The sequence below is a fragment of the Pseudomonas fulva genome, from assembly GCF_023517795.1.
In the GTDB taxonomy this organism is placed as follows: Bacteria; Pseudomonadota; Gammaproteobacteria; order Pseudomonadales; family Pseudomonadaceae; genus Aquipseudomonas; species Aquipseudomonas fulva_D.
On the sequence record NZ_CP082928.1, the window covers coordinates 4479869 to 4535433 of the forward strand.

Here is a 55565-nt window from a genome sequence, read left to right on the forward strand (position 1 = left end):
TAGACATGCGGCGGGTGCGCTGTCGGGCAATGCCGTCCCTGCGCAGGACGCCTGAGCCATGTGTGCCTGACCGAGCCGATAAACTATGACAACCATCTTGATAGTCGACGACGAATACCTGATTGCGGATATTCTCGGCTATGCCATGGAAGACGAGGGCTACATGGTGGTGAAGGCCAGCAATGGCCGTCGCGGCCTCGAGGTGCTCGACCGTGAGCGCCCCGAGCTGGTGATCACGGATTTCATGATGCCGGTCATGGACGGTCTCGAGTTCGCCCGGGCCATCCGCGCCCGGCCAGGGTCGGCGGATCTGCCGATCATCCTCATGAGTGGCGCCCAGGCTAGCATCGGGCGCGCCAGCCCCGAATTGTTCGCCGCGGTGTTCGACAAACCCTTCGATATCAATCAGGTCATCGCCAAGGTCAAGGAGCTGATCGGCCCGAGCTGATCGCACCCATTGTGTTGGTGACGGCACGGCAACCCTTGCGCTCTCTGTATCACAAGCGGAACGCTTCATGGCCCGATGGTCGAACGCTGCGCAAGCCCGGGCGCATGTCCATGGGCATCCTGATCTGCAGCGACGAATCCCACCAGCTCCTGCCGCTGCTCACCCACCACAAGGCCGCGGCGGCGGATAGCGGTCAGCTGGCCGCGGCGCCTGCGCTGAAAAGCATCGCCAAACCATTCTCCCTGCGCGAGTTGGGCGAGACCCTCGACGAGCTGCTGCCAGGGCCATCCTGACCGCTCGCAACGCCCTGCCACGGCCTTTCGGCAACTTTTTTCACGCAAAGCATGCGGATGCGGAATCAAAGCGTTGCTCCGTAGTCCTAAACCCTGACAACGAATAGCGGCACCCCAGAGCGCCGCCTCCAACACCCTCGAAACACCGGGTTGGATGTCGAACCGTTGCAGCACCAGACGCCGTTTTTCGCGCTGCCCTCTACCCGTGTAGGCAGCTGCAGGACGGGTGGTTGCCAAGGGAAGGGATGCTGCAGCCTGCACTGCCTCGACAAGCATTGGCGGGCGTGCAGATGCCTGTGGTTCGGCTTAGAACTGCCAGCGTCCATCAATCGAGTGTCGCCGTACCGTTACGGCGATTGTGGGGGAGATATTAACCATTGAACGGTAATCACAGCCTATGAAAATGTTGAAGGAATCCCTCAAGAAGGTCTTGCCGCGGGACAGTATCGATAACCTCAAGACCTTGCAGAAGAGACTCGCCATGGGCTGGATCCGGGCGTTGTCGCGCTCGGCCATGTTGCGCCGTTTCCATTATTCGTTCTTCTCCTCGGCCTTCGACCGGGAAGCCTATGCAGTGGTCGTCGGCCACCTGCAGCATGAGCAGAACCTGTCCGGCGCCGAGCCGGTGAACTACTTCCTGCGCCGCGCCGTGCACCGCATCGAGAAAGGCCTGATCATGCAGCCGCGGCGTCAGGTGTTCGCCCTCGACTACATCAACGATACGGTCGACAGCTACATCGCCTCGCTCAATGGCAACGTCGATCGCGACGAGGTCAGCTGGGCCCACGACGTGCTCGCCGAATACTTTGCCGTCACCGGCGACCACCCGGTGCTCAACCGCGCCCGCGAGAAGTTCGCCCGTTTCGAGCGCCCCAGCGGCTCGCCCGCAACCCTGCGCCACCCGGATGCCGAGCGTGTGCCGTTCGCCGCCGACGTGAGCACGCCGAGCGTCGATTTCACCGCCATGCGTCAACTGGCGATGAAGCGTCGCTCAGTGCGCTGGTACCAGCAGGGCCGTCCGGTGCCGCGGGAGGTGATCGACAAGGCCGTGGAAGTCGCCGTGCAGTCGCCGAGCGCCTGTAACCGCCAGCCTTATCGCTTCGTGGTGTTCGATGACCCCGCCTCGGTGGCCCAGGCGTCGCGCCTGCCCATGGGCGTGGCCGGCTTCGATCATAATTTCCCGGCCATCGTCGCCGTGGTCGGTCGCCTGCGCGCCTATCCCCATGTGCGCGACCGCCACGTGATCTACATCGACGGCGCCCTGGCGGCAATGTCCTTCATGTTCGCGCTGGAGACCCAGGGCGTGTCGTCCTGCTCGATCAACTGGCCGGACATTCCCGAGCGTGAAGAGGCCGCGGCCAAGCTGCTCAAGCTCGACCCGGACGAGCGCATCGTGATGTTCATTTCCCTGGGCTACGCCGCCGATACCGGCCTGGTGCCGTACTCGCAGAAGCTCTCGCTGGAGGAAGCCCGCAGCTATATGCGCCTGGAGTCGCCCGCTCGATGAGTGCTTCGCGTGTCCAGGAGGGCATGAAGTACCTCCTCAACTCCGGCTGGATGCTGGCCGAGAAATTCCTCATGCTGGCCATCGGCCTGGCCACCACGGTGGTGCTGGCGCGCTACCTGGGGCCCGAGGATTTCGGTTACCTGAACTACGCGCTGGCGCTGCTGGGTCTGCTCAGCATCGTTGTGCACCTGGGGCTCACCGGCCTGGTGGTCAAGGAGCTGCGCAGCAACCCGGACAACGAGGACCAGATCCTCTCCACGGTATTCGTGATCAAGGTGGGCTGCTCGGTGATCGCCTTCGCGATCATGATGAGCACCTACCTGTTCGGCAACGACCAGAACTTCCTGGTGCTGCTGTTCACCGCCCTGGCGCTGTTCTTCACCCCGTTCGAAATGCTCATCGACTGGTTCCAGGCGCGGGTGCAGGCCAAGTACGCGGCGGTGGCCGGCTTCGTCGGCCAGCTGGGCGGCAACGGCCTGAAGATGATCCTGGCCATCGCCGGCGCGGGCCTGGTGTACATCGCCCTGGCCCACGTGGTGGTGGTGATGGTCACTTCGGCGATCCTGGTCTGCTACGCGGTGATGCTCAAGCGCGATTTCCGCTTCGACTTTTCCTGGCCACTGGGCAAGACGCTGCTCAAGAAGAGCTTCCTCATCTTCCTGGGCTCGCTGTCGGCGGTGATCTACCTCAAGGTCGACCAGATCATGCTGCAGTACATGCTCGGCGAGTACGCCGTGGGGGTGTATTCGGCGGCGTCGCGGCTGTCCGAGGCCTGGTACCTGATCCCGACCATTCTCATGGCGTCGGTCTTCCCGAAGATGATCGATCTGCACAAGACCGACACCGCCGGCTACAACCGCTTCATGCAGGTGGCGCTGGACGTGCTGTTCTTCATGGCCTTCGCCCTGGCCGTGGTGGTGTTCTTCCTTTCCGACTGGATCGTGCACCTGCTCTACGGCGCCCAGTACGTCGACGCCGGGCCGGTGCTGGCGATCCATATCTTCGCCGCGACCTTCGTGTTCATGCGCGCGCTGTTCAGCAAGTGGATCATCATCGAGGAAGCCTTCATCTTTTCCCTGGTCACCCAGGGCCTCGGCGCGCTGAGCAACATCGTGCTCAATTACTACCTCATCCAGAGCCACGGCGTGGTCGGCTCGGCCTGGGCGACGCTGATTTCCTATTCCATCGCCGGTTACGTGAGCTTGCTGCTGTCACGCAAGACACGGCCGCTGTTCATCATGATGACCAAGAGTATTTGCCTGCACGTGTTCATTAGCGTGCCCCAGTTGATTCGTGAATTCAGGAGAAGGTGATATGTACGTCGAGATCCGCAAGGCCGGTTTCGTCAACAAGGGGGCGGCACTGATGCTGCACGCCGCCCTGCAGCAAGTGCGCAAGAACCTGCCAGCTGCCAAGGTAGTGATGGAGCCGGGCCGGGCCAAGAGCCCTTATCCTTATTTCAACCGTGCGTCCCTGGGGCTGTACCAGAAGGCCTGGTTGTGGCGCAAAGGCATCCCGTTCGGTGACCTGGCGGCGGTGGTGCCGGCCGGTATCCGCGAGCAGTACGGCATCGTGCTCGACAAGGAAATCAACGTGGTGCTGGACGCCGCCGGCTTCGCCTACAGCGACCAGTGGGGCCCGGACCTGTCCGAGGAGCTGGCCCGTTCCAGCAAGCGCTGGAAGAAGCAGGGCTCCAAGGTGATTCTGCTGCCCCAGGCGTTCGGGCCGTTCCGCGACCCGCGTAGCCGCGAGGCGGTGAAGGCGTTCGTCGACAACTGCGACCTGATCTTCGCCCGCGAGCAGATCTCCTACGACTACCTGACCGAGATCGTCGGCGAGCGCGACAACATCAAGATCGCCCCGGACTTCACCAACCTGATCACCGGCCCGGTGCCGGACTACTTCGACCCTGAGATCCACCAGATCTGCCTGGTGCCCAACTGCCGTATGCTCGACAAGACCGACGACAGCGTCGCCAAGGGCTATGCGCCGTTCCTCGAGCGCGCAGCCAAGGCACTGGTAGAGCGTGGCGCCAAGCCGTTCCTGCTGATCCATGAAGGCGAGGGCGATGCGCGCCTGGCCGAGCAGGTTTCCAAAGCGGTAGGCGGCCTGCCGATCCTGCGCGAGACCGATCCGCTGGCCATCAAGGGCATCCTCGGCGCCTGCCGCGGCACCCTGGGCAGCCGCTTCCACGGCCTGGTCAGTGCGCTGTCACAGGGCGTGCCGTCGCTGGCCACCGGCTGGAGCCACAAGTACCAGATGCTGTTCGCCGATTACGGGTTCTCCGAGGGCGTGCTGGACATCAACCTGAGCGACGAGGAGCTCAACCGCGCCCTCGACAACCTTACCGATCCGGTGCAGATGCAGGCGCTGTCCGCGCGCCTCAATGCTCACTCGGCTGAGCTGAAGACCCGCACCCAGGCCATGTGGAACGAAGTGTTCGCGCTGATCGAGCAGGGCCGCAACGTACGCAGCGAGAAGCCGGTTGCCGTGGCAACTGGGCGTTAAACGGACGAGGGCGATGCCGCATCGGCGGCATCGCCTTTTCCAGCGTGCCAGACCAAGGTTCTTCGCTCTTTAGGGGAGCGCCTGGTTGATGCCGGACTGGCAAGTTTGTGTGCGTTGCCGATGGCTTGGCACTCTCCATTAGCACGCCGCCTGGCCGGGTGGGTTTCGCCCCTTACGGGCGACTCACTTTCTGTGCTTGTGCAAAGAAAGTAAGCAAAGAAACACACCCCTACATCCGGCCCCGGCTGCGCCGGGGTTCCCTCGCTCCATCACCACTCCAGGGGCACGCTGCGAAGGGCCATCCCTGGCCCATCGCAGCTCTCGCGACATCCATGTCGCTCAACCCCTTACATGGCGATTCCACTCGGCCTCCTGAAGGGGACCATGTCGCGAGCTTGCGACATCTGCGCAAGATCAAAGTCGGTAGCGTTTGGCTTTTGCTCTTGAAGCGCGATCTCACAGACGACGCCCAAGTCCCCTTCAGGAGGCCGAGTGGAGGTGTTGCGTAGGGGAGCGAGCCGCATGGATGCGGCGAGAGGCTTAATGGGCCAGGGATGGCCCATGTAAGCCGGCCCCCGGAGCGGCACCGGAGCGAGGGAAGTTTCGCGCAGCGAAACCCGGATGTCGGGGTGCCCTTCTTTGGCACACCTTTCTTGGGCAAGCAAGAAAGGTGTGGCGCCCGTAAGGGGCGCAACACAATGGTTCAGTAGACGCGGTAATGGATAGTGCCAAGCCAGTAAGTGATACGCACACAGACTTGCCAGCCCGGTACCAAGGCTGATTTTCCTGAGATACCACAAAAAAACGCCCGGACGATCACTCGTCCGGGCGTTCTAGTACCTGCAGTCGACCTCAGGACTTGCGGTCGTAGGCCCCTTGCTCGCTGACCGCGACCTTGCTGTCGCGACCGTTACGCACGATGTAGTAGAAGAACCGCGGAATGCCGATCACGTAGCGGGCGAACAGCCGGCGCGGCTCCATGAGCAGGCGATACGCCCATTCCATGCCGACCTTGCGCACCAGTTCGGGCGCCCGGTTGAAGCGCTGAGCGGCGAAATCCAGGATCGCGCCACCGCAGATCATCAGGGCAGGGCGGCTGAGGTTGCGCTGCAGGGTGACGGCCACCTCTTCCTGGCGTGGCATGCCCATGCCCATCACGATCAGCGGAATCTTGCCCGGCTGCAGGTGCTCAAGAACGAATTCCAGGTAGCGCTCCACGGGCTGGAAGCCGTCGATGGCATGGTAGTCACGACCGCGGAACAGGGCATTGGCGCCTTCGTCGGTCCACGGCTCGCAGGTACCCATGGCGAACAGCTGATACTGGTTGCTGCGCTCGCCCTGCAGGGCGTGCTCGATCAGCGCCGGAATGAAATCGGTACCGTTGAGGTTGGCGCCGGGCGCCAGGCCGTTCAGCTGGCAGGCCAGCTTGATGCCGATGCCATCGCGCAGCAGATGGTTGATCTGCAGGAAGTGGCGGCGTGCGCGCTTGTCCTGCTGGATCAGGTTGTAGCCATGCTGGTTGAGAAAACCAACGATGGTCGGTTTCTTCGGACTGCTCAAGTCTTCGAGCAACGGCGTCACATCATGTTCTTCCAGCAACTTCAGTTTGTGAATAACGGGGTCGTACAGGAGTTTGGAAGTTTTCACGGGCGAGCCTCGTTGTCGGAAAGTAGGAGAATTATCCGGAGTGTGTTCACGTGGGCTTCGCGCTTTGCTTGTTCTTGTAGAAAGTCCGTTTGATAGCGAAATGGGTGGCATTCCTTGCCCCATCGGGTGTGAACTGGCAGAGCCATGGGAGAGGTGGCGAACCACCCGGCGAAGGGGCCCCAGGGGGCCCCGGTGATGGGTGCCGGCGCAGTGAGCGCTGGCCCGGCCTCAGGCCGCGGAAACCTTGAGTTCCTTGACGCGGCCATAGTTGTCGGAGAAGCGGATGATATCGTCTTCGCCCAGGTACGTCCCGGACTGCACTTCGATCAGCTCGAGCGGAATCATGCCCGGGTTTTCCAGGGCATGGATCTGACCGATCGGAATGTAGGTCGACTGGTTTTCGGTGACCATGTAGGTCTCGTCGCCATTGGTCACCTGGGCGGTGCCACTGACCACGATCCAGTGCTCGGCGCGGTGGTGGTGCATCTGCACCGACAGCTTGGCGCCCGGCTTCACGGTGATGCGCTTGACCTGGTAGCGCGCGCCATTGTCGATGGAGTCGTACATGCCCCACGGGCGGTACACTTCGCGGTTGTTGAGGTGCTCGCAACGCTCCTCGCGCTTGAGCTGCTCGACGATGCGCTTGACCTCCTGGGCCTTGTCCTTGTGCGCGACCATGACGGTGTCCTTGGTCTCGACGATGATCAGGTCCTCGACGCCGACTGTGGTCACCAGGCGGTAGTCGGCGTGCACGTAGTTGTTCTGGCTGTCGTGGCTGAGCACGTCGCCCTTGTGCACGTTGCCCTGTTCGTCCTTGTCGCTGACGTCCCACAGCGCGGACCAGGAGCCGATATCGCTCCAGCCGGCATCCAGGGGCACCATCACCGCATCTTCGGTCTTTTCCATCACCGCGTAGTCGATGGAGTCTTCCGGGCAGGCGGCGAAGGCCTCCTTGCCGATGCGCACAAAGTGCATGTCTTCTTCGCTCTGCGCGGTGGCGCGGCGGCAGGCGTCGAGAATCTCCGGCTGCCAGCGCTGCAGCTCTTCGAGGTAGCGGCTGGCGCGGAACATGAACATGCCGCTGTTCCAGAAGTGCTCGCCGGAGGCCAGGTAGCGCTCGGCGGTTTCGCTGTCGGGTTTCTCGACGAACTTGGCGACGGTGAAGCCGCCTTCACCGGCGGCCGCACCTTTCTGCAGGTAGCCGTAGCCGGTTTCGGCATGGGTCGGCACGATGCCGAAGGTCACCAGTTTGCCGGCCTGGGCGAAGGGCAGGGCGGTTTCCACGGCGCGGTGGAAGGCGTCGACGTCCTTGATCAGGTGGTCGGCGGCGAGGATCAGCAGCACCGGGTCGTGTTCCTTTTCCAGCGCCTTGATCGCGGCCAGGGCAACCGCCGGCGCGGTGTTGCGGCCTACCGGCTCGAGCAGGATGCTGGCGTTGTCGATGCCTAGGGTGCGCAGCTGTTCGGCGGCGAGGAAACGGTGCTCCTCGTTGCAGATCAGGCACGGCTGGCTGGCCTTCAGGCCGTCCAGGCGGCGAATGGTCGCCTGCAGCATGGACAGCGAGTCATCGGCGATCGGCAGGAACTGCTTGGGGTTGAGTTGGCGCGAAAGCGGCCACAGGCGCGAGCCATTACCGCCGGAAAGAATGACAGGAATCATCGTGGAGCTCCTCCCATGAAGAGTGATTGCCGAAGTTTGAATTCCCTGAGCAGGATCGGCAGGATCAGGAACGCGTCGCGGACGTAACGGCCGACCAGACGGCGTGGTTCGGTATAAGCGCGGTGCAGCCATTCCAGCGAATAACGCTGCATCCACATCGGGGCGCGGCGCAGCTTGCCGGACAGGAAATTGATCGAGGCGCCCACGCACAGGCCGATGCCGACGGCCTGGTCGGTCTCGAAGATCTTGTGGGCGAGAATTTCCTGGCGCGGGCAGCCCACCGACAGCACCACCAGGTGCGAGGGGTGCTCGACGACGAAGGACAGGCAGGCCTGGATCGCTTCTTCGCTGTCGATGAAACCCATCGGCGGGTTGTGGTGGTGGAAGGTGATATTGGGGAAGCGTTCACGCAGCCGGGCGATGTCATCGTCTTCGCAGCCGATGATGGTCACGTCCCAGGCGCGCTCCTCGGCAATGCCGATCAGCTCGGCGGTCAGGGTGCTGCCGGGGATGGCGTCCTCGACCGGCACCTTGAGCATGCGCAGCAGTGGCAACAGCACGCGGCTGTCGCAGATGCGGTGACGCGCCACGGCGTAGGCGCGCTTGAGGTCGCGGTCGGTTTCCAGCTGCACCACGTGATTCACGTTGGGCGTCACGATGTAGCTGTACTTGTCGGTGCTGTGCTCAACCAGGTCCTCGATCAGGCGATCCTTGGTGCCAGCGTAGAACTCGATGTCAAAGGCCTTCATCAACACCTCTTTGCGCCACTGGCGCGTATCACGGACGGGCAACGGCTGTTGTTGCTCGCGATTCATTTGCCCAAGGCCGCTTTCAGCAGTTTGCTGTGGGTATGCACGTAGTGCAGGACATACAAAGAGATACTGTGCAACGGCGATAGTTTCATGACCTCCCGACGAATGCGCATGTCTTCCTTGAGCGCGTCGAAACGACGGCTGGTGGAAACCCCGGTGGTGTCGAAAATGCACAGCGGCGAATCGATCTTCAGCACGTCGCGCTGGTGATCCTGGCCCTGCAGGAATTCGACGATCATGCAGTAGTCCGCCGAGAGCTTGAAATCGTCGCGAAAGCGCACGTTGCGCAGCCGCTCGTTCTCGAAGTACATGGCCTGGTGGCTGGACGGCATGCCCAGCACCAGGTGCTCGATCTTCTTCGCCTTCTGCGGGGTGAGGCGACCTTCGGCGTTCTGCAGGTAATAATCACCGTAGACGTAACGTGGCTTGCTCTGTGCCTTGTCGATGGCGTCGGCGACCTTCTGCAGCACGTTCTCGTCGTAGAAGAAGTCGCCGCTGTTGAGGAACAGGGTGTAGCCCTCGGTCGCCGAGCCCTTGATCAGGCCCTTGTTCATGGCGTCGTAGAGGCCCTTGTCACGCTCGCAGGTGATCTCGGCATAGGGCTCGTCGATGGTCGCCAGCCACTCGGCGCCGCCGTCCGTGGAGGCGCCGTCGACGACGATCCAGCGGAAGTTGCGGTAGGTCTGGGCAGCCACACTCTGGTAGGTCTGCTTGAGACCCTCCAGGTTATTCCAGTTGATGGTTACGATACTGAATTGGGTCATGGCGTGTGCCTCTGATCTCACGAGTCGGGGATGCTTGCGCGGCGTAGGCGCGGGAGTAGTACAGGAAGCAGGCGGCGCCGATGCCCAGAATATCGCCGCCGTACATCAGGGAGTTGGACAGGAACATGTTGAGCATCTGGAACCAGAAGATCAGCTGGAAGGCGCTGAGCAGCGGGCCCTTGTTGGGGCAGCGCTTCATGATGCGCAGGTAGCCGACGTAGAAGATCAGCGCGATCAGCGGCGTGAGGAACCCGTAGCGGTAGTACACGCCGAAGATGCCCACGTCCGACAGGTAGAAGTGCGGGTTGTAGAGGGCGCTGAAACCGCCTTTCCACTGCAGCGACAGCGAGCCCATGCCGATGTACAGGTTGTCCGCCACCGCGCCGATGATGATGGACGTGGTGTTGTCGCGCACGCCCGGGCCGGTGGTGGCTTCGTCGAGCAACGCCTGGAACTTGTCGAACTGGGCGTAGTAGAACTCCGGGAACATGAAGAACGAGGCCACCAGGATGGTCGCGGCCAGCAGGCCCAGCTTGAGCAGCGAGTCGATGCGGTCGCGGAAGATCCACAGACCGGCCAGGCACCAGATGATCATGGTCTGGCGGGTCTGCAGCACCAGCCACAGGTAGGACGCGAAGAACAGCAGGGTGCAGACCTTGGGCAGCGAGATACGGTCCTTCATGCTGTACATCAGCATGAAGGCGCAGATGGTCACGTAGCTCGAGCCGATGCGGAAGCGATTGGGGCGCAGCAGCACGTCGCCGGCGTCCTTGGCATCCACGGTAAAGGACACGTTGGTGTTTTCCGGGATGATCCCGAAGTAGTAGCAGTAGCCCACGAAGGCGCAGGCCAGGCCCGAGTAGAGAAAGAAGGTCTCCAGGTGCTTCTGGGTGGGCGCGGTCTTGATCATCAGGAACAGCGCCGGGAAGAACACCAGGTAGGCGAAGCTGCGGCGCTCCTCGAGCAGGCCGTAGATGAACGGCTGGTCGAAGTTGAGCTCGGCCATGATCGCCGAGACGACCGGCAGCACCAGGCCCATGAAGATGATCCACAGGCTGGTCTTGGACTGGTAGATACGCTTCCAGACCAGGAACAGTGCCCCGGAGGCGCCCAGCAGCCCGAGCAGCCACAGCTCGCGCAGGTAGGGGATGCCAGCCTTCTTGTCGTCGGTCAGAAAGAAACAGGCCGAGTTCAGGACAAACAAGATCAGCAGCAGATTGCGGTATGCCAGGAGTTGCTTGAACAAGCTCGCCTTCCCATATCGAAATTGTCTTGGCTCGCAGGCGCCGCCGCGTAGGCGTGGCTCGCGAGGTATCTAGTACAGCGCCTGCAAATAGTCGCGGGTATTGCTGTGGATGCGCGGTTCGTCGCGCATCTGCTCGATCGGCCACCAGCGGTAGCGACCATGTTGCACGCTGGGCGGCTGCAGGCTCTGCCGTGCGCCCAGTTCCAGGGCGTAGGCGATGACCACGTAGTGGGCGTCCGGCGACTCGCCGAACACGCTGTCGTCATAGAAGTGCTCGTACACCCCGAGCAGCCTGCCCTGGTCACGGCTGAACGCCTGGCCCAGTTCTTCCCGGGTCAGGCGCGCGAACGCCGCGTCCAGGGTTTCGTTCTTCAGAATCCGCCCGCCCGGGGCGAACCAGCTGCCCTGGGCGGGGCGGTTGAGCCGCTCGCCCAGCAGCAGTTCGCCCTGGGGGTTGCGTACCAGCAGGTCGATGGACACCAGCGGCGTGCTGGCGACCACCGTCCTGAAGGTGTCGGCCGGCAGGAACATGTCAGCCCCGTACGTCGTCGATGTTGTCGACGAACCAGCGGTAGGCATCACGCAGACCGGTTTCCAGATCGATGCTCGCCGTCCAGCCGAGCTTGGCCAGGCGCGACACGTCCATCAGCTTGCGCGGCGTGCCGTCGGGCTTGCTGGCGTCGAAGGTCAGGCGACCCTGGAACTCGGTGACCCGCGCGATGGTTTCGGCCAGCTCGCGAATGGTGCAATCCTGGCCGGTGCCGACGTTGATGTGCGAAAGCATCGGCTGGGTGTGCGCCTGGTACGTGGCTTCATCCAGATTCATCACGTGGACGCTGGCCGCGGCCATGTCGTCGACGTGCAGGAACTCGCGCATCGGCGTGCCGCTGCCCCAGATCACCACTTCATCGTCGCCGCGCAGGGTCGCTTCGTGGAAGCGACGCAGCAGGGCGGGGATGACGTGGCTGTTTTCCGGGTGGTAGTTGTCGTGGGGGCCGTACAGGTTGGTCGGCATCACGCTGCGGTAGTCGCGACCATGCTGGCGGTTGTAGCTCTCGCACAGCTTGATCCCGGCGATCTTGGCGATCGCGTAGGGCTCGTTGGTCGGCTCCAGCACGCCGGTCAGCAGCGCTTCCTCACGCATCGGCTGCTCGGCATGCTTGGGGTAGATGCACGAGCTGCCCAGCGACAGCAGCTTCTGCACGCCGGCCTCGTGGGCGGCGTTGATGACGTTGGCCTCGATCATCAGGTTCTGGTAGATGAAGTCGGCCGGGTACTGGTTGTTGGCGTGAATGCCGCCGACCTTCGCTGCGGCCAGGTAGACCTGGTCGATGCGTTGCTCGGCGAAGAAGCGTTTCACGCTGGCCGCATCGACCAGGTCCACGCTTTCGCGCGGCGCCGTGACGATGCTCTGGTAGCCCAGGCTCTGCAGGTGGCGCACGATCGCCGAACCGACCATCCCGCGATGGCCGGCGACGAAGACGCGCTGGTTGACAAGCGCGCTCATGCTCAGTTCTCCACGGAGACTGGCAGTTCGTGGCCGTGCTCCTTGAGCAGGGCGTGGCGCTGGGCGACCTTGAGGTCTTCGCTGACCATCTCGGCGCACATTTCCTGCACGGTGATCTCCGGGGTCCAGCCCAGTTTGGTCTTGGCCTTGGTGGGGTCGCCCAGCAGGGTTTCCACTTCGGCAGGGCGGAAGTAGCGCGGGTCGACACGCACGATCACGTCACCGACCTTCAGGGCCGGCGCCTTGTCGCCATCGATGCGCTCGACGATGCCTTGCTCGTCCACGCCGCTGCCTTCGAAGCGCAGGTGCACGCCCAGCTCGGCCGCCGACCAGGTGATGAATTCACGTACCGAGTACTGCACGCCGGTGGCGATCACGAAGTCGTCCGGTTGCTCCTGCTGCAGCATCATCCACTGCATGCGCACGTAGTCCTTGGCATGGCCCCAGTCACGCAGCGCGTCCATGTTGCCCATGTACAGGCAAGGCTCCAGACCCTGGGCGATGTTGGCCAGGCCGCGGGTGATCTTGCGGGTCACGAAGGTCTCGCCACGGCGCGGCGACTCGTGGTTGAAGAGGATGCCGTTGCACGCGTACATGCCATAGGCTTCGCGGTAGTTGACGGTGATCCAGTAGGCGTACAGCTTGGCGACCGCATAGGGCGAGCGCGGGTAGAAGGGGGTGGTTTCCTTCTGCGGGATTTCCTGCACCAGGCCGTACAGCTCGGAGGTGGAGGCCTGGTAGAAACGGGTTTTCTTTTCCAGCCCCAGCAGGCGGATGGCCTCGAGGATACGCAGGGTGCCCATGGCATCGACGTCGGCGGTGTATTCCGGGGCTTCGAAGCTCACTGCAACGTGGGATTGCGCGCCGAGGTTGTAGACCTCGTCAGGCTGCACTTCCTGAATGATGCGGGTCAGGTTGGACGAGTCGTTGAGGTCGCCGTAATGCAGGATGAAGTTCTGGTTGTCGACATGCGGATCCTGGTAGATGTGGTCCACACGCTGGGTGTTGAAGGACGACGCGCGGCGTTTGATGCCATGCACCTGGTAACCCTTTTCCAGCAGGAACTCGGCGAGGTAGGAACCGTCCTGACCTGTGATACCGGTGATGAGTGCTTTTTTCTGTGCCATTGCCAATTACCTGCGATGTCCAATTGATTAGAGAGCTGTAGCCAAATCGCTGCGCGCGGTCGGTGGATCAGGCGCGCTTGAGCAGCATTTGCAGACGTTCCATGACGCCGAGAAAAATGATCCGTACCGACGGAAACTTGTAGAAGAAACGGTAGATGTCGTACTCCGCTTTCTGCCGCACTTTGCTGTCGCTGGTGAGGTCGGCGGAGTCGATCAGGGCCAGGCCCTCACCTTCGATGTTGTGCAGGATGCTCAGTTCCATGGGCTTCATGGAAAGGGCGAAATTGTGCAGCCCGCGGGCGTGGGTACGGGTCAATTGCAGGCCTTTGCAGGTCTTGCTGCCGTACAGATTCACCGTGAAGTCGTAGTCGGCGAGCAGCGGGTTGCGGCGCTTGATGCACGACGGCAGCAGTTCGCAGTAGGCGTCGTAGACCGACAGACTGTCCTCGCGGCGAGGGAAGTTGTAGTCCATCGCTTTCTGCTGGATCGGCACCTGGAAGCGCGACGAGGCGATGTTGAAGTGTTGGCCCGGGTCGCCGAAGTTGGTGGTCAGCGAGCGGAACGGGTACACGAAGTACAGGTCCCGGGAAATGATGTAGGCGGTGTACAGCTTGAGCCACGAGGACTCCGGCCAGCCGCGGATGTCCGCCGGGATGCCGTCGATGTGGCTGATGTCGGTGCCGTTGCTTTCCAGCCACTGACGAAAACCCTGCCAGTGCCGACGCGACCAGGCCTGGCCCCAGGAGGCGGCCATCTGGATGAAGTGCACGTGGGCGTCGCCATCGTCGACCGGCATGAAGGGCAGGTCGACGGTCTGGCTGAACTGCACGCTGTACAGGCTGATACCGGCCACGCCGGCGTCATCGGCATAGGCCTGCAGGGCCTTGTGGGTGTAGGCGTAGAAGAATGGTGAAACGAACAGATCGTCCTCGAGGATGATCACGTCGCCGTACTGCTCGGTCAGGTCGCCACAGCTCAGCACGTGCTGGCGCAGGCCGAGGCGCTGCGGGTGGGCGATGATGCGTTTTTCCCCGTGGGGCCAGTCGAACGCTTCGGCGACCTGGCGCGGCTCCGGGTTGCCGGAGTTGTCGAGGCTGATCACCAGGCGCACGTTGCCTTCGGGGTACTGCGCCTGGATCAGGGAGCCCAGCAGACGGCTGAGGCTCTTGGGGCGGTTGTAGCCGATGACGACGATAGTGGGCAATTGTTCGGTCATAGGATCGAAGCCGGTCTCTGTGGAAAAAGGGTTGAGCCGATCACGGCAGGCACCCCACGCCGGGCACCGCTTCGCACGCCTGAGCAGGTGCTAGGCGGGTGGCGGTGGCAGGCGAGGTGTGCAGCGTGCTGGCCCGGCGCAAAAGGTTCTGCGCCGCGCTGCTGCCGGCACGCCTGGTGGGCGTGCAGGGCAGGGTGGGCCGAGAGGGTGAGAGTGATGACGTCCATGTCAGCGGCGGCTCAGCCGTTCACTTGTTTACGGCCAATGCCGTAGTAGTCGAAGCCTTCGCGGTTCACCTGGCCGAGGTCGTACTGGTTGCGGCCGTCGATGATCACCGGCTGCTTGAGCAGCTTCTTCAGCGCCTTGAAGTCAGGACGACGGAACGGCTTCCACTCGGTCACCAGCACCAGGGCGTCGGCATCGATGGCGGCCTCGTACTGGCCGTCGACGATCTGCAGGCGACCTTCGCTGAACCAGTGCTCCGGGAACTCGCGCGCGGCGGTTTCACGGGCGATCGGGTCGAAGGCTTTGACCTTGGCACCGGCGTTGATCAGGCTGTTGATCAGCACCACGCTGGGTGCTTCGCGCATGTCGTCGGTACCGGGCTTGAACGCCAGGCCCCAGACCGCGAAGGTGCGGCCCTTGAGGTCGCCGTCGAAGTGGGCGGCCAGCTTGTTGAACAGCGACTGCTTCTGCTGGTCGTTGCGCGCCTCGACGGCCTGCAGCAGCTTGGGCTCGAAGTCGTTCTGGTGGGCGATGCTGATCAGCGCCTTGACGTCCTTCGGGAAGCACGAGCCGCCATAACCGCAGCCGGCGTAGATGAAGTGGTAGCCGATGCGCTGGTCGGAGCCGATACCCAGGCGCACGTTCTCGATGTCCACGTCGAGGCGGTCGCAGAGGCTGGCGATCTCGTTCATGAAGGAGATCTTGGTGGCCAGCATGGCGTTGGCCGCGTACTTGGTCATTTCCGCATCGCGCACGCCCATGAACTTGATGCGCGGGTTGTTGCGGATGAAGGGGGCGTACAGCTCGCTCATCACCTGGCGGGCGCGCTCGCTGTCGGTGCCGACGATGATGCGGTCCGGGTGCATGAAGTCGTCGACCGCAGCGCCTTCCTTGAGGAATTCCGGGTTGGAGACCACATCGAAACTGATGGTCTTGCCGCGCAGCTCGAGCTGCTCGAGGATCTCGGCGCGTACCAGGTCGGCGGTGCCTACCGGCACGGTGGACTTGTTGATCACGGTGGTGTGGCGGGTCATCAGGCTGCCGATCTGGCGCGCCACTTCCAGCACGTAGCGCAGGTCGGCCGAGCCGTCTTCGCCGGGCGGCGTGCCGACGGCGATGAAGATGATGTCCGATTGCTCCATCGCTTCCGGCAGCGCGGTGGTGAACAGCAGGCGACCGGCCTCGAAGTTCTCTTCCACCACGGTCTCCAGACCCGGCTCGTAAATCGGCAGGATGCCTTTCTTGAGGTTCTCGATCTTTTTCGGATCGACATCCACGCAGACAACCGTGTTGCCCATCTCGGCGATGCAGGCGCCGGTGACGAGGCCGACGTAGCCGGTTCCAACGACAGTGATATTCATGGATAAACTTTCCTTGAGTGAGCGTTAATCGTTACGTGCGCCAAAGGGGCGCGTTCAATAAATGTCGCGCGAGAACAGGGTGAAGGGCGTCTTCACCAGGATCTTGATGTCCAGCCAGAGGGACCAGTTGTTGATGTAGGCCAGGTCCTTCTCCACGCGCTGCTGCATTTTTTCCAGGGTTTCGGTTTCACCACGGTGACCGGTCACCTGGGCCAGGCCGGTGATGCCGGGCTTGAGGCGGTGGCGGGCCATGTAGGCGAGGATCTTGTCGCTGTAGTAGTTGTTGTGGGCCACGGCGTGCGGGCGCGGACCCACCAGGGACATCTCGCCGCGCAGCACATTGATCAGCTGCGGCAGTTCGTCGATCGAGGTGCGGCGCAGGAAGCGGCCGACCGGGGTGATGCGCGGGTCTTCACGGGTCGCCTGCTTGACGACCTTGTCGTCGTGCATGCGCATGGAGCGGAATTTCCACACCAGGATCACCCCGCCGTTCCAGCCATGACGCGGCTGCAGGAAGAACACCGGGCCGGGCGAGGAAAGCTTCACGGCAATGGCCGCGACGAGGAACACCGGGCTCAGGGCCACCAACGCCAGGAAGGCCAGGGTGCGGTCCATCAGCTCCTTGCTGAATACCGCGGCCGGGTGCGAGCTGATCGGGCTTTCGTTGAGGTAGATGGCCGGCAACTGCTCGATCTGCGAGATCGACTGATTGAGCAGCGGCATGCTGCCGAAGTCCGGCACCCAGACCACGTCGACGCTCATGTCCAGCAGGTCGATGTAGAGCTTCTCGATGTGCGAGATCTCGTCCAGGGTCAGGGCGATGTACACGCGGCGCACGCCATGCTGCTCGGTGACGTCACGCAATTCCTGCAGCTTGCCGAGGATCGGGAAACGCCCGTCCTGGGTCTGGGCGTCGTCGCTGGAGGCGATCAGGCCGACCAGGGGTACGCGGTTGTTGGCGGTCAGGCGCTCGGCCAGCTCGTGGGCCTTCTCGCCCGAGCCGATGATCAGCGAGACGCGCTCGTTGCGCAGCTTCTCCGAGTGCAGGCGGGCGAAGTAGCGCAGCGGGATGAAGGCGATGGCCTGGGCCAGGAAGCCCAGCAGCGCCCACTCGCGCATGATCTCGAAGGAGAAGCGATCCAGGCTCTGGCTGAAGTAGGCGATGAACAACAGGCCCGCCAGTAGCGTCAACCAGCCGGCCAGCAGGTGAGCCAGGCCGGTCAGGTAGCCGAAGCGCTTGTGGTAGACGCGCAGCATGCCGTAGGCCGGTACCGAGCCCAGCACCGTGAGGACGATCAGCAGGCGGTACTCGGTGGGCACGTCGCCGTAGCGTTGAACCACCAGGTAGCAGAGCAGCATGCTGACCAGAGTAATGGCGCAGGTCCATTGACCCCAGAACGTGAGTCCCCTGCGGTTCTCGGCAGGATTGATCCGTTTGGAAATCATTTGCGGCGATCCTCGTGCAAATCTTCGATGAAGTAAGTGGCCTCCGGAGAACGCACGAGAGGCGACATGTCCTTGGTTGATGCGGTGGCGGGCGTGCCCAGGGTCGTGCAGCGCATCAGCGCCTGCTGAAAGGGTTGCGCCCTGAAACTGAACTCTCGACGCATGGTTTTCCAACCTCCAACAAATACGAATCCTGCGGCCTGAACCGACAGGCACGCGTTATCAGGCAGTCAACTAAGCGAAATGCTGGTGTGCGATGCGCCAGGGCGTGTCGATGACCAGACGTTCGGCCTCTCTCTCGCCCAGGATCCGGGCGGCTTGCAGGAGACCTTCTTGTAATAGGGGAGGGCGGTGATCCAGGTTGTGGGCATCAGTCGCCATAATGCTGACCACGCGATTGCTCAGCAGTTCGTGAGCCAGGTGCATTGCCCGTTCGCCAAAACGACCAGCGGCAGAGGCGGCCGTTACCTGCAGCAGGCAGCCCTGCTCGATGAACGGCTTGAGCTTGCTCGGGTTGTTCATCAGCGCCTTGTTGCGCTCCGGGTGGGCGATGATCGGCACCACGCCCTTGTCCAGCAGCCATTGGGTCAGGCGCTCGGCACCAAAGGGCATTTCCCCGTGGGGAAACTCCAGCAGCAGCACCTTCTTGCCTTGCCACTGGCCGAGAAACGGAATGCTGCCGTCCAGCACGCGGGTCATCAGCTCGCCGGAGAAGCGCACCTCGGCGGCGGCGCCGACCTTCAGGTCGATGCCGGCCTCCTGCAGCGCGGCATTGAAGCGGCTGCAGGTCTCGGCGATGTTGCGGCTGTCGTTGTCGTAGCGGCCGATATGGATGTGCGGCGTGCAGACCACGTGGCTGATGCCGTTGGCCACCGCCAGGCGGGCCATGTCCAGCGCGGTCGGCAGGTCTGCCGGGCCGTCGTCGATGCCCGGCAGCAGGTGATTATGCAGATCGATCATCGGGCACCTCCTGCTGTCATGCGCTGGTGGGTCATGGCGGTCGTCAGGCCTTGCGGTCGCTGTAGCCGTAGTGGTCGTAGTAGCCGCTGTAGTCGCCGGAGCGCGCAGCCTTTTCCACGTCCACCTGGTTGAGCACCACGCCCATCACCGAAGCACCGCTCTGCAGCAGGTGGCCGACGCCACGCTGGGCCAGCGGGATGGAGGTGCCATCGGCCTTGACCACGTAGATCACCGCGTCGGCGAAGGTGGACAGCAGCACGGCATCGCTCACGGCCTGGCTGGGCGGCGAATCGATGATGATGTGGTCGTAACGCTCCTTGATCATGTCGAGGAACTTGGCGAAGCGCGGCGAGGCCAGCAGCTCCAGCGGGTTCGGCGGTACCGCGCCGGCCGGCAGCATGTCCAGGTTGGTGCCCATGTTGTGGATGCACTCCTCGACCTTGGCGCTGCCGGTGATCAGGTTGGCCAGGCCGGGGGTGCCGACCGGGAAGTCGAAGCTCTTGGCCAGGGTCGGGCGGCGCAGGTCGGCGTCGATCAGCAGCACGCGTTGCAACTGGCTGAGGGCGAACGCCATGTTGGCCACCAGGGTGCTCTTGCCTTCGCCCGGCGACGAGGAGGTGACCACCAGGACCTTCTGCGAGCGGTTGGTATCGGCCAGCATCAGGCTGGTGCGAATGGTGCGGATCGACTCGCAGAAGCGCGGATCCTCGCCATGCTCGAACAGATGCGCGGCGGTGTACTTGGAGTTGTTGGCGATCAGCGGAACGATGCCCAGTACCGGCAGGTTCAGCTTGGTCTCCACGTCGTCGGCGCTCTTGAAGGTGTTGTTGAGGAAGTCGCGAACGATGGCCAGGGCCATGGCGAATACCAGGGCCAGACCGGCGGCCAGGACGATCAGCAGCTTCTGGTTCGGCGCGGCCGGCTGCAGCGGGGCAATGGCCTGGTCGATGATGCGTGCGTTGCTGGAGTTGACGTCCTGGGTCGCTGCGGTTTCGCGCAGGCGGGTCATGAAGGTCTCGTACAGCGAGCGGTTGCTTTCCACGTCGCGGGTCAGCTCACGCACCTTGAATTCCTTGCGCGAGATGTCCTGGATCTGCTCCTTGTTCTTGTCGAACGAGGCGTTCAGCGAGTTCTCGTTGGCCACGGCCAGCTGGTAGTTGCGCTCGATGCTGGCGACCACCTGCTCGACCTGGGCACGCAAGCTTGCCGAGGCGGCACTGAGGTCGGACTTGGCGGCGAGCATGGCCGGGTGACGATCACCGTAGCGACGCGACAGCTCCTCGACCTTGGCGCGGGCACGGGCTTCCTCGGACTTGAACTGCTGGATCAGCGGGTTGCCGAGCACGGCCGGCACGCTGGCCAGGCGGCGCCAGTCGCCACTGCCCATGGACTGCACCTGACGGTACTGGCTCTCGGCCTCGGCGCGCTGGCGACGGGCGTCGATCATGCGGTCGCCGGTCAGCGACAGTTCGTTGTTGCTGATGGTGGCCACGCCGTTGACGTCCACCAGGCCTTCGGCCTCGCGGTAGGCCTGCAGGCGGTTCTCGGCTTCCTGCAGCGAGCTGCGCAGCTCGGTCAGGCGGGTGTTCATCCAGGTGGTGGCCGACAGCGACATTTCCATCTGCGCTTCGAGCTGGCTGTCGATGTAGTTGCTGGCCAGGGAGTTGGCGATGGCCGCGGCGGTCAGGCGGTCCGGCAGGTCGACGGAGATGTTGACCAGCTGGCTCTTGCCTTCGACCCAGATGTTGGTGCGGTCCATGAGGATCTTGGTGACGATGTCGAGCAGCTCGGCTTCGGTCATCGGCTTGGCCGGCTCGGGCTCGTCCACCAGGCCGGTGATCGACAGGGCGCTCTGCAGGCCACGGGCGATGCCGCCGAAATTGATCAGCGCCTGGGGCTGTTGACGGGGGTCGAAGTCCGGGTGCTCGGTAAGGTTGAGCTCGCGCACCACCTTCTCGGCCACCACGCGGCTCTTGATCAGGCCGAGCTGGGTCTGCAGGTATTCGTTGACCGCACCGGTGGTATCGGTGACCTGCTGGAAGGACACCAGCTGGGTGCCCTTGGTCTCGATCATCACCGTGGCGACGGCGCGGTAGATCGGCGTCATGCGGGAGACGGCAACCGCGGTGATCAGGGTGACCACCACGACGAACAGGGCGATGGCCCACTTGCGCATCCATACGGCATTCCAGATGCGCCGCAGGTCGATGTAATCGCTATCTGCTTCCGAGGGCGAAGGCTGCCACTGTCGGATCGTTCGTGCAGGACTGTTCATATTCAGAAGAACCCTTGATCGATGGTGATGGTGTCACCCGGCTTGACGAGGGTGTCGAGCGTGGCTTTTTCCGAGGCGCGGGATTCGCCCGTGCCGCGTGCGATGGTGATGCGTTTGGTCGAGGCGCGCTCGGTCAGGCCGCCAGCCAGCGCGATGGCACGGTCCAGGGTCAGGCCGGGCTGATAGGGGTAGCCACCGGGGGCTTTCACTTCGCCGCTGATGTAGAACTCGCGGTAGGTCGTGACGGCGACCGAGACGCGGGGGTCGACCAGGTAGCCGTCGGCCTTCAGGCGTTCGGTGAGGATGCGTTCGATGTCGGCTGCGGTCTTGTCGCTGGCCTCGATCTGTCCCAGGAACGGATAGGAGAAGGTGCCGGCATCGTTGAGGCGGATTTCCTCGAAGGACAGATCCGGCTCGCCGAAGACACTGATCTTGATCACGTCGCCAGAGCTCAGTCGATACTGCGGGTTGGCCTGTGCGCCGGCTGCAAATGCGAGCATCAGCAGCAGCGAGAAGGCTTTGAACAGATGGTGGACTGACATCCGCATACTCCTTGTAGTTGCTTGATCATCAGGCGCAGGAAAAAGGGCGCCCGCCGCTCGCCTGCAAGGGCAAACGGGAAAGGGTTGATAAGGGTGGTGACGCCAGCGTCACCCTGTTGAGAAGCCCGGGTGTTAGAGGCTCAAGCTCAACGACAGCTGATAGATGTTCCGGTCATAGGATTTCTCCCGCACGCTCGAATCGTTTTCGGTGTGGCGGTAACCCAGTGATACATCAGCCCAGCGCAGCGGCGAGTAGGTCAACTCCAGCCCATAGCCGGTACGGTCGTCCTGGCGGTCGGTTGCCTTGTAGTCGCGTTCGGAGTAGCGATAGAACAGCTCCGAGCTGATGAAGGCCGACCATTCGTGCTCCCAACCCAGGCGCGTGGTGGTGTCCTGAACGGTACTGGCACCATCTTCGCCTTCGTCGAAAGAACGACGCGTGTCGACTTTGATGGTGGAGTAGGTGCGCGGTTCCCAGGCTACCCCCACTTCCCACATCGGGCTGGTGTAGTCCTCGCGGCTGCTGCTGTCGAAATTCTTGCGCTGGGCGCCCAGGCGCACGGTGCCGGAGGTTTTGGCGGTGGCATCCCAGGTGGCGCCGAACAACAGGGCGTCATCGGTGCTGTCGCGGTCGCTCTCGCTGAGCACGTATTGGTTGACGGTATGGCGCAGCTCGACCAGGGAGCGTGTGCTGCCACCCAGGCGGTGGTACCAGACGGAGTTCAAGGTGGTGCTGTCGCGATCCTGGTCGTCGTTCAGGCCACCGCTGTTGCGATAGCGGATGGACTCGTAGTTGACACCAAAATCGATCTGGTTGAGCCCGGTCTGGGTACCGTAGGTGTACACGGCACCGGCCACGCCGCGATCGTACTTGTCGTTTTCGTCCCTGTCGGGGTCTTGCACGTCAGTGGTTTCCTCGACGCGGTGGTAGCCCAGATTCCAGCGCAGGCGGTTGCGCGAGTTGAATTCCATGATGCTGCGAAACCGCAGGTGCTGATCGGTATGGCTGGCCTTGTCGTCGGAATGGTAATTCTGGTCGTCGATTTCGTATTCGAGCTGGTAGCCGGTGTTGCGGGTTTCGGCGCTGAGCAGGAATTTAGGGTTGATGCTGGTCACCCAGGAGGATCTGGCCTTGTTGAGGCCGCGGTAGTTGCTGTCGTAGCTTTCGCCGACGTCCAGGGTTGGCGTGAACTCGAACCCAGCCAGGTCGATGTGTTGTGGGTCGGTGGCCCAACTGGCTGTAGACAGCGTACCTGCTAACGAAGCCGTCAGTATCTTGGTGAGTTTCATGGTGCCAAATCCCTTCCCGGGGTCTATCGCTTGGTGTGGAGAGCCGTTCGGCATTGCGGCGGGAGGGCTGGCATGGGGATGTCAGTTACCTATCGCATTGACTTGCGGCCATTTTTCATGAGTCATTGGTTGTCGGCTCCCGTAAGAAGTTCCCCGGCCGCCCGCAAAGTCGTGATCCGCAGCACCATAAAAAAACACTGAACTTTTCCATGCCTGTTATTGGCGCATCTGGCGGCAGTACGCTGCATGGCGGTGCGGCAGTGAAGCAGATATCCAGGCAACTCACCTTGGTAGAGCGGCCGCTTCATGATCGGTTATTGGCGCTGGGCACCGGTAATTACCAGCAGACCATAAACTCGTTGCATGACAGGCAGGTTAATCCGCGCTGCAGTTAAATAGACAAGAGCAATGTTCGTGCCGAAGCTCAATTGCTGTTGTCCGGAAAACAATAGTGACTATCGGCATAATATTGGCGGCGGTTTTTCGCTACCCGCTAGTTATATAAGCCTTCATTCGATGGCAGCCTTATTGTTATTGCCAGATGCTCGAATAATAGAATTGCCCTCGGGTGTATCGCCCAGATTTGCTGGGCTGTAGCCATTTGGTCATGGATCGTTGCTGGTGACCATGGGCGCTTGTGAGGTAGCTGTTCCAGTGACCTTGCACTGAACTCGAACATTCGCGCAGGCAGTCTTCTCTGATGGCTTTGCAATATTACATGTCAATTATCGAAGCGGCAGGCGGTGGCACGCTCCAGGATGCCTTATATAAGGCAGCGCGTGCTTTAGTTGCTGGCCAACTGGCATCATACAAGTTGGCAGATACGGCATGACGACATCATGGCTTTATAAAGGCGGTTGATGTCGCAACAGGAAATTGCAGGTGGTCGCAGGTCGTCAATAAGGTAACAACCTGCTGGTGAATGACCACCTCGCGCCGTTTACCGCGGCGTCATCATCAGGTTCTCGCAATGACCTGCGGATTGGCCAGCACACAGCTCTCGCCAGCAAAGAAGGCGCGTACGTTGGCGAAGGCATCGCCGAAATACAGTTCATAACCGTCGCGCTCCACGTAGCCCAGGTGCGGTGTGCATAGCACGCCAGGGTGGCGCAAAAGGGGATGGTCGATATCGACCAGCGGCTCCTGCTCGAAGACGTCCAGCGCCGCGAAGCCGGGCCTGCCCCTGTTCAGGGATTCGAGCAACGCGCCCGGCGCGATCAGTTCGGCGCGGCTGGTGTTGACCAGCAGCGCGCTGGGTTTCATCAACGCCAGGTCGGCGGTGGTCACCAGGTGCCGTGTGGCGGGTGCCAGGCGCAGGTGCAGGCTGAGCACATCGGCCTCGGCGAAAAAGGCTTCGCGCGACGACGCGGCCTGATGGCCATCGGCAACGGCCGCCTGCCGTGAGGCTTCGCTGCCCCATACCAGCACGGGCATCTCGAACGCCTGGGCATAGCGCGCCAGGCGCTGGCCGATCTTGCCGTAACCCCAGATGCCCAGGGTTTGGCCAGCCAGGCGCTGGCCGAGGTTGATCTGCCATTGACCCGCGTACAGTGCCTGCATGGCCGGGAACAGCTGACGCCGGGCATTGATGATCAGCGCCCAGGTCAGTTCGGCTGGCGCAATCGGCGAGCCACGGCCTTCCATCACCCCCACGCCATGGCGGGTGCAGGCGTCCATATCCAGGTGGCTGGAGACCTTGCCGGTCTGGCTGATCAGCTTGAGCTTGGGCAGGCGGCTCAGCAGCGCTTCATCTATACGGGTGCGTTCGCGGGTCAGCACCAGCGCATCGGCGTCGGCGAAGCGTTCGGCGAGCACCCGCACGTCGTCCACGGCATCGTGGTAGAGGCTGACCTGATGACCGGCCAGCGTGGCGAAGCAGTCGAGGCTGCGGATGACGTTCTGGTAGTCATCGGGAATGACGATATGCATGGCAGCTCCAAAAACGGTTCAGGCTCCCGGGGAGCCTGATTCGATGAAGTATCAGCTGGCGCTCTGCAGCGCTGTTGCCTTGCGGCGGGCGCGCCAGATTCGCCAGATGGGCAAGGCTATCATCATAGCCACCAGCGCCCATACGGCCAGGCTGATCGAGCTGCTCCACAGGATGCTCAGGTCACCGTTGGACAGCGACAGGGCACGGCGCAGGTTCTGCTCCATCAAACCGCCGAGAATGAAGCCCAGCAGAATCGCCGACAGCGGGAAGTCCATCTTGCGCAGGATGTAACCAGCGACACCGATGCCGATCATCAGGTACAGGTCGAACGCGGTGGCGTGCACGGCGTAGACGCCGATCGAGGTGATGATGGCGATGGCCGGCACCAGGGCCCAGTACGGCACGGCAAGGATCTTGGTGAAGATCTTGATCATCGGCACGTTCATCACGATAAGCATGATGTTGGCCACGAACAGCGAGGCGATCAGGCCCCAGACGATGTCCGGCTGGTTCTGGAACAGCAGCGGGCCCGGGGTGATGTTGTACAACGTCAGGGCGCCGAGCATCACCGCCGTCGTGCCGGAGCCAGGCACGCCGAGGGTCAGCATCGGCACCAGCGAGCCGCAGGCCGAGGCGCTGTTGGCGGTTTCCGGTGCGGCCAGGCCACGCAGGTCGCCATCACCGAACCTGTTGTCTTTCACCGCCAGGCGTTTCTCGCTCATGTAGGCCACGGCGCTGGCCAGGGTCGCGCCTGCGCCGGGCAGGATGCCCAGGCCGAAACCGACCGCGCCGCTGCGCAGGTTGGTGGCCAGCACCGAGAGGCCTTCCTTCAGGTTGAACAGCATGCGGCCCTTGGCTTCGATGGCCTTCTGGCCGTGGTGGGTACGCTCGAGCAGCACCAGAATCTCGCTGACCGAGAACAGACCCAGTACCAGCACCACGAACTGGATGCCATCGGCCAGGCCGAGGCTGCCGAAAGTGAAGCGGTACACGCCGCTGTTCGAATCGATACCGACGCACGACAGCAGCAGGCCGATGCAGCAGGCGATGGCGGTCTTCATCGGTTTGTTGCCCGCCATGCCGGCGAGGCAGGTGATGGCGAACACCATCAGCACGAAGTATTCGGCGGGGCCGAAGGCCACTGCCCATTTCGCCAGCAGGGGCGCGAACAGCACCACGCCACAGGTGGCCATCAGGCCGCCGACGAAAGAACTCCAGGCGGAGATCGACAGGGCAACGCCAGCCTTGCCCTGACGGGCCAGCGGGTAGCCGTCCAGGGTGGTCATCACCGCCGAGGCTTCGCCCGGGATGTTCAGCAGGATCGAGGAAATACGGCCGCCGTATTCGCAGCCCAGGTACACGGCGGCGAGCAGGATCAGCGCGGTTTCCGGTGGCAGGCCGAGGGCGAAGGCGATCGGGATCAGCAGGGCCACGCCGTTGATCGGGCCCAGGCCCGGCAGCAGGCCGACGATGGTGCCGATCAGGGTGCCGCACAGGGCGGTGAACAGGTTGTAGGGGCTCAGGGCGACGCCGAAGCCTTGTCCCAGGTAGCTGAAGGTATCCATGCAGTCAGAACTCCAGGCCGGAAAGCAGGCCAAGTGGCAGCGGTACGTCGAGGGCTTTGTCGAACAGCAGGTACAGGCCCACCGCAAGCAGCACGCCGGAGGTCAGGCTGGCTTTCCAGGTGCCCTCGTACAGGCGCGCCATGGCGATGGCGAACAGGGTGCTGGCGATGATGAAGCCGGCCAGTTCGAACAGCGCGGAGTAGATCAGCAGGGCGACGATGCACAGCACGATCTTGCGGATCACGTGGCGATCCAAGGCGGGCTCGGCACCTTCGCCACTGGCCCGTGACGGTTTGATCAGCAGGTAGATGGCGCCCAGGGCGATCATCACCAGCAGCAGCAGGGGAAAGGCCCGCGGCCCTACCGGCTCGTACGAGAACGGCGCGTGGTAGCTCCAGGCCGCCATCGACAGGCCGAGACAGAGCAGCAGGCTGACGCCCGCAAAAATACGGTCTTGCATGGCAGTGCTCCATGGAGAGAGCCGAGCGGCTCTCCCGGAAGGGATTTATTCGACCAGCCCGAACTCGCGGCCCAGTTCGCGATACTCGGCGACCTGCTTGTGGACCATCGCCTGCAACTCCGGCCCGCTCACGTACAGCGGCAGTACGTCACGGTCGACCATGTAGCGCTCGAACTCAGGAGAGGATTCCAGCTTGGTAAACGCCTCGCGCCACCACTGCACCTGCTCCTCGGGTACATCCGGGCCGAGGAAGTAGCCACGGATCAGCGGCCACTGGATCTCGTAGCCCTGCTCGCGAGCGGTCGGAATCTCGGCCAGGTCGCCCGGCAGGCGCTCTTCGCTGAAGACCGCCAGGGTGCGGATGTTGTTGCCTTGCTGCGAAGCGATTTCGCTGGCGCTGCCGGTTACCAGATCGACGTGCTTGCCCATCAGCGCCATGTAGTGCTCGGAGCCACCTTCGAAGGCGGCGTAGCGCAGTTCGCTCGGGTTGATGCCTGCCGCTTTGGCGAGCAGGGCGATCTTCATCCAGCCCTGACCGCCAATGCTGCCGCCGCCACCGACGACCACGCTTTTCGGATCTTTCTTCAGCGCTTTGACGACATCGTCGAGGGATTTGTAAGGCGAGTCGTCACGCACGGCCAGGGTGCCGTAGTCGGTGCCGATGGTGGTCAGCCACTGCACTTCGTTCTCGTCGAAACGACCGTATTTGCCGAGTGCCAGGTTCAGCAGCGAGGCGCCGGAGAAGGCCACCAGCGTGCCGGGATCATTGCGGCGGTTGGCGACGATCGCGTTGTAGGCCACGGCGCCGATCCCGCCTGGCATGTAGGTCACGCGCATCGGCGATTTGAGAATGTCGTTGTCCTTCAAGCCGGCCTGGGCCAGTTTGCAGGTCAGGTCGAAGCCGCCGCCTGGTTTGCTCGGGGCGATGCATTCAGGGCGATTGGGCTGCGCCGCGTTGGCCTGCAGGCCGGTCAGCAGCACGGCGCCGGCGAGGGGCATAAGAAGGCAGTTTTTCAACAGTTTCATCGGAGGTTTACCTGTATTGGAGTTATTGGTAGGTGGTTCGCCGTATCACCAGATCGGCAGGGCGTAGCTCAGAATCAAGCGGTTTTCATCCATTCCACGGGTGAAATTGGCGCGGTAGACCGCGTTGCGCCAGGTGACTTTCAGGTTCTTCAAAGGGCCCTCGCTGAAGGCGTAGGCGAGGTCGGTATTGCGTTCCCACTCATTGCCGCTGGTGCCGTTGGCCAGGTCGATGCCGCTGCCACGCACGTAACGGGTCATGAAGGTCAGGCCGGGGATGCCCACCTTGCTGAAGTCGTAGTCATAGCGAGCCTGCCAGGAGCGCTCGTCAGGCCCGGCGAAGTCGTTGAGCTGCAGGAAATTGGTCATGTACGGCGTGGCGCCGTTGACGTAGGTGAAACCGTCGTCGCCACGCATCTGCTGGTAGCCCACGCCCAGAGCATGGCCGGCCAGGCTGTAGGTGAACATGGCGTTGTACACCTGGTTGTCGATATCGCCGGCGCGAGCCTGGCCGCTTTCGCTGTTGGTGAAGTAGCGCAGGTCGCTTTTCAGCTTGCCCGGGCCCAGGGCCAGGGTATGCTGCACACCAAGGAAGTGCTGGCGATAGATGTCGGCGAGCTGGCCCTGGTGATAGCTGAGCTGGGTATTCGGGGTGAGCGCGTAATCCAGGCCGCCGAAGCGCAGGTGATCGCTGCTGGGGCTGGCGCCGAAGCGGCCGTTCTTGTTGTTCAAGGCCAGGTCGTTGGAGCCGGAAACGTCGCGTTGCACCACACGGGAAATCTGCCCGAACGAGGCCGTCAGGCGCTCGATATCCTTGCTCTGCAGCTGCCAGCCCTCGAAGGTCTGGGGCAGCAGGCGGCTGTTGCTGAACTGCAGGGTGGGCATCTTCGGCAGCAGGGTGCCGGCCTTCAGCACGCTCTCGCTGATGCGCACCTTGGCGGTCAGGCCAAGCTTGCTGTAGTCGTCTTCGGGGCGCTGTTTGCTGTCGCGCGGCAGCAGGGCGGTACCGGAACGGTCCGGCGATGAGTCGAGTTTGACGCCGAGCATGGCCAGCGCATCGACACCGAAACCGACCGTGCCGGTGGTGTAGCCGGACTCCATGTTGAAAATAAAGCCCTGGGCCCATTCTTCGCGCTTGTTCTGCCCGGGGCCGTCACGAAAGTCGCGGTTGAGGTAGAAGTTGCGCAGCTCCAGGCTGGCCTTGCTGTCTTCGATGAAGCCGTCGGCCAGCGCGGTGCCGACGGCCAGCGGCAGGCCGGCCAATACCGCAGCAGGGGCAACGGAGGCATGAAACAGGTGCTTTCTTGTCATTATTATTTACTCGTGGGTGTGCGGTGTTGGTTGGCATCAGTTCTTGCGGGGCGTGCCTCGCAAGGCCTGCGGCACGTACACGTCGCCTGCGAACAGGCGGCGTGCAGTGCGAATCAGCGAGGCCTGCATGCTGTGTGGCTGGGCGTCTTCGCCGGGTGCCAGGGATACTTCGATCTCGCCCCCCGGATGTTCCAGGCGTACCAGCGCCGCGCCGGTGATGGGGGCGATGTCGAACGCCACGCTGCCGGGCAGGGCGCAGGCGCTGGCCAGGCCGATGGCACCGGTGGCGGCGATCGAGCGATGACAGTTGTGCGGCATGAAGTAACGGGTCGACAACGCGCCGCCCTGGCGCGGCGGGGCGAGCAGCACCGGCTTGGGGATGACCATCTGGCTGACGTCGCCCAGGCCCATGGCGGCACCAGCCTGCAGGCGGATGCGCTCCAGGCGTGCGAGCAGTGCCGTGTCGGCATCCAGCTCGGCCGGGGTCTCGTAGCCGGTCTTGCCCAGCGCTTCGGCGTGCACCAGGACCATGGGCATGGCCATGTCGATGCAGGTCGCGTCGACGCCATCGAAGTGATCGCGCACCTTGCCGGTGGGCAGCAACTGGCCGGTCTTGGCACCGGCGGCATCGAGAAACGTCAGCTTGATCGGCGCGGCGCTGCCGGGTACGCCATCGATGCAGGTGTCACCTTCGTAGCGCACCTTGCCCTTGGGCGTCTGCACTTCCGAGTCGACCAGGGTATTGGTGTTGAGGTTGCGGATACGCACCCGGGTGACCGGCGTGCTGACGTTGACCAAGCCATGTTCGATGGCGAACGGGCCAACGGCGCAGAGCATGTTGCCGCAATTGGGCGCCGTGTCGACGCGCCGCTGATGGACCATGACCTGCACGAACAGGTAGTCGACATCGGCGTCGGGATGATCGGAGGTGCTGACGATCGCCACCTTGCTGGTCTGCGGGCTGCCGCCGCCAATCCCATCGATTTCCAGCTCATGGCCGGAGCCCATCACGTTGAGCAGCAGCTCGTCGCGCAGGGCGATATCCGTGGGCAGGTGGTTGGCCAGAAAGAACGGGCCGCGAGAGGTGCCGCCGCGCATCAATACGCAGGGAATGGCTTGCATGATGTCTCCAGTGCAATAAATTCGCTTATTGTTGCTTTTTTTAAATGGTGGTTAGCCTGGTTTGTTTTGTAAATTGCATATATTTTTGTAATTAATGTATTTAATGCATTAATGCGTGCGGGCGAGTTTCGGGATGGGCGCAGATCGCCAGATGCCGTTTAATGCACTAATCTGTGGTGGAAAATAAAAATGCCGATTGATAGGTTTTTTGCATGAATTACGAGCTTCAGGACCTGCGCGCCTTCGTCAAGATCGCCGAGTTCGGCAATTTCCACGAAGCCGCCAACGCCATCCATCTCTCCCAGCCGGCTCTTACCCGGCGCATGCAGAAGCTGGAGGAGGGGCTGGGCACCCAGCTGCTCGACCGCACCACGCGGCGGGTCAGCCTTACCGCCGTGGGGCGTGATTTCCTGCCCAAGGCCCGGCGCCTGCTCGACGATTTCGAGCGCTCCATTCTGGGCATCCGCGAGTTGGCCGAGCGCCAGTCCGGGCAGGTGACCTTGGCGTGCATCCCGACGGCGGCGTTCTATTTCCTGCCCACGGTTATCCGTGAATTCAATCGCCAGTACCCGAAGATCCGCATCCGCATTCTTGACCTCAGTGCCCACGAGGGCCTGGAGGCGGTGCTGCGCGGCGAGGCGGATTTCGGCATCAACATGCTCAGCGGCCAGCACGCCGAGATCGACTTCACGCCGCTGGTCAACGAGCCGTTCGTGCTGGCCTGCAGGCGTGACCATCCGCTGGCCGAGCAACCCCAGGTGGCGTGGCGCGAGTTGAGCGATTACCGGTTGATCGGGGTCGGCCGGTTGAGTGGCAACCGCGTGCTTCTCGACCACGGCCTGGCGCACCTCGACTGGCGGCCCAGCTGGTTCTACGAAGTGCAGCACCTGTCCACATCCCTGGGCATGGTCGAGGCGGGCCTGGGTATCGCCGCCATGCCGAGCCTGGCGATGCCGGCCGAGGATCACCCGATACTGGTGCAACGCCCGCTGGTCGATCCTGTTATCAGCCGCACCCTGGGGCTGGTTCGTCGCCATGGTTCCTCGCTGTCGCCGGCCGCCGAGCAATTCGTCGATACCCTGCTCAAGCAGTGGCCCGGCTATACCGCCCTGGGCACGGACAAGCAGGCCCAGGGCGACTAGCTGTCGCCAGCGCTGTTCAATGTCTCTGGCATTTGGCGGCTAGGGGCGGCCATTGCGCTAAGCGGAATTTCGCCGATTTCATCGGCAGAATTCCGCCCTGAAGTGGCACAGGTTCAGGCTGCCGCAGCGCGATTGCGCACCTTCTTCCCGCACCGCGACTTATCACTGACACTCATACATGGCGTCCCATTGGGCGCCAAATTGCTGTTTATCGCGACGCGATCGAGTCGAGAATTCCCATGGGGCAAGTCGATGGTTGGCGCTTATTTAATGCGTCAAGTGCATTAAATTCTGAAATATTTGCATTTGATGGAATTGTCAGTGCGTGTGACTCTTTTGCTCAAGGCATCAATCGGCCTGATTGATCAGTAAAAGAGAAGAAGTCATGCGTATTCCCTGTGTGCTCATGCGCGGAGGCACCTCAAAAGGCCCGGTTTTCCTTGCCAGCGACTTGCCTGAGTCGATTGACGAGCGAAACGAAGTGCTGCTGTCGGTCATGGGGGCAGGACACGAGCTGGAAATCGACGGCATCGGTGGTGGCAGCCCGCAGACCAGCAAGGTCGCCATCGTCAGTGCGTCCAGCCACCCGGATGCTGACGTCGATTATCTGTTCGTGCAGGTCATGGTGTCCGAGCGCCGCGTCGATACGGCGCCGAACTGCGGCAACATGCTCTGCGCGGTTGGCCCGTTCGCCATCGAGCAGGGTCTGGTCAAGGCCGGCCATCGCACCACTGACGTGCGTATCCGCAACCTGAATACCGGTACGTTCGTGTGCTCGAAGGTACAGACCCCTGGCGGCGCTGTGACCTATGCCGGCAACACCCGTATCGATGGTGTGCCAGGTGTCGCGGCGCCCATCGAGCTGACGTTCCTGGACGCTGCCGGCAGCAAGACCGGCAAGCTGTTCCCCACCGGCAACACTCGCGATCGGTTCGACGGTGTGCAAACCACCTGCATCGACATGGCCATGCCGATGGTGCTGATCGACGCCGCCAGCCTCGGCAGGAGCGGCCGTGAATCGCCTGCCGAGCTGGATGCCGACAAAGCGTTTCTCGCCCGCCTCGAATCGATCCGCCTGCAGGCGGGCCTGGCCATGGGGCTGGGCGACGTCAGCGACAAGGTCATTCCGAAACCCGTCCTGCTGGCGCCTGCGTCCTCGGGCGGTACCATTCAGGTCCGCTACTTCATGCCCCACGCCTGTCATCGCGCCCTGGCGATCACCGGTTCGATCGGCCTGGCGACTGCCTGCGTCAGCCCGCACACCGTGGCGGCCGACCTGCTCGGGCTTGCTGACCATGCAGAGCGCCTGAACCAGGTGCGTATCGAGCACCCGAGCGGGTCGATCGATGTCGCCTTGGGGTACAGCGGCAAGACGATTCGCGCCTCCGTGGTACGCACCGCCCGGCGGCTGTTTTCCGGAGAGGTACACGCCCCGGAAGGGCAACGTCTGGCCGGCTGAACCGCCGGCCGGCACGAAAATTTGCGCATCCGAACAATTTCTATAAATGGGTGATGCCTGATGAAAGTCGTCAGATCGTTATATTTCCAGATCCTCTGCGCCGTGCTGCTCGGTGTACTGGTCGGCCACTTCTGGGCGCAGCAAGCCACTGCCCTCAAACCACTAGGCGATGCGTTCATCAAGCTGGTGAAAATGATGATCGCCCCGGTGGTGTTCTGCACCATCGTCACCGGTATCGCCGGGATGACCGAGAAAAGCGCGCTGGGTCGCCTGATGGGCAAGACCCTGGGGTTGTTCCTCGGCCTCACGGTGATCAGCCTGATGATCGGCCTCTGTGCGGTTTATCTGTTCCAGCCGGGCGTCGGCATGAACGTCGACCCCAGCAAGCTCAATACCGAGGGGCTTTCCCAGTACACGGCTTCGGCAGCCAGGCTCGGCGTGGTCGAGTTCTTCATGCACATCATCCCCAGCACCTTCATGGGCGCCTTCGCCGAGGGTGAAGTGCTGCCGGTGCTGTTCATCGCCGTGCTCTCGGGCTTTGCCCTGTCGTCGATCGGGGATGCCGGCAAGCCGCTGCTCGATGTGCTCGAGGCTGCTTCGAAGATGGTCTTCAAGATCTTCTCCTACCTGATGCGCTTCGCGCCGATCGGCGCCTTCGGCGCCATTGCCTTCACCGTCGGCCAGTACGGCATCACCTCCCTGGGCTCACTGGCCAAGCTGATCATGACGCTGTACATCGCCTGCGCCTTCTTCGTGTTCGTGGTGCTTGGCGGGCTATGCCGCCTGTACGGTTTCAGCCTGTGGAAGCTGTTGCGCTACTTGCGCGAAGAGTTCCTGGTGGTGCTCGGCACCTCGTCTACCGAGCCGGTGCTGCCGCGCATGCTGGAAAAACTCCAGGCGCTCGGTTGCCGCAAATCGGTGGTCGGCCTGGTGCTGCCAACCGGCTACTCGTTCAACCTCGACGGCACGGCGATCTACCTGTCGCTGGCGGCGGTGTTTATCGCCCAGGCCTGCAACATCGACCTGTCGCTCACCCAGATCGTCACCATGCTGGCGGTCATGCTGCTGTCCTCGAAGGGCGCCGCCGGTGTCACCGGTAGCGGCTTCGTCGCCCTGGCGTCGACCCTGTCGGTGATGCACGACCTGCCGCTCGCCGGTCTGGCGCTGCTGATCGGCATCGACCGCTTCATGTCCGAAGCCCGCGCGCTTACCAGCCTGGCCAGCAACGCGGTGGCCACCGTGGTGGTGTCGCTCTCCGAAGGCGCCTGTGATCGCCGAACCCTGCACGCCGTGCTCGACGAGCGGCCTGAGCCCCCAGGCAGCCAGACGCAGCCTGCCTGGCAGGCGGCTCCCCAGTCACCCTTGAAGTAACCATTTGCCTGAACGCCTGCCGCAGCGGCTGTGCCGGTGCGGCAGCGAATGCTCGTCTCAATAACAGAACAAGAGAGAATTCAGATGCTCGCTCTACTCGGGTTGGCGATGGTGGTCGTGTTCACCTACATGATCATGTCCAAGCGCATGTCGCCCATCGTGGCACTGACCTTCATTCCCATCGCGTTCGCCATTGCCGGCGGCTTCGGCGACTCCACCGGCAAGATGATTCTCGACGGCCTGAAAATGGTCGCGCCATCGGCGGCCTTGCTGCTGTTCGCCATTCTGTTCTTTGGCCTGATGATCGACACCGGTCTGTTCGACCCACTGATCCGGGTGATCCTGCGCAAGGTCAATGGCGACCCGGTGAAGATCGCGGTCGGCACCGCCTTGCTGTCGCTGACCGTCGCCCTGGACGGCGACGGCACCACCACCTACATGATCACCTGCGCGGCGATGCTGCCGCTGTACCGGCGCATCGGCATGAACCCCATGGTGCTCGCCACGGTGTCGATGCTGTCGTTGAGCATCATGAGCGGCATGACCCCGTGGGGCGGCCCGGCCACCCGGGCCATCGCCGCCCTGGGCCTGGATGCCTCCGACTACTTCGTCCCGCTGCTGCCGACCATGGTCGCTGGCGCCGCCTGCGTGGTGCTGATCGCCTATATCCTCGGCCGCAAGGAGCGCGCGCGTATCGGCAATACCGAACTGCAGGCCGGCGGTGGCGAGTGCTACATCAAGCAGATCCTCGGCGACCAGCCCTACAAGCGCCCGCGCTTCGTGTGGATCAACCTGCTGCTGGTGGTCGCGGTGATGACCGCGCTGGTGATGGGCCTGGCCCACGCCGCGGTGCTGTTCCTGGTCGGTTTCGTGATCGCCCTGATGGTCAACTACCCGCAACTCGACATTCAGAAAGAACGCATCCTGGCTCACTCCGGCAACGCCATGACCGTGGTGCTGCTGGTGTTCGCCGCCGGGGTGTTCGCCGGCATCTTCTCGGGCACCAGGATGGTCGACGCGCTGGCGCAGAGCATCGTCGACATGATTCCGCCGTCCTGGGGGCACCTGTTCCCGCTGGTGGTGGCGATCACCAGCATGCCGCTGACCTTCGTGCTGTCCAACGACGCCTACTACTTCGGCGTGGTGCCGATTCTGGCCAAGGCCGCGGCGGCCTACGGCATCAGCCCGCTGGAAATCGCCCGGGCATCGATCCTCGTCCAGCCGGTGCACCTGATGAGCCCGTTGGTGGCCTCCACCCTGTTGCTGGTCGGCATGGTCGACAAGGACATCGGCGATTTCCAGAAGGCCACCGTGAAGTGGGCCGTGCTGCTGTCGCTGGCCGTCACCTTCGTGGCGGTGATCACCGGGGCGATTTCCTTGCTGGTCTGATCGGTCGGCTTCACAGGGCTGCCCGAGGGCAGCCGGTTTCGTTCACGACCGGTTATCCGCCTGTCGGCAGGGTCGAACGCCAGGCCGCTGCGGTCAGTCGGTTGGATATCAATCACCGACTGGAGCGAACGCAATGTCCATTTCCGATAAGCAAGGCAGCAGTAACGTCCAGGGTTGGGAGCGTGCGCTGTCCATCGGCAGCGGTATCGCCATGGCCCGTGGCGGCCTCAAGCGTGGCGGCATACTCGGCCTGGCCCGCGCGGCGTTTGGCGGCATGCTGGTGGCCCGCGGCCTGAGCGGCCACTGCCGCCTGAAGAGCATCATGGAGGACGCCCGCTCGATGCGCCCCGACGTGGACCGTATCGCCGACACCGTGACGCGCATCGAAGGCGAGATCGCCGAGCGCGTCAAACCCGTCGCCAAGAAGCTCAGCGACGGCGTCTGATACGCTGCAATCCTCGACCGCCCCGCCTCAACGGGGCGGTTTCGTTTGTGCCATCGGCAAGGAGACCCCATGAGCAATTCCTATAGCGCCACCGCCCCGACGCCCGCCGAGGTGCAGGCAATGCCCGGCATGACCCTGCTCGAGTTCGGCACCGACTGGTGCGGCCATTGCCAGGCCGCCCAGCCGCTGCTGGCCAAGGTGTTGCCGGATTACCCCGAGGTACAGCACCTGAAAATCGAGGACGGCAGTGGTCGCCCGCTGGGGCGTTCGTTTCGCGTCAAGTTGTGGCCGACGCTGGTGCTGTTGCGCGATGGTGTGGAGGTCACCCGCCTGGTGCGGCCGACCGGCAGCAGCGTGATCGAGGAGGCGATGGAGCAACTGGTCGGCGAAGGGTGAGGTCGTCACTTTTCCTGAATTTTCCCGCTGCAGGACAAGTCCACCAGATAGACCCACAGCGGAGATCATCATGAGCACATCCAAGCAATCTGCCACGCCCCAGGAGATCGACGACATGGAGGATCGCATGGGGTCGATCGAGCAGCTCGACTTCAGCGATCGCCAGGATGATCGTGAAGGGCGTATCGGCGACCGCCTTCCCGATGACGAAGTGCAGCACGAGTACCCCGACGAGCGCGTGCGCGAAGCAGGGCAGAGTGGTGGCGAAACCCTGAGGGAAGGCCGCCACGAGGATGGCGTAAGCCTCGACGACCTGAGTCCGGAGACACTGATCGACGACACTGGCGCACGCTCCCCCCGTGAGCGTGGCGACGACATGCCGGCCGACCGCGACCTGAGCATCGTGAGCGAAGGCGATATCGGTGCCGGCGAAGGGCTCGACGAAGAGGAGATGGCGCGTCGCCGCCCCCTCGATGGCGTGCCGTGGGACGGCAAGCCGCAGCCTTGAGGGCAGCGTGAAGGCATGGCTTGGGCCATGCCTTTTTTATTGCCTGCTTATGCGTCGCCGATTTGACAGGCTTGCAATTGCAGGCTTACGTTTACGTAAAGGTAACCTAAAGGCGCCGCCGCGACATGAGCGTTTCCCACAGCATTTCCGATCTGGCCCGGGAGCTGGGCGTCACTATCCGCACCATTCGCTTCTATGAGGAGCAGGGCATGCTCGCGCCCGAGCGGCGAGGCCAGGAGCGCATCTACAGCGCCCGCGACCGGGTGACCTTGACGCTGATCCTGCGTGGCAAGCGCATCGGCTTCTCCCTGGCCGAATGCAAAGAGTTGATCGACCTCTATGACCCGGCCGGCGGCAACCGCAAGCAGCTCGACCACTTTCTGGAGAAGATCACCGAGCGTCGCGAGCACCTCGCTCGCCAACTGCTCGACATCCAGCAGATGCAGCGCGAACTCGACACCGCCGAGCAGCGTTGCCTGAGCGCCCTGAAGGCCATTCCCACCACCGCCTGAACCCCCGATCACCGACCGTTTGACGCTTCCTACAACTACAACAAGGAGAGTCGTTACATGAGCATCCTGCCAGGCCTGAATTTCTTCCTTGGCGAGGAAATCGACATGCTGCGCGACGCGGTCGCCGGCTTCGCTGCCAAGGAAATCGCCCCGCGCGCCGCCGAGGCCGACCGCACCGACCAGTTTCCCATGGACCTGTGGCGCAAGTTCGGCGACATGGGCCTGCTCGGCCTGACCGTCAGCGAAGAGTACGGCGGCGCCGGCATGGGCTACCTGGCCCATATGGTCGCCATGGAGGAAATCTCCCGCGCCGCCGGTGGCATCGGCCTGTCCTACGGCGCCCATTCCAACCTCTGCGTGAACCAGATCAACCGCAACGGCAGCGACGAACAGAAGCGCCGTTTCCTGCCCAAGCTGATCAGCGGCGAGCATATCGGCGCCCTGGCGATGAGCGAGCCCAACGCCGGCTCCGACGTGGTGTCGATGAAGCTGCGCGCCGACCGCAAGGGCGACCATTTCGTGCTCAACGGCAGCAAGATGTGGATCACCAACGGCCCGGACTGCGACGTGCTGGTGGTCTACGCCAAGACCGATCCGGCAGCCGGCGCCAAGGGCATGACCGCCTTCATTGTCGAGAAGGGCAGCCGGGGCTTCTCCGTGGCGCAGAAGCTCGACAAGCTCGGCATGCGCGGCTCGCACACCGGCGAGCTGGTGTTCCAGAACGTCGAGGTGCCGGCCGAGAACGTGCTGGGCGGCGTTGGCGAGGGCGCGCGGGTGCTGATGAGTGGCCTGGATTACGAACGCGCCGTGCTCTCCGGCGGGCCGCTGGGGCTGATGCAGGCGGCGATGGACGTGGTGGTGCCCTATATTCACGATCGCAAGCAGTTCGGCCAGAGCATCGGCGAGTTCCAGCTGATCCAGGGCAAGCTCGCCGACATGTACACCACCCAGCAGGCCTGCCGCGCCTACCTCTACGCGGTAGGCAAGCAGCTCGACGCGCTGGGCAGCGAGCACGTGCGCCAGGTGCGCAAGGACTGCGCCGGGGTGATTCTCTACGCCGCCGAAAAAGCCACCTGGCTGGCCGGCGAGGCGATCCAGATCCTTGGTGGCAACGGCTACATCAACGAATTCCCGGTCGGGCGGCTGTGGCGTGACGCCAAGCTCTACGAGATCGGCGCCGGCACCAGCGAGATCCGCCGCATGCTGATCGGCCGCGAGCTGTTCAACGAAACGGCTTGATCTGAGCCCCTGGTTTTCATGGTTCAGGACAGGTTTAAAAACGCCGGTAATTTTTAAATCTGTCCGTCAGTTGGAGCCTTGCCATGGCCACACTGCACACGCAATTGAATACCCGTTCCCCCGAATACGCTGCCAACCGCGACGCGATGCGCGCCCAGGTCGAGGAGCTGCGCACCTTGCTGGCGCGCACCCGCGAAGGCGGTGGTGCCAAGGCCCAGGCGCGACATACAGGCAAGGGCAAGCTGCTGCCGCGCGAGCGCATCGACCGGCTGCTCGACCCGGGCTCGCCGTTTCTGGAAGTCGGCGCGCTGGCCGCCTACCAGGTGTATGACGAAGAGGTCGCTGCCGCCGGAGTGATCGCTGGCATCGGCCGTATCGAAGGCGTCGAGTGCATGGTCATCGCCAACGACGCCACGGTAAAGGGCGGCAGCTATTACCCGCTGACCGTCAAGAAGCACCTGCGCGCCCAGGCCATCGCCTGGGAAAACCGCCTGCCGTGCGTTTATCTGGTGGACTCCGGCGGCGCCAACCTGCCGCGTCAGGACGAGGTATTCCCGGACCGCGAGCACTTCGGACGGATTTTCTTCAACCAGGCCAACATGAGCGCTCAGGGCATCGCCCAGATCGCCGTGGTGATGGGCTCCTGCACCGCCGGCGGCGCCTATGTGCCGGCGATGAGCGACGAGACCATCATGGTGCGCGAGCAGGCGACCATCTTTCTCGCCGGGCCACCGCTGGTCAAAGCCGCCACCGGCGAGGTGGTCAGCGCCGAGGAGCTGGGTGGCGCCGATGTGCACTGCAAGACCAGCGGCGTGGCCGACCATTACGCCGAGAACGACGAGCACGCCCTGGCCCTGGCCCGGCGCTGCGTGGCCAATCTCAACTGGCGCAAGCTCGGCCAGCTGCAAGCGCGCACGCCAATCGCCCCGCGCTATGCCGCCGACGAGCTGTACGGGGTGATTCCCGCCGATGCCAAGCAGCCGTTCGATGTGCGCGAGGTGATCGCCCGGATCGTCGACGACTCGCAGCTCGATGAATTCAAGGCACTGTTCGGCACCACCCTGGTGTGCGGCTTCGCCCATCTGCACGGTTACCCGATCGCCATTCTGGCCAACAACGGCATCCTGTTCGCCGAGGCGGCGCAGAAGGGCGCGCACTTTATCGAACTGGCCTGCCAGCGCGGCATCCCGTTGCTGTTCCTGCAGAACATCACCGGCTTCATGGTCGGCAAGAAATACGAGGAGGGCGGCATCGCCAAGCACGGCGCCAAACTGGTGACCGCGGTGGCCTGCGCCCGGGTGCCGAAGTTCACGGTGATCATCGGCGGCAGCTTCGGTGCCGGTAACTACGGCATGTGCGGTCGCGCCTACGACCCACGCTTCCTGTGGATGTGGCCCAACGCGCGGATCGGTGTGATGGGCGCCCAGCAGGCCGCGGGCGTGCTGGTACAGGTCAAGCACGAGCAGGCGCAGCGCGCCGGCCAGGTATTTTCCGCCGAAGACGAACAGCGCCTCAAGCAGCCCATCGTCGAGCAGTACGAACGCCAGGCCCATGCCTTCTATTCCAGCGCACGGCTGTGGGACGACGGGGTGATCGACCCGGCGCAGACCCGCGACGTGCTGGCCCTGGCGATTTCCGCCAGCCTCAATGCACCCATCGAGCCGACACGCTTCGGCGTGTTCCGCATGTAGCGAGGACAGACCGATGACCGACTTCAGCACCATCGAACTGCAGCTTGATCCGCGCGGCGTCGCCACCCTGTGGCTGAACCGCGCGGACAAGCACAACGCCTTCAACGCCGAGATGATCGAGGAGCTGATCCAGGCGCTACGTCAGGTAGCGGCCGATGACAGCACGCGTTTTCTAGTCCTGCGTGGGCGCGGCAAGCACTTCAGCGCTGGCGCAGACCTGGCCTGGATGCAGGCCTCGGCCAGGCTGGATTACGCCGCCAACCTGCGCGATGCCCACGAGCTGGGCGAATTGATGAGCCAGCTCTACCACCTGCCGTGCCCGACCCTCGCCGTGGTGCAGGGCGCCGCGTTCGGCGGTGCGGTGGGGCTGACCGCCTGTTGCGACATCGCCATTGGCGCCAGTGATGCGCTGTTCAGCCTCTCCGAAGTGCGCATCGGCCTGGCGCCGGCGGTGATCAGCCCCTACGTGGTGCGGGCCATCGGCGAGCGCGCGGCGCGCCGTTATGCCCTGAGCGCCGAGCGCTTCAACGGCGAGCGGGCGCGGGAACTGGGCCTGTTGGCCGAGTGCTATGCGCCAGGCGAGCTGGAGAGCGAGCTGGAACAGTGGATCACCACGCTGTTGCTCAACAGCCCCCAGGCCATGCGTGAGACCAAGGCGCTGTTGCACGGCGTCGGCAGTGGCGTATTGAACGACGCCCTGCGCCAGCGTACGGAGAGCGTGATCGCCGGCATCCGCATCAGTGAAGAAGGGCAGGAGGGCCTCGATGCCTTTCTGCAAAAACGTGCACCCGCCTGGCAGGCCCAGCCATGAAAACCATCACCACATTGCTGATCGCCAACCGTGGCGAAATCGCCTGCCGGGTCATGCGCACCGCCAAGGCCCTGGGGCTGACCACCGTGGCGGTGCACAGCGCCATCGACCACAGCGCCCGGCATGTACGCGAGGCGGACAGGGCCATCGATTTGGGCGGCGCCAAACCAGCCGACAGCTACCTGTTGATGGACAGGATCATCGAGGCCGCCCTGGCCAGCGGCGCCGAAGCCATCCACCCCGGCTACGGCTTTCTCTCCGAGAACGCCACCTTCGCCCGCAAGCTCGAAGCCGCCGGGCTGATCTTTCTCGGCCCGCCGGCCAGCGCCATCGATGCCATGGGCAGCAAGTCGGCGGCCAAGGCGCTGATGGAAGAGGCCGGCGTGCCGCTGGTGCCCGGTTACCACGGCGAGGCCCAGGATCTGCAAACCTTCCGGGAGGCGGCCGAGCAGATCGGCTACCCGGTGCTGCTCAAGGCCACGGCGGGCGGCGGCGGCAAGGGCATGAAGATCGTCGAGCGTGAGGCCGATCTGGCCGACGCCCTGGCCTCCGCGCAGCGCGAAGCGCAGTCGGCGTTCGGTGACGGGCGCATGCTGGTGGAGAAATACGTGCTGCAGCCACGCCACGTGGAGATCCAGGTGTTTGCCGATCAGCATGGCAACTGCCTGTACCTCAACGAGCGCGATTGCTCGATTCAGCGCCGCCACCAGAAGGTGGTCGAGGAGGCGCCCGCGCCGGGTCTGTCGCCTCAGCTGCGCCGGGCCATGGGCGAGGCCGCGGTGCGTGCCGCCCAGGCCATCGGCTATGTGGGCGCCGGCACCGTGGAATTTCTGCTCGATGCCCGCGGCGAGTTCTTCTTTATGGAGATGAATACCCGTTTGCAGGTCGAGCACCCGGTGACCGAGGCGATCACCGGCCTCGACCTGGTCGCCTGGCAGATCCGCGTGGCCCGTGGCGAGCCGCTGCCGATCCGCCAGGAGCAGGTGCCGCTCAATGGCCATGCCATCGAAGTGCGCCTGTATGCCGAAGACCCGGAAGGCGGCTTTCTGCCGGCCAGCGGGCATCTCGACCTGTATCGAGAGCCTGCGGTGGGGCCAGGGCGACGGGTCGACAGCGGCGTGGAGCAGGGCGATGAGGTATCGCCGTTCTATGATCCGATGCTGGCCAAGCTGATCGCCAGGGGAGAGAACCGCGAGGAGGCGCGCCAACGGCTGCTGGCCATGCTGGCCGAGACCCTGGTTGGCGGCTTCAAGACCAACCTGGCGTTCCTGCAGCGCATCCTCGCCCACCCGGCGTTCGCCGCCGCCGAGTTGGACACCGGCTTTATCGAGCGGCACCAGGCGCAAGTGCTGCCGCCTGCGCAGCCATTGCCGGATGCCTTCTGGCAGCAGGCTGGCGCGGCCCTGCTGGCAACTGACATCGACCGCCAGCGGGCCGACGATCCGCACTCGCCCTGGGCAGCGCGTGATGCCTGGCGCAGCGTCTTGCCAGCCGCTACACCGATGACCCTGAGTTGCGGCGAGGTCACCCGCCGCTTGGAAATAGAACCAGCGACCGCCACGCCGAAAAACGCGCTGCGTGAAGGCGACACCCTGTATCTGCGCTGGGGCGTGGAGTGGCTGGCCGTGCGCCGTTTCGATCCGCTTGCCGCCGCCGACGCGAGCAATGCCCACGGCGGCGGGCTTACCGCGCCCATGAACGGCAGCATCGTGCGCGTGCTGGTGGCAGCGGGGCAGCAGGTCGAGGCGGGCGCTGCCCTGGTGGTGCTGGAGGCCATGAAGATGGAGCACAGCATTCGTGCGCCCCAGGCTGGCACCATCAAGACCATCTACTGCGCCGAGGGCGAGCTGATCGGCGAAGGCACGGTGCTGGTCGAACTGGAGGGGCAGCCATGAGCCTGCCCAGCCATGTGCGCCTGGTGGAGGTCGGCCCCCGTGATGGCCTGCAGAACGAGAAGCAGCCGATCGGCGTGGCCGACAAGGTACGCCTGGTCGACGACCTGAGCGCCGCCGGGTTGGGCTATATAGAAGTCGGCAGTTTCGTGTCGCCCAAATGGGTACCGCAGATGGCCGGCAGCGCCGAGGTGTTCGGCAGCATCGCCCAGCGCCCCGGCGTTACCTATGCGGCGCTGACGCCCAATCTGCAGGGCCTGCAGGCCGCGCTGCAGGCCGGTGTACGCGAGGTGGCGGTGTTCGCCGCGGCGTCCGAGGCCTTCTCGCAGCGCAACATCAATTGTTCCATCGCCGAGAGCCTGAAGCGCTTCGAACCGGTGATGGACGCGGCTCGGCAGCATGGCGTGCAGGTGCGCGGCTATGTGTCCTGCGTGCTCGGTTGCCCGTACGAGGGCGCCATCGCCGCCGAACAGGTGGTGGCGGTCGCGGGCGAGTTGCAGGCCATGGGCTGTTACGAGGTATCCCTGGGCGACACCATCGGCGTGGGCACCGCGGCTGGTGTGCGGCGGTTGTTCGAGGTGGTGGGCCGGCGAGTACCGCGTGATCGCCTGGCCGGGCATTTTCACGACACTTACGGACAGGCCTTGGTCAACATCTATGCCAGCCTCCTGGAAGGCATCGCGGTATTCGACGCATCGGTGGCCGGGCTTGGTGGCTGCCCCTACGCCGAGGGGGCGACCGGCAACGTGGCCAGCGAGGACGTGCTCTATCTGCTGCAGGGGCTCGGCATCGAGACCGGGGTGGATTTGCCGCGGCTGATCGAGGCGGGGCAGCGCATCAGCCGCGTGCTCGGCCGGGAGTCCGCCTCACGGGTCGCCCGGGCGCGTTCCCAGGCAGGCCGTCAGTGAACTTCTGCGAGCAGAAAAACTCTTACCGGCTAGTCAGTTACGTCGCTGTTTCGCGAGATCGGCGCGGCGTGCTGAACGATCAGGTTGGCTTCGATGCCGCCGCTCGCCACTTCTCGCAGAGCGCGTGTGATCTGCCTGGATAAATCCAGGCGCCGCGGCTTGCGTTGACACACTCACACACCCTAAGCTCGCGCCTTCACTCGATAGCCCTAGGGCGCAGCGGACAAGGAATCAGCATGAAACAGCATCGTTTGGCAGCAGCGATCGCCCTGGTGGGCCTGGTGCTCGCCGGTTGTGATTCGCAAACCAGCGACGTAAAACTGGAAACTCCGGCGCAGAAGGCGTCCTACGGTATCGGTCTGAACATGGGCAAGAGCCTGGCTCAGGAAGGCATGGACGACCTGGATCCGAACGCCGTTGCCCAAGGCATCGAAGACGCCATCGGCAAGAAAGAACAGCGCCTGAAGGACGAAGAGCTGATCGAGGCTTTCGCCTCTCTGCAGAAGCGTGCCGAAGAGCGCATGACCAAGATGAACGAAGAAGCCGCTACCGCCGGCAAGAAATTCCTCGAAGAGAACGGCAAGCGTGACGGCGTCACCACCACCGCTTCGGGCCTGCAGTACGAAGTGGTCAAGAAGGCCGACGGCCCGCAGCCCAAGGCTGACGACGTGGTCACCGTGCACTATGAAGGCAAGCTCACCGACGGCACCGTGTTCGACAGCTCCATCGAGCGCGGCACCCCGATCGACCTGCCGGTTGGCGGCGTGATCCCGGGTTGGGTCGAAGGCCTGCAACTGATGCACGTGGGCGAGAAGGTCAAGCTGTACATTCCGGCCGAGCTGGCCTACGGCGCCCAGAGCCCGAGCCCGGCCATTCCGGCCAACTCGGTATTGGTGTTCGACCTCGAGCTGCTGGGCATCAAGGACCAGAACGCTGCCGAGCAAGCTGCTCCCGAGGCCGCTCCGGCCCAGTAAGCGTCAGTTGCCTGGAACAACGCCCCGCCTGTCGGGGCGTTGTCGTTTGTGGGCGTTCCTAACCGCAAAAAACGCCGATTACAAGCCTTGACAGGGCGGTTATGCACACTGCGACAAAGCTTCCTATTCAGTTGGTCAGTTTTTTTACGAAATCTTTTGATTTTTTTAACTGATTGATTTAGCAAGGTTTTATCGGCTGGATAAAAAATGTCCGATCTGTGGCGAGGCCGCATCACAGGGGGCTTTGGTAAGCTAATCCCATAACTGTTCACAAGGTTATCCACAGCTATGGTGGATAACCATAGACAGCCCAGCAGCCGTGCGGGCTGACGAGGAGTGGTCATGAAAGCACCGTGGAATTTTGCCCGTTACCTGCCCATCGCGCAGCGCTTCCTCAAGCGCGGCCGTCTGCCGGCATTGCTGCTGGCCGTGACCCGTAAAAGCGGCGGTGGCGCGCGCAGCCTGTCGTCGTTGAAAGCCGACCTGGGCCTGCTGCAGGAACTGTGCGTGGCCTGGTGGCGGGGCAGCTACCGGGCGATCAACCCCCAGGCCCTGGTGGCGATCGTCGCTGGCCTGATCTACTTCGTGTCGCCGCTCGATGCGCTTCCCGATTTCATTCCCGGCCTCGGCCTGGTCGATGACCTGGCGGTACTGGCCTGGGTGATGAAGACCTGGGGCGGCGAGCTGGACGCGTTCCGCACCTGGCGCGACGCCCAGGATCGGGAAACCCGCGAGGCCATCGCCAAGCTGCCGGTGGCCGAACGGGTAACCTGAGCGAAGCGGGGTGTCAGGCGGCGAAGCCGCCGTCCAGGGTCAGCGCAGCCCCGGTGACCAGGCCCGCTTCGCTGCCGGCGAGCCAGGCCACCATGGCAGCGATCTCGTCGCTGCGGGCATGGCGCTTGATCGCCATGAAACTGTGCATCAACTCGTTCAGCGGGCCGTCGGCAGGGTTCATGTCGGTGTCGGTCGGGCCCGGCTGCACCACGTTGACGGTAATGCCGCGGGGACCGAGGTCGCGGGCCAGGCCCTTGGCCATGCCGGTCAGCGCGGCCTTGCTGGCGGCATAGGCGGCGACACCCGGCATCGCCGCACGGTCGGCGATGTTCGAGCCGATGAAGATGATCCGCCCGCCGTCCGGCATCCGCCGTGCGGCGCTGACCGCCGCGTGGTACGGGGCGTTGATGTTGATGGCGAACAATCTGTCGATGGCATCGGCCGCCAGTTCCAGCGGGTCGCCGGCGATGAACAGGCCGGCGTTGACCACCAGCACGTCGAGGGCACCCAGGCGTTCGATGGCCGAGCTCAGCGCCTCGCGCTCGGCGCTGTCCAGCTGCAGGGCGGTACTCCCGGTTTGCTCGGCGAGTTCGAGGGCCGATGCGGCCGAGCTGGCATAGGTGAAGGTGACCTGGGCGCCCTCGCCGGCGAAACGGCGCACGATGGCGGCGCCGATGCCGCGGCTGCCGCCGAGGACGAGAACGGATGGGCGAGTCGAGCGGGGCATGGGGGTGTCTCCTGTGTGAAGGTTCGGGTCAATGGCCGGCGACCAGTACGTCGCTGCGCCGCTGGCCGGCAGGAAAGCCGTGCTGGCTGGCCGCCGAGGCGATCCACAGGGCGATCAGCAGCAGCGCCAGCATTGCCCAGGGGAATAGGCCGACGCCGAACTGGCCGAGCAGCAGGCCGCCAGCGAGGCCTGCGGCGGCGATGGCGCTGTTCCAGACCACCACGTTTAACGACATGGCCACGTCGGCACCGGAGCCGGCAGCATCGGCCAGGGCGGTCTGCAACAGCGTGGCGGCGCCGCCAAAGGTCAGCCCCCAGACGAACACGCCGAGGTACAACACGGCAGCCGATTCGGCGTACAGGCCGAACAGCAGGGCGACCAGAGCAAAGGTGGCGAGGCTGGTGAGCACTGCCTGGCGCAGATGGCGGTCGACCAGCCGGCCGGTGATCCAGATGCCGATCAGCGCGGCGACGCCGAAGGCCAGCAGCACGACATCCACCTGGCTGGCCAGCCCGGCTGGGGCGATAAAGGGCGCGATGTAGGTGTAGAGCATGTTGTGGGCGAGCATCCAGGTCAGCACCACGGCCAGCACCGGGCGCACGCCGGGTGTCAGCAATACCCTGCGCAGGGGCACCCGCTGGGTACGCGCCTGGCCGGGGTAGTCGGGCACCTTGGCCAATACCCAGACGATCAGCACGATGCTCAGCAGCGACATCAGGCCGAATGCGCTGCGCCAGCCCACCACGCCGCCGAGCCAGGTGCCGATGGGCACGCCAAGGGACAAGGCGATGGGCGTACCGACCATGGCCAGCGCCAGGGCGCGACCTTGCTGGTGCGGGGCGACCATGCGCCGGGCGTAGCCGGCGATCAGACTCCAGGCCAGCCCTGCCGCCATGCCGGCGAAAAAGCGTGCGACCAGCGTCAGCACGTAGTCGGACGACCAGGCAGTGATCGAGTTGAACAGCAGAAAGCCGACGATCGCCAGCAACAGCACGTTGCGTCGCCGCCAGCCCTGGGTGGCGATGGTCAGTGGAATGGCCGCCAGCAGCGAGCCCAGGGCGTAGAGGGTCACCAGCTGCCCGGCCAGGGCGGGCGACACGCCGAGACCGGCACTGATCTGCGGCAGCAGGCCCGCCGGCAGGGTTTCGGTGAGGATGCAGATAAAGCCGGTCATCGCCAGGGCGAGTAGGGCGGACACGGGGAGGGCGTCGGGTTTCGTAGCGGATGTCATGGCGGATCGCTCATATATGTATCGGTCGATACAAATGTAGGTCGATCGATACCTGGTGGTCAATGACTTTTGTATCGACTAGTATTTATGTCGTCAGGCAGGAGGATGCACATGGCACAGATGGGGCGCCCACGCACATTCGATCGGCAAGCGGCACTGGTGCAGGCGATGCACCTGTTCTGGGAGCACGGCTACGAAGCCACCTCCCTGAGCCAGCTCAAGGCCGCCATCGCTGGCGGCATTTCCGCGCCGAGTTTCTACGCCGCGTTCGGCTCCAAGGAGGCGCTCTACAACGAAGTCATGGCGCTTTACATGGCGACCCACGGGCGGGTAACCGAGAGCCTGTTCGACGATCAGCTACCGGCCCGCGAGGCCGTCGAGCTGGCGCTGCGGCGCTCGGCCAGGATGCAGTGTGAAGTCGGCCATCCGCGTGGCTGCATGGTGGCGCTCGGGGTGATCGGCGTGTGCACGCCGCCACAGGGGCTGACGCTGCCGGGTGAAAACCGCCAGCGCACGCGAGAGGGGATTCGGGCCTGCGTCGAGCGGGCAATCGCCGCCGGCGAGCTGGCCGGCGATACCGACGTCACGGCGCTGACCGCGGCGTTCGATAGCTTCCTGCTCGGGCTCTCGACCCTGGCGCGCGACGGCATCGAGCATGCCGCGATGGATAAGGCGGTCACTCAGGTCATGAAGCTCTGGGACGGCTGCCGCCGCTAGCTGCGACTCCCGAACTGCCAACACGGATCTGCTGCCAGCCCCTTACTCGATGGTGCGGTCTATGCGAGCGATTTCCCGTGCGGACAGTGCGCGCCAGTCATCCTCGGTAATGCCGTGCTCGTCGAACAGACCTTGCTTGGCATCCTCTAGGGACAGCCACAGGTGATCGCCTTGCGCCAAGCCGTTGGCGTAGTCGATGTAGCGGATTGCCAGATACACCACGTCGTCGTTCTCGCAAAGCAGCGCGAACAGCACGATCGCCGTTACGTCCGGGCGCTCGGGGCAGGGTTTGCGGCACTCGGCGAACAGGTAGTGGAGAGTTGGGAGGTCGCTCATGGGCAGCTTCATCGGGAGGAAGCCTGATCGTATCGCGAACGAGGCCTGGAAGGGCAGGCCCAGCCAATGGCTGGGCCGCCATGCGTTCAGTCGCGCTCGAGCAGCAGCGCCACACCCTGGCCGCCGCCGATGCACAGGGTCGCCAGGCCCTTTTTGGCATCACGCTTGAGCATCTCGTGGAGCAGGGTGACCAGCACCCGGCAGCCCGACGCGCCAATCGGGTGGCCAAGGGCGATGGCGCCGCCATTGACGTTGACCTTGCTGGCATCCCAACCCAGCTCCTTGCCCACCGACAGGGCCTGGGCGGCAAAGGCTTCGTTGGCTTCGATCAGGTCCAGCTCATCCAGCGTCCAGCCGGCCTTCTCCAGGCTACGGCGGGTGGCCGATACCGGGCCGATGCCCATGATCGCCGGGTCGACGCCGGCATTGGCATAGGCCTTGATACGCGCCAGCACCGGCAGGCCCAGCGCCTGGGCCTTGCCTGCGCTCATCAGCAGCACCGCGGCGGCGCCGTCGTTGAGGCTCGAGGCATTGCCGGCCGTCACGCTGCCTTCCTTCCTGAACGCCGGCTTGAGCTTGCCCAGGGTGTCGGCCGTGGTGCCGGCGCGGGGCTGCTCGTCGATGGCGAAGGCGACGGGCTCACCCTTGCGCTGGGAGATCAGGATCGGGGTGATTTCGTCGGCGAAACGGCCGGCTTCGATGGCGGCCATGGCCTTCTGCTGCGAAGCGGCGGCAAAGGCGTCCTGGTCTTCGCGGCTGATGGCGTACTTGTCCACCAGGTTCTCGGCGGTGATGCCCATGTGGTAGTCGTTGAAGGCGTCCCACAGGCCGTCGCTGATCATCGTATCGACCAGTTGCCCGTGGCCCATGCGCAGCCCGGTGCGCGCCTTGGGCAGCACGTAGGGCGCCAGGCTCATGTTCTCCATGCCGCCGGCGATGATCACCTCGGCATCGCCACAGCGGATCGCCTGGGCGCCCAGGTGCAGGGCCTTGAGGCCCGAGCCGCAGACCTTGTTGAGGGTCAGCGCCGGTACCCCATGGGGCAGGCCGGCCTTGATCGCCGCCTGGCGCGCGCTGTTCTGGCCGACGCCGGCGGTCAGCACGTGGCCGAGAATCACTTCGTCGACCTGCGCGCCGTCCAGGCCGGTCTGCTCGAGCAGGCGGCGAATCACCGCGGCGCCCAGCTCGGTGGCCGGCACGTCCGCCAGCGCCCCTTGAAAGCTGCCGATGGCGGTACGGGTGGCGGCGACGATGACGACTTCTTGCATGGCATTCTCCTGGCCGTGAGGGGCTATTGTTGTTGGCTGGGGTACGATCCTGACGCCGCCCCGGCCGCCATGCAAGTCCAGGCTTTTCGATCGATTGCATCGATAATGGCGTGTGCAACGGCGAATGTCGGGTAACGAGGCGGCGTGCTAGATTTCCGGCATCGCCAATCCCTCAGGAGCACTGTCATGCCTGAATCCCGAGCAACGGTCACCACCGAACAGGGGCAGCGCTGCCTGACCCGCCTGTGCCGGCACTGGAGCCACAAATTCCAGGTGAGCTTCGACGAGCAGCGTGGCGAGATCGTCTTCGACCCGGCGCGTCTTACCCTGACCCGTTTCGAAGGTGGCCTGACGGCGGTCATCGACGCGCCGGACGCCGCCACCCTCGATCGCCTCGAACCGGTGGTGGCCGACCACATGCAACGCATGGTGGCCGACCAAACCCTGCAGATCGACTGGCAACGCTGAGCACTGCCGAGAGCGGCGAACCTGCTGGTAGACTAGGCGGCTTTGAACGCCATCCAGGATCGTCAATGGATCGTCCCGTCTTTCGCCGCACCTTTCTTCACCCGCGGTTCTGGCCGCTGTGGGCCGGCCTCGGCCTGCTCTGGCTGACCGTGCAGTTGCCTTACGGTGCGCTGCTGCGCCTGGGCCGTGGCCTGGGCTGGCTGATGTATCACCTGGCCGGCTCGCGCCGGCGCATCGCCACGCGCAACCTGGAACTGTGCTTCCCGCACATGCCGGCAGACAAGCGCGAGCGTCTGCTCAAGGAGAATTTCGCTTCGACCGGCATCGCCTTCTTTGAGATGGCCATGAGCTGGTGGTGGCCGCGCCACAAGCTGGCGCGCCTGGCCCATATCGAGGGCATCGAGCACCTGCAGCAGGCTCAGGCACAGGGGCAGGGGGTGATTCTCATGGCCGTGCACTTCACCACCCTGGAGATCGGCGCCGCCTTGCTCGGCCAGGTGCACACCATCGACGGCATGTACCGCGAGCATGGCAACCCGGTGTTCGACTTCGTGCAGCGCCGCGGCCGTGAACGCCATAACCTGGACGCCACCGCCATCGAGCGCGAGGACGTGCGCGCGATGATCAAGGTGCTGCGCGCCGGCCGGGCGATCTGGTACGCGCCGGACCAGGACTACGGTCGCAAGCAGAGCCTGTTCGCGCCGCTGTTCGGCATCCAGGCGGCGACCGTCACGGCGACCACCAAGTTCGCGCGCCTGGGGCGTGCCATCGTGCTGCCGTTCACCCAGATGCGCCTGCCCGATGGTGGCGGCTATCGGTTGACCATCCACCCGCCGCTGACCGATTTCCCGGGTGAGAACGAAGAGGCCGATTGCCTGCGGGTCAACCAGTGGGTCGAGCAGGCCATCGTCACCTGCCCCGAGCAGTACCTGTGGGCGCACCGGCGCTTCAAGACCCGCCCGGAAGGCGAGCCTAAACTCTACTGACCCCCCGAAGCGGAATCGACCCATGAAGCAGGACGCTAGCGGCAACCCGGCCACCACCGGGCTCATCCTTTCCGGCGGTGGTGCACGGGCCGCGTATCAGGTCGGCGTGCTCTCGGCGATCGCCGAGTTGCTGCCCGAGGAGGGGGCGCACAATCCCTTTCCGGTCATCGTCGGCACCTCGGCCGGGGCCATCAACGCCGTCAGCCTGGCCTGTGGCGCGCTGCATTTTCGCGAGGCGGTCAAGCGCCTGAGCAGCGTGTGGCGCAGCTTCCATACCCACCAGGTGTACCGCAGCGACTGGCCCGGGGTGCTGCGCCAGGCCAGCCGCTTCATCGGCCACAGCATGCTCGGCCTCGGCAAGCAGGTGCCGGTGGCGCTGCTCGACAGCTCGCCGCTGGCAGCGTTGCTCGAGCGTGAACTGGATTTTTCCGGCATCGCCGCCGCGGTTCGCCATCGCCAGTTGCGCGCCGTGGCGGTGACCGCGTTCGGCTACGAGTCGGCCCAGGCGGTGACCTTCTACCAGGGCCGCGCCGCCATCGATCCCTGGTTCCGCCATCGCCGGGTCGGCGTGCCGACGCGCCTGGCGCTGCCGCACCTGCTGGCCAGCACGGCGATTCCGCTGATCTTCGAGCCGGTGAAGATCAACCGCGAGTACTTTGGCGACGGCGCGGTACGGCAGATGGCGCCGATCAGCCCGGCCCTGCACCTGGGCGCGACCAAGGTGCTGGTGGTGGGCGTCAGCGGCAACCCGGTCGGCAACCAGGGCGGCGGGGCGCCCGTGCCGGTGCCCGGCGGTGTGCAGCCGAGCCTGGCGCAGATTGCCGGACACATGCTCAACAGCACCTTTATCGACAACGTGGAAAGCGATATCGAGCTGCTCGAGCGCCTCAACCAGCTCGGCCGCCTGGTGCCCGCCGAACAGCGCAGCCGCACCTATGGGCTCACCCCGGTGGAGGTGCTGGTGATTTCGCCGAGCCAGCCGCTGGACGTGATCGCCGCGCGCCATCGCCGGGAGATGCCAGCGGCGCTGCGCCTGTTCCTGCGCGGCCCCGGCGCGACCCGCGACGGCGGCGGCGGGGTGCTCAGCTACCTGTTGTTCGAGCCGGGTTATTGCAGCGAGCTGATCGAGCTGGGCTATCAGGACGCCATCGCCAAGAAGGCGCAGATCCAGGCGTTTCTCGGGCTGACGCCTGCTGCTGTGGGCTGAGCCGTCGATCCTGGGTATCGCTGCGCTCAACCCAGGCTACCTATTGGCTTGCGCGCGTCTTCAGCCAAACCGCTCCAGCTGCATCTCTTGCAGGCGGCTCAGGGTGCGGCGGAAGGCGAAGGCCAGGTAGCCCTCGGTGTACAGTTCGTCCAGGGGCACCGCGGCTTCCAGGTACAGCGGCACGCGGCGGTCGTAGCACTCGTCCACCAGGGCGATAAAGCGCCGTACGGCATTGTCGTGAATCGACAGCGCCGGCAGCTGGCGGTCGCCGGCCACCACCCGCTCGGCGGCGTCTTCGGTGCCGCGGGCGATCCTGGCCGGGCGCTGCTGCGCACTGAGCGCCGGCACGTCGCCCAGCACGATGGCCTTGAAGCGATCACAGAGCAGGATGAACTCCCCGGTCGCCAGCGGTTGCTCGCAAAGCTGTGCGAAGCTGCAATGCAGTACCCCTTCGCTGTGGCTGTGCACCTCAATCTGGCGGTGGCCGACCTGCAGCGGCTGGTGGCTGACGGGCTCAGCCCGGCGCAGTGCTTCCAGCAGCCCGGGCAGGGCACTCTGCTGGCCGGCCTGGCGTAGCCAATAGCGCTGGCGCCGTTGGCCGGGGTGCTGGCGATGATCCTGGCTGCCGTCCACCGCCACCACCTGCATGTGCTGCAGCAGGGCGTCGATGGCAGGCAGGAAGCGCTCGCGGTTATGGCCGCCGGCGTACAACTGCTCCGGCGGCTGGTTGGAGGTGGCGACCAGCACCACGCCCTCGTCGAACAGCGAGCGGAACAGGCGCCCCAGCAGCATGGCGTCGCCGATATCGCTGACGAACAGCTCGTCGAAGCACAGCACGCGAATCTCCGCCGCCAGTTCCCGGGCCAGTACCTGCAGGGGCTCGGCGGTGCCGGTCAGTTCGAACAGGCGGCGGTGCACCCAGCCCATGAAGTGATGGAAATGCTGGCGCCGGGCGGGCACCTGCAGCGCCCCATGGAAACTGTCCATCAGCCAGGTCTTGCCGCGCCCGACCGGGCCCCAGAGATAGACGCCCTGGGGCAAGTCACCGCGCTGCAGGGCTTCGTAGCAGCGCTGCAGGTGTTCGACCGCATGCTGCTGGGCGGCATCACTGACGAAGCCCTGCTGTTCGACGGCCAGACGGTACGCCTCGAGCGGCGTGCGGGTGTGGATGTTCATGCCTCGGGCGCCTGGAAGATGGCTTCGATAGGGCGTTCGAACAGTCGAGCGATCTTGAAGGCCAACGGCAGGCTGGGATCATAGCGGCCGGTTTCGATGGCATTCACCGTCTGCCGGGAGACGCCCAGGCGTTCGCCCAGCTCGGCCTGGGACCAGCCGCGCTGGCTGCGCAACTCGCGTATCTGGTTGATCACCGGTAGCGCCTCCAGCTGAACCAGGACCCCAAGCCCCACAAGGTGCCCAGCACCGGCCAGACGAAGAACATCGACAGGCGCGGAAAGCCGGCGGTTTCCAGAAAACCGTAGCTGAAGGTGAGCAGTGCCGTACCGACGAAGGCGATGGCCAGGGCTTCCAGGTGAATGGTGCGGGCCAGTTCGTCCAGCTGGCGCACCTGGCGAATCACCGTGAGCGCCACGAGGATCATCGGCACGACGGGAATCAGTGCGCAAAGGGTACGCAACGAGCCATCGGGAAGGTTGGCGAGCAGCATACTGCTGACGACCACGGCGGCAACGTAGGCGATCATCGCCACGGCAAACTGAACGAGAAAGGGGCGGGTACGGGTCATGGTCATGGCTCGATATGGAAAGCGTGCTTTACATTGTCGCATCTGTCGTGCGTAGTCAAGCTTGCTTTACATTGGGGTGATGCGCCGCTCCGTCCTTTTCTCTAGCATGCACCTGTTTCCAGCAGCAGAGATCAGTATGCAGCCACGCAGAATACGCCCGAGCGACCTCGATGGCTTTCACGCCCTGTTCAGTGCAGTGGCGGCGGAGGGACTGTTCTCCACCCGGCCCTGCGCGCCGCCCAAGGCGGTGATCGCCCGTGCCCTGGAGAAGGCCGAGCACAATGGCTGGGCGGTGTATGTGATCGAGCATGACGGCCGCATCATCGCCACGGCCGAAGCCTACCCGGACAGCTATTGCCGGCCTGAAGGCGACCCCAGGGTGGGGATTCTCGGCATGCAGGTGCAGGCGCAGTGGCGCCGGCAGGGGTTGGGCCGCGTGTTGCTGGAAGCGCTGATCGGCCATTGCCGGCAGCAGGGCATGGAGCGCATCGAGCTGCAGGTGCTCAAATCCAACCACGGGGCGCTGGCGTTGTATGGCCGCTACGGTTTTGCCTGGGTCGCCGACCTGCCGCCTTGCCGATTGCCTGCCGGGCATCAGGATCAGGCCCAGAGGATGCGCCTGGACCTGACGTAGCGGCCGCGTATACACGCCAATCGGCTGGGCCGCGCTTGGCGCGCAGCTGCCGGCCCGTGGCCGGTTGATTCATATGGCGCTGTGAGCGAGCAGCCGACTGCTCATGTGATCGATAAAGACCCTGAGTTTCGGCAACGCGTATTTGCTGTTGGGCCAGAGCAGCCACAACGCACCGCTGTGGCTCAGGTGGTTGGCCAGGATGGATTGCAGCCGGCCGTCGCTTATCGCCGCATCGACCATGAAGTCCGGCAGGCAGGCGATGCCCTGACCGGCGCAGGCGATCTGCAGCAGGCTGTCGATGCTGTTGCAGATGGCGCGCGGCCTGAGCGTGTTCTCCAGCTCGGGGCTTTGCAGGGGCCAGCGTTCCAGTTTGCCGCTGGCATGGAAACGGTGCATCAGGCAGGCGTGCTCACGCAGTTCGGTCGGCGTGGCGGGTGTGCCGTGCTGGCGCAGGTAATCGGCAGTGGCCACCAGGCGCTGGCGGAAGTGGCC

At 64.1% G+C, this 55565-nt stretch carries 56 protein-coding genes (2 of these 56 running past the window's edge); 26 read left to right on the forward strand and 30 right to left on the reverse strand.

All coding sequences use genetic code 11. The features are described from left to right. The 6 genes from K8U54_RS20615 to K8U54_RS20640 all read left to right on the forward strand — a co-directional run. Positions 1 to 55, forward strand: partial view of an ATPase domain-containing protein gene (locus tag K8U54_RS20615; RefSeq protein WP_434059963.1) — the 3' end only. The gene continues 1388 nt to the left of window position 1, outside the view; 55 of the gene's 1443 nt are visible here — the last part of the coding sequence; its start codon lies beyond the left edge, outside the window; it ends in the stop codon at positions 53 to 55. A 30-nt stretch (positions 56 to 85) separates the two neighbouring features. After that, positions 86 to 448, forward strand: a complete 363-nt coding sequence (locus K8U54_RS20620) for a response regulator (RefSeq protein ID WP_249907548.1) — start codon at positions 86 to 88, stop codon at positions 446 to 448. A 110-nt stretch (positions 449 to 558) separates the two neighbouring features. Next, positions 559 to 741, forward strand: coding sequence for a hypothetical protein (locus K8U54_RS20625; RefSeq protein ID WP_249907549.1), 183 nt, complete (start codon positions 559 to 561; stop codon positions 739 to 741). Between the two features lie 397 nt (positions 742 to 1138). Next, positions 1139 to 2248, forward strand: coding sequence for a nitroreductase family protein (locus K8U54_RS20630; RefSeq protein WP_249907550.1), 1110 nt, complete (start codon positions 1139 to 1141; stop codon positions 2246 to 2248). Further along, a complete protein-coding gene (locus K8U54_RS20635; protein WP_249907551.1) occupies positions 2245 to 3561 on the forward strand; it encodes a flippase in 1317 nt (438 codons plus the stop codon). The genes K8U54_RS20630 and K8U54_RS20635 overlap by 4 nt, the downstream gene beginning before the upstream one ends. Before the next feature lies 1 nt (position 3562). Beyond that, positions 3563 to 4756: a polysaccharide pyruvyl transferase family protein gene (locus tag K8U54_RS20640; RefSeq protein ID WP_249907552.1), complete on the forward strand. Its 1194-nt coding sequence runs from the start codon at positions 3563 to 3565 to the stop codon at positions 4754 to 4756. An 852-nt stretch (positions 4757 to 5608) separates the two neighbouring features. On the opposite strand, the gene K8U54_RS20645 is transcribed toward K8U54_RS20640, so the two are convergent. From K8U54_RS20645 to K8U54_RS20750, 22 genes are all read right to left on the reverse strand, one after another. Then, positions 5609 to 6403 carry a WecB/TagA/CpsF family glycosyltransferase gene (locus tag K8U54_RS20645; protein ID WP_249907553.1) on the reverse strand — a complete coding sequence of 265 codons (795 nt, stop codon included), beginning with the start codon at positions 6401 to 6403 and terminating at the stop codon, positions 5609 to 5611. 228 nt (positions 6404 to 6631) lie between these two features. Further along, entirely contained in the window at positions 6632 to 8062 is a 1431-nt protein-coding gene (locus tag K8U54_RS20650) for a mannose-1-phosphate guanylyltransferase/mannose-6-phosphate isomerase (RefSeq protein WP_249907554.1), read from the reverse strand. Beyond that, the gene (locus K8U54_RS20655; RefSeq protein WP_249907555.1) at positions 8059 to 8811 is read right to left on the reverse strand and encodes a WecB/TagA/CpsF family glycosyltransferase; all 753 of its coding nucleotides are present in this window, start codon (positions 8809 to 8811) and stop codon (positions 8059 to 8061) included. Before K8U54_RS20655 ends, K8U54_RS20650 begins: the two co-directional genes overlap by 4 nt. A 62-nt stretch (positions 8812 to 8873) precedes the next feature. Then, positions 8874 to 9638: a glycosyltransferase gene (locus K8U54_RS20660; protein WP_249907556.1), complete on the reverse strand. Its 765-nt coding sequence runs from the start codon at positions 9636 to 9638 to the stop codon at positions 8874 to 8876. Then, on the reverse strand, positions 9601 to 10884 hold the full coding sequence (locus K8U54_RS20665; RefSeq protein ID WP_249907557.1) for a hypothetical protein: 1284 nt from the start codon (positions 10882 to 10884) through the stop codon (positions 9601 to 9603). Before K8U54_RS20665 ends, K8U54_RS20660 begins: the two co-directional genes overlap by 38 nt. A 69-nt stretch (positions 10885 to 10953) precedes the next feature. Then, positions 10954 to 11415, reverse strand: coding sequence for a GDP-mannose mannosyl hydrolase (locus K8U54_RS20670; protein ID WP_249907558.1), 462 nt, complete (start codon positions 11413 to 11415; stop codon positions 10954 to 10956). Between the two features lies 1 nt (position 11416). Then, positions 11417 to 12391 (reverse strand): GDP-L-fucose synthase, encoded by a 975-nt coding sequence (gene fcl, locus K8U54_RS20675; protein ID WP_249907559.1) that lies wholly within the window; start codon positions 12389 to 12391, stop codon positions 11417 to 11419. A gap of 2 nt (positions 12392 to 12393) precedes the next feature. Then, entirely contained in the window at positions 12394 to 13518 is a 1125-nt protein-coding gene (gene gmd, locus K8U54_RS20680) for a GDP-mannose 4,6-dehydratase (RefSeq protein ID WP_249907560.1), read from the reverse strand. A gap of 67 nt (positions 13519 to 13585) precedes the next feature. Continuing rightward, positions 13586 to 14734, reverse strand: a complete 1149-nt coding sequence (locus tag K8U54_RS20685; protein WP_249907561.1) for a glycosyltransferase — start codon at positions 14732 to 14734, stop codon at positions 13586 to 13588. Positions 14735 to 14973: 239 nt separating this feature from the next. Further along, positions 14974 to 16320 (reverse strand): UDP-glucose dehydrogenase family protein, encoded by a 1347-nt coding sequence (locus tag K8U54_RS20690; RefSeq protein ID WP_249907562.1) that lies wholly within the window; start codon positions 16318 to 16320, stop codon positions 14974 to 14976. Between the two features lie 54 nt (positions 16321 to 16374). Next, entirely contained in the window at positions 16375 to 17766 is a 1392-nt protein-coding gene (locus K8U54_RS20695; protein ID WP_249907563.1) for an undecaprenyl-phosphate glucose phosphotransferase, read from the reverse strand. Next, positions 17763 to 17930, reverse strand: a complete 168-nt coding sequence (locus K8U54_RS20700; RefSeq protein ID WP_249907564.1) for a hypothetical protein — start codon at positions 17928 to 17930, stop codon at positions 17763 to 17765. Before K8U54_RS20700 ends, K8U54_RS20695 begins: the two co-directional genes overlap by 4 nt. A gap of 70 nt (positions 17931 to 18000) precedes the next feature. Continuing rightward, the gene (locus K8U54_RS20705) at positions 18001 to 18726 is read right to left on the reverse strand and encodes a tyrosine-protein phosphatase (RefSeq protein WP_249907565.1); all 726 of its coding nucleotides are present in this window, start codon (positions 18724 to 18726) and stop codon (positions 18001 to 18003) included. 43 nt (positions 18727 to 18769) lie between these two features. After that, positions 18770 to 20902, reverse strand: coding sequence for a GumC family protein (locus tag K8U54_RS20710; protein ID WP_249907566.1), 2133 nt, complete (start codon positions 20900 to 20902; stop codon positions 18770 to 18772). A 101-nt stretch (positions 20903 to 21003) separates the two neighbouring features. Next, on the reverse strand, positions 21004 to 21543 hold the full coding sequence (locus K8U54_RS20715; RefSeq protein ID WP_249907567.1) for a polysaccharide biosynthesis/export family protein: 540 nt from the start codon (positions 21541 to 21543) through the stop codon (positions 21004 to 21006). Positions 21544 to 21675: 132 nt separating this feature from the next. After that, positions 21676 to 22833 carry an outer membrane beta-barrel protein gene (locus K8U54_RS20720; RefSeq protein ID WP_249907568.1) on the reverse strand — a complete coding sequence of 386 codons (1158 nt, stop codon included), beginning with the start codon at positions 22831 to 22833 and terminating at the stop codon, positions 21676 to 21678. Positions 22834 to 23790: 957 nt separating this feature from the next. Continuing rightward, positions 23791 to 24762, reverse strand: coding sequence for a D-2-hydroxyacid dehydrogenase family protein (locus tag K8U54_RS20725; RefSeq protein WP_249907569.1), 972 nt, complete (start codon positions 24760 to 24762; stop codon positions 23791 to 23793). Between the two features lie 51 nt (positions 24763 to 24813). Then, on the reverse strand, positions 24814 to 26328 hold the full coding sequence (locus K8U54_RS20730) for a tripartite tricarboxylate transporter permease (RefSeq protein WP_249907570.1): 1515 nt from the start codon (positions 26326 to 26328) through the stop codon (positions 24814 to 24816). Positions 26329 to 26332: 4 nt separating this feature from the next. Further along, complete coding sequence (locus K8U54_RS20735) at positions 26333 to 26788, reverse strand: tripartite tricarboxylate transporter TctB family protein (RefSeq protein WP_249907571.1); 456 nt, start codon at positions 26786 to 26788, stop codon at positions 26333 to 26335. Positions 26789 to 26833: 45 nt separating this feature from the next. Further along, on the reverse strand, positions 26834 to 27814 hold the full coding sequence (locus K8U54_RS20740; RefSeq protein WP_249907572.1) for a Bug family tripartite tricarboxylate transporter substrate binding protein: 981 nt from the start codon (positions 27812 to 27814) through the stop codon (positions 26834 to 26836). Positions 27815 to 27859: 45 nt separating this feature from the next. After that, positions 27860 to 29122, reverse strand: a complete 1263-nt coding sequence (locus tag K8U54_RS20745) for an OprD family porin (protein WP_249907573.1) — start codon at positions 29120 to 29122, stop codon at positions 27860 to 27862. 36 nt (positions 29123 to 29158) lie between these two features. Beyond that, positions 29159 to 30244 (reverse strand): 4-oxalomesaconate tautomerase, encoded by a 1086-nt coding sequence (locus tag K8U54_RS20750; protein ID WP_249907574.1) that lies wholly within the window; start codon positions 30242 to 30244, stop codon positions 29159 to 29161. A gap of 212 nt (positions 30245 to 30456) precedes the next feature. Here K8U54_RS20750 and K8U54_RS20755 point away from each other — a divergent pair, with 212 nt between their 5' ends. The 15 genes from K8U54_RS20755 (at position 30457) to K8U54_RS20825 (ending at position 45755) form a co-directional block, all read left to right on the forward strand. Continuing rightward, on the forward strand, positions 30457 to 31386 hold the full coding sequence (locus K8U54_RS20755) for a LysR family transcriptional regulator (RefSeq protein WP_249907575.1): 930 nt from the start codon (positions 30457 to 30459) through the stop codon (positions 31384 to 31386). Between the two features lie 385 nt (positions 31387 to 31771). Next, positions 31772 to 32845, forward strand: a complete 1074-nt coding sequence (locus K8U54_RS20760) for a 4-oxalomesaconate tautomerase (RefSeq protein ID WP_249907576.1) — start codon at positions 31772 to 31774, stop codon at positions 32843 to 32845. Positions 32846 to 32905: 60 nt separating this feature from the next. Continuing rightward, positions 32906 to 34216 carry a dicarboxylate/amino acid:cation symporter gene (locus tag K8U54_RS20765; protein ID WP_249907577.1) on the forward strand — a complete coding sequence of 437 codons (1311 nt, stop codon included), beginning with the start codon at positions 32906 to 32908 and terminating at the stop codon, positions 34214 to 34216. 84 nt (positions 34217 to 34300) lie between these two features. Beyond that, a complete protein-coding gene (locus tag K8U54_RS20770) occupies positions 34301 to 35605 on the forward strand; it encodes a CitMHS family transporter (RefSeq protein WP_249907578.1) in 1305 nt (434 codons plus the stop codon). A gap of 133 nt (positions 35606 to 35738) precedes the next feature. Beyond that, positions 35739 to 36050 (forward strand): YgaP-like transmembrane domain, encoded by a 312-nt coding sequence (locus K8U54_RS20775; protein ID WP_249907579.1) that lies wholly within the window; start codon positions 35739 to 35741, stop codon positions 36048 to 36050. Positions 36051 to 36119: 69 nt separating this feature from the next. Then, entirely contained in the window at positions 36120 to 36446 is a 327-nt protein-coding gene (locus tag K8U54_RS20780) for a thioredoxin family protein (protein WP_249907580.1), read from the forward strand. Between the two features lie 70 nt (positions 36447 to 36516). Next, entirely contained in the window at positions 36517 to 36954 is a 438-nt protein-coding gene (locus K8U54_RS20785) for a phosphotransferase system, HPr-related protein (protein WP_249907581.1), read from the forward strand. 125 nt (positions 36955 to 37079) lie between these two features. Continuing rightward, positions 37080 to 37466: a MerR family transcriptional regulator gene (locus K8U54_RS20790; RefSeq protein ID WP_249907582.1), complete on the forward strand. Its 387-nt coding sequence runs from the start codon at positions 37080 to 37082 to the stop codon at positions 37464 to 37466. 57 nt (positions 37467 to 37523) lie between these two features. Beyond that, complete coding sequence (locus tag K8U54_RS20795; RefSeq protein WP_249907583.1) at positions 37524 to 38705, forward strand: isovaleryl-CoA dehydrogenase; 1182 nt, start codon at positions 37524 to 37526, stop codon at positions 38703 to 38705. 83 nt (positions 38706 to 38788) lie between these two features. Further along, positions 38789 to 40396, forward strand: a complete 1608-nt coding sequence (locus tag K8U54_RS20800) for a carboxyl transferase domain-containing protein (RefSeq protein WP_249907584.1) — start codon at positions 38789 to 38791, stop codon at positions 40394 to 40396. 13 nt (positions 40397 to 40409) lie between these two features. Continuing rightward, the gene (locus tag K8U54_RS20805) at positions 40410 to 41207 is read left to right on the forward strand and encodes a gamma-carboxygeranoyl-CoA hydratase (RefSeq protein WP_249907585.1); all 798 of its coding nucleotides are present in this window, start codon (positions 40410 to 40412) and stop codon (positions 41205 to 41207) included. Next, the gene (locus K8U54_RS20810; RefSeq protein WP_249907586.1) at positions 41204 to 43102 is read left to right on the forward strand and encodes an acetyl/propionyl/methylcrotonyl-CoA carboxylase subunit alpha; all 1899 of its coding nucleotides are present in this window, start codon (positions 41204 to 41206) and stop codon (positions 43100 to 43102) included. The genes K8U54_RS20805 and K8U54_RS20810 overlap by 4 nt, the downstream gene beginning before the upstream one ends. Then, complete coding sequence (locus K8U54_RS20815; protein WP_249907587.1) at positions 43099 to 44007, forward strand: hydroxymethylglutaryl-CoA lyase; 909 nt, start codon at positions 43099 to 43101, stop codon at positions 44005 to 44007. The genes K8U54_RS20810 and K8U54_RS20815 overlap by 4 nt, the downstream gene beginning before the upstream one ends. A gap of 236 nt (positions 44008 to 44243) precedes the next feature. Then, on the forward strand, positions 44244 to 44981 hold the full coding sequence (locus K8U54_RS20820) for an FKBP-type peptidyl-prolyl cis-trans isomerase (RefSeq protein ID WP_249907588.1): 738 nt from the start codon (positions 44244 to 44246) through the stop codon (positions 44979 to 44981). Positions 44982 to 45323: 342 nt separating this feature from the next. Continuing rightward, a complete protein-coding gene (locus K8U54_RS20825) occupies positions 45324 to 45755 on the forward strand; it encodes a YkvA family protein (RefSeq protein ID WP_249907589.1) in 432 nt (143 codons plus the stop codon). Between the two features lie 13 nt (positions 45756 to 45768). Here K8U54_RS20825 and bdcA read toward each other — a convergent pair whose 3' ends face one another. Both bdcA and K8U54_RS20835 read right to left on the reverse strand, forming a co-directional pair. Beyond that, the gene (bdcA, locus tag K8U54_RS20830; protein ID WP_249907590.1) at positions 45769 to 46482 is read right to left on the reverse strand and encodes an SDR family oxidoreductase; all 714 of its coding nucleotides are present in this window, start codon (positions 46480 to 46482) and stop codon (positions 45769 to 45771) included. A gap of 28 nt (positions 46483 to 46510) precedes the next feature. Next, positions 46511 to 47713 carry an MFS transporter gene (locus K8U54_RS20835; protein WP_249907591.1) on the reverse strand — a complete coding sequence of 401 codons (1203 nt, stop codon included), beginning with the start codon at positions 47711 to 47713 and terminating at the stop codon, positions 46511 to 46513. Positions 47714 to 47824: 111 nt separating this feature from the next. Here K8U54_RS20835 and K8U54_RS20840 point away from each other — a divergent pair, with 111 nt between their 5' ends. Further along, positions 47825 to 48430: a TetR/AcrR family transcriptional regulator gene (locus tag K8U54_RS20840; protein ID WP_249907592.1), complete on the forward strand. Its 606-nt coding sequence runs from the start codon at positions 47825 to 47827 to the stop codon at positions 48428 to 48430. 42 nt (positions 48431 to 48472) lie between these two features. On the opposite strand, the gene K8U54_RS20845 is transcribed toward K8U54_RS20840, so the two are convergent. Together K8U54_RS20845 and K8U54_RS20850 are read right to left on the reverse strand one after the other, a co-directional pair. Next, the gene (locus K8U54_RS20845; protein ID WP_249907593.1) at positions 48473 to 48766 is read right to left on the reverse strand and encodes a hypothetical protein; all 294 of its coding nucleotides are present in this window, start codon (positions 48764 to 48766) and stop codon (positions 48473 to 48475) included. 86 nt (positions 48767 to 48852) lie between these two features. Further along, positions 48853 to 50034: an acetyl-CoA C-acetyltransferase gene (locus K8U54_RS20850; protein ID WP_249907594.1), complete on the reverse strand. Its 1182-nt coding sequence runs from the start codon at positions 50032 to 50034 to the stop codon at positions 48853 to 48855. A 186-nt stretch (positions 50035 to 50220) separates the two neighbouring features. Here K8U54_RS20850 and K8U54_RS20855 point away from each other — a divergent pair, with 186 nt between their 5' ends. The 3 genes from K8U54_RS20855 (at position 50221) to K8U54_RS20865 (ending at position 52695) form a co-directional block, all read left to right on the forward strand. Beyond that, positions 50221 to 50502, forward strand: a complete 282-nt coding sequence (locus K8U54_RS20855; protein WP_249907595.1) for a DUF2218 domain-containing protein — start codon at positions 50221 to 50223, stop codon at positions 50500 to 50502. 65 nt (positions 50503 to 50567) lie between these two features. After that, entirely contained in the window at positions 50568 to 51488 is a 921-nt protein-coding gene (locus K8U54_RS20860; protein WP_249907596.1) for a lipid A biosynthesis lauroyl acyltransferase, read from the forward strand. Between the two features lie 22 nt (positions 51489 to 51510). Next, complete coding sequence (locus K8U54_RS20865) at positions 51511 to 52695, forward strand: patatin-like phospholipase family protein (protein ID WP_249907597.1); 1185 nt, start codon at positions 51511 to 51513, stop codon at positions 52693 to 52695. 60 nt (positions 52696 to 52755) lie between these two features. On the opposite strand, the gene zapE is transcribed toward K8U54_RS20865, so the two are convergent. Genes zapE through K8U54_RS20880 form a run of 3 tightly spaced genes read right to left on the reverse strand, consistent with a single transcriptional unit; the run spans position 52756 to position 54439 of the window. Beyond that, positions 52756 to 53871 (reverse strand): cell division protein ZapE, encoded by a 1116-nt coding sequence (gene zapE / locus K8U54_RS20870; RefSeq protein WP_249907598.1) that lies wholly within the window; start codon positions 53869 to 53871, stop codon positions 52756 to 52758. Next, positions 53868 to 54065: a helix-turn-helix transcriptional regulator gene (locus K8U54_RS20875; protein WP_249907599.1), complete on the reverse strand. Its 198-nt coding sequence runs from the start codon at positions 54063 to 54065 to the stop codon at positions 53868 to 53870. The genes zapE and K8U54_RS20875 overlap by 4 nt, the downstream gene beginning before the upstream one ends. Next, on the reverse strand, positions 54062 to 54439 hold the full coding sequence (locus K8U54_RS20880; RefSeq protein WP_249907600.1) for a hypothetical protein: 378 nt from the start codon (positions 54437 to 54439) through the stop codon (positions 54062 to 54064). The genes K8U54_RS20875 and K8U54_RS20880 overlap by 4 nt, the downstream gene beginning before the upstream one ends. Positions 54440 to 54575: 136 nt before the next feature. On the opposite strand from K8U54_RS20880, the gene K8U54_RS20885 reads away from it, so the two are divergent. Further along, complete coding sequence (locus tag K8U54_RS20885; RefSeq protein WP_249907601.1) at positions 54576 to 55073, forward strand: GNAT family N-acetyltransferase; 498 nt, start codon at positions 54576 to 54578, stop codon at positions 55071 to 55073. 69 nt (positions 55074 to 55142) lie between these two features. On the opposite strand, the gene K8U54_RS20890 is transcribed toward K8U54_RS20885, so the two are convergent. Further along, on the reverse strand, positions 55143 to 55565 hold the 3' end of the coding sequence (locus K8U54_RS20890; protein ID WP_249907602.1) for a LysR family transcriptional regulator. It continues 468 nt past the right edge of the window; the window shows 423 of its 891 coding nt (coding positions 469-891); the start codon falls outside the window, past its right edge — the gene reads right to left on this strand; the stop codon is at positions 55143 to 55145.

Coding starts and splice junctions, on each gene's coding strand:
- K8U54_RS20860 (WP_249907596.1), top strand. CDS start 50,568: ATGGATCGTCCCGTCTTTCGCCGCACCTTTCTTCACCCGCGGTTCTGG.
- K8U54_RS20725 (WP_249907569.1), bottom strand. CDS start 24,762: ATGCATATCGTCATTCCCGATGACTACCAGAACGTCATCCGCAGCCTC.
- K8U54_RS20690 (WP_249907562.1), bottom strand. CDS start 16,320: ATGAATATCACTGTCGTTGGAACCGGCTACGTCGGCCTCGTCACCGGC.
- K8U54_RS20685 (WP_249907561.1), bottom strand. CDS start 14,734: ATGACCGAACAATTGCCCACTATCGTCGTCATCGGCTACAACCGCCCC.
- K8U54_RS20715 (WP_249907567.1), bottom strand. CDS start 21,543: ATGTCAGTCCACCATCTGTTCAAAGCCTTCTCGCTGCTGCTGATGCTC.
- K8U54_RS20840 (WP_249907592.1), top strand. CDS start 47,825: ATGGCACAGATGGGGCGCCCACGCACATTCGATCGGCAAGCGGCACTG.
- K8U54_RS20765 (WP_249907577.1), top strand. CDS start 32,906: ATGAAAGTCGTCAGATCGTTATATTTCCAGATCCTCTGCGCCGTGCTG.
- K8U54_RS20775 (WP_249907579.1), top strand. CDS start 35,739: ATGTCCATTTCCGATAAGCAAGGCAGCAGTAACGTCCAGGGTTGGGAG.
- K8U54_RS20740 (WP_249907572.1), bottom strand. CDS start 27,814: ATGAAACTGTTGAAAAACTGCCTTCTTATGCCCCTCGCCGGCGCCGTG.
- K8U54_RS20700 (WP_249907564.1), bottom strand. CDS start 17,930: ATGCGTCGAGAGTTCAGTTTCAGGGCGCAACCCTTTCAGCAGGCGCTG.
- K8U54_RS20880 (WP_249907600.1), bottom strand. CDS start 54,439: ATGACCCGTACCCGCCCCTTTCTCGTTCAGTTTGCCGTGGCGATGATC.
- K8U54_RS20720 (WP_249907568.1), bottom strand. CDS start 22,833: ATGAAACTCACCAAGATACTGACGGCTTCGTTAGCAGGTACGCTGTCT.
- K8U54_RS20785 (WP_249907581.1), top strand. CDS start 36,517: ATGAGCACATCCAAGCAATCTGCCACGCCCCAGGAGATCGACGACATG.
- fcl (WP_249907559.1), bottom strand. CDS start 12,391: ATGAGCGCGCTTGTCAACCAGCGCGTCTTCGTCGCCGGCCATCGCGGG.
- K8U54_RS20670 (WP_249907558.1), bottom strand. CDS start 11,415: ATGTTCCTGCCGGCCGACACCTTCAGGACGGTGGTCGCCAGCACGCCG.
- K8U54_RS20885 (WP_249907601.1), top strand. CDS start 54,576: ATGCAGCCACGCAGAATACGCCCGAGCGACCTCGATGGCTTTCACGCC.
- K8U54_RS20800 (WP_249907584.1), top strand. CDS start 38,789: ATGGCCACACTGCACACGCAATTGAATACCCGTTCCCCCGAATACGCT.
- K8U54_RS20865 (WP_249907597.1), top strand. CDS start 51,511: ATGAAGCAGGACGCTAGCGGCAACCCGGCCACCACCGGGCTCATCCTT.
- K8U54_RS20635 (WP_249907551.1), top strand. CDS start 2,245: ATGAGTGCTTCGCGTGTCCAGGAGGGCATGAAGTACCTCCTCAACTCC.
- K8U54_RS20790 (WP_249907582.1), top strand. CDS start 37,080: ATGAGCGTTTCCCACAGCATTTCCGATCTGGCCCGGGAGCTGGGCGTC.
- K8U54_RS20795 (WP_249907583.1), top strand. CDS start 37,524: ATGAGCATCCTGCCAGGCCTGAATTTCTTCCTTGGCGAGGAAATCGAC.
- K8U54_RS20750 (WP_249907574.1), bottom strand. CDS start 30,244: ATGCAAGCCATTCCCTGCGTATTGATGCGCGGCGGCACCTCTCGCGGC.
- K8U54_RS20730 (WP_249907570.1), bottom strand. CDS start 26,328: ATGGATACCTTCAGCTACCTGGGACAAGGCTTCGGCGTCGCCCTGAGC.
- K8U54_RS20705 (WP_249907565.1), bottom strand. CDS start 18,726: ATGATCGATCTGCATAATCACCTGCTGCCGGGCATCGACGACGGCCCG.
- K8U54_RS20815 (WP_249907587.1), top strand. CDS start 43,099: ATGAGCCTGCCCAGCCATGTGCGCCTGGTGGAGGTCGGCCCCCGTGAT.
- K8U54_RS20660 (WP_249907556.1), bottom strand. CDS start 9,638: ATGACCCAATTCAGTATCGTAACCATCAACTGGAATAACCTGGAGGGT.
- K8U54_RS20710 (WP_249907566.1), bottom strand. CDS start 20,902: ATGCGCAAGTGGGCCATCGCCCTGTTCGTCGTGGTGGTCACCCTGATC.
- K8U54_RS20655 (WP_249907555.1), bottom strand. CDS start 8,811: ATGAAGGCCTTTGACATCGAGTTCTACGCTGGCACCAAGGATCGCCTG.
- K8U54_RS20755 (WP_249907575.1), top strand. CDS start 30,457: ATGAATTACGAGCTTCAGGACCTGCGCGCCTTCGTCAAGATCGCCGAG.
- K8U54_RS20625 (WP_249907549.1), top strand. CDS start 559: ATGGGCATCCTGATCTGCAGCGACGAATCCCACCAGCTCCTGCCGCTG.
- K8U54_RS20760 (WP_249907576.1), top strand. CDS start 31,772: ATGCGTATTCCCTGTGTGCTCATGCGCGGAGGCACCTCAAAAGGCCCG.
- K8U54_RS20780 (WP_249907580.1), top strand. CDS start 36,120: ATGAGCAATTCCTATAGCGCCACCGCCCCGACGCCCGCCGAGGTGCAG.
- K8U54_RS20630 (WP_249907550.1), top strand. CDS start 1,139: ATGAAAATGTTGAAGGAATCCCTCAAGAAGGTCTTGCCGCGGGACAGT.
- K8U54_RS20695 (WP_249907563.1), bottom strand. CDS start 17,766: ATGATTTCCAAACGGATCAATCCTGCCGAGAACCGCAGGGGACTCACG.
- K8U54_RS20745 (WP_249907573.1), bottom strand. CDS start 29,122: ATGACAAGAAAGCACCTGTTTCATGCCTCCGTTGCCCCTGCTGCGGTA.
- K8U54_RS20850 (WP_249907594.1), bottom strand. CDS start 50,034: ATGCAAGAAGTCGTCATCGTCGCCGCCACCCGTACCGCCATCGGCAGC.
- K8U54_RS20845 (WP_249907593.1), bottom strand. CDS start 48,766: ATGAGCGACCTCCCAACTCTCCACTACCTGTTCGCCGAGTGCCGCAAA.
- K8U54_RS20855 (WP_249907595.1), top strand. CDS start 50,221: ATGCCTGAATCCCGAGCAACGGTCACCACCGAACAGGGGCAGCGCTGC.
- K8U54_RS20820 (WP_249907588.1), top strand. CDS start 44,244: ATGAAACAGCATCGTTTGGCAGCAGCGATCGCCCTGGTGGGCCTGGTG.
- K8U54_RS20805 (WP_249907585.1), top strand. CDS start 40,410: ATGACCGACTTCAGCACCATCGAACTGCAGCTTGATCCGCGCGGCGTC.
- K8U54_RS20825 (WP_249907589.1), top strand. CDS start 45,324: ATGAAAGCACCGTGGAATTTTGCCCGTTACCTGCCCATCGCGCAGCGC.
- K8U54_RS20835 (WP_249907591.1), bottom strand. CDS start 47,713: ATGACATCCGCTACGAAACCCGACGCCCTCCCCGTGTCCGCCCTACTC.
- gmd (WP_249907560.1), bottom strand. CDS start 13,518: ATGGCACAGAAAAAAGCACTCATCACCGGTATCACAGGTCAGGACGGT.
- K8U54_RS20620 (WP_249907548.1), top strand. CDS start 86: ATGACAACCATCTTGATAGTCGACGACGAATACCTGATTGCGGATATT.
- K8U54_RS20770 (WP_249907578.1), top strand. CDS start 34,301: ATGCTCGCTCTACTCGGGTTGGCGATGGTGGTCGTGTTCACCTACATG.
- K8U54_RS20810 (WP_249907586.1), top strand. CDS start 41,204: ATGAAAACCATCACCACATTGCTGATCGCCAACCGTGGCGAAATCGCC.
- zapE (WP_249907598.1), bottom strand. CDS start 53,871: ATGAACATCCACACCCGCACGCCGCTCGAGGCGTACCGTCTGGCCGTC.
- K8U54_RS20640 (WP_249907552.1), top strand. CDS start 3,563: ATGTACGTCGAGATCCGCAAGGCCGGTTTCGTCAACAAGGGGGCGGCA.
- K8U54_RS20650 (WP_249907554.1), bottom strand. CDS start 8,062: ATGATTCCTGTCATTCTTTCCGGCGGTAATGGCTCGCGCCTGTGGCCG.
- bdcA (WP_249907590.1), bottom strand. CDS start 46,482: ATGCCCCGCTCGACTCGCCCATCCGTTCTCGTCCTCGGCGGCAGCCGC.
- K8U54_RS20735 (WP_249907571.1), bottom strand. CDS start 26,788: ATGCAAGACCGTATTTTTGCGGGCGTCAGCCTGCTGCTCTGTCTCGGC.